Here is a 54,947-nt window from a genome sequence, read left to right as displayed (position 1 = left end):
TGGTTTCAAAGTTTCGTTTGTAGAGGGAAATAGGAAATATTACTTCGATCCTGAAGAGCAGCTGTACTACTCATGGGATTCACTTCATGGAGAGTTTGAAGTATTTAATCGGCGTGGTTTTCACTTGGGCTCGGTCTGTCCTACTACCGGGATTACGCTAAAACCAGCCGTTCGCGGCCGTAGGATTAACCCGAACTGAGGTGCCATATGAGTTTTATTGAGCTTTGCCTAAAAGGCGACGTGCTAGAAGAAGAAATCGACCAGTTTGTCGAGGCTTGGCATGAAGGCCGCGACGGTGTGGATGTAGAGCTTCATGATTATTTGGGTATGAATTGGAGTGAGTACCAGCTGTGGGCTACGACGCCTTCCATTTTGCCTTTCATTTTGACTGCTCGTAAGAACAGGATTTCTTTGGAGCAGGAAATGGAACAGGATCGATACGCTATGGCAGCTAGAGCCCGCTCACCAGGCGAGGCTGCTCGAATTGATGCGTGGTTACGTGAAAAGGGAAAAATATAGTGACTCCTGAGGAAAAAATGGCCAACCGTGTTTTGGCTATTCGTGGCTTGAGGCCTCCCTTCGATTTGGAGTTGTTGGCGGCTCACTATGGTGAGTTGGAGTTTCTCGATATTCCATTTGGTGTCGATGGAATCACAGTTGGTATTGGTGGTAAAAGTAAGCCGAAAATATTGATCAATGACTCTATTTCTGTCACGCGTAAAAAATTTACTTTAGCACATGAGATTGGTCATATTGTTATCCCTTGGCATACTGGTACTATTGTTTCGCATATAGATTCAGGTGAAGTAAGCTCTGCATATCTGCAGATGGAGGCAGAAGCTAACAGATTTGCTGCAGAGCTACTTATGCCAACGAGCTGGCTCGTTGATATGTTTCAGAAATCTGAAACTGTGGAGGCGTATTTCAGGTCGGTACTTGATACAGTAGGGGCTTCGAAAGAGGCGACATTCTACAAGCTTTTCAAGCCATTGCCATCTCCTGTTGTCTGCGTTCATGTAGATCATGATTGGAACTTATTGAGCTGTCAGCGATCTTTTTCTGCGCCATACCGATCTTTGCAAAATGGCCCTATTACGCGAGAGGTTTTTGGAAATGATAACAAGTTTGAAACTTTTGTTATCGATGACAATATTTATCTGAGCTGGATATTTATTGGTCGAGAGATTCAAGAGGTTGACCAAAGGCCATGGCGTGAAGTGTATACCGAAATTCTCGGCAGTACAGGGATGGAGCATTCTCTACAGAGAATTAATGGGGTTCTGGCTGCTGCCTATAATAAGAGTAGAGGGAGTAGTGAGTCGGAAATATGTGGTGCTATTCTTCGTGCTTTTGCCAGTCATGATGATTTAGGGTCAGTCTTAAATCATCCACTCTTTGAACAATATGTAATCAAGCGAGTGAAAGACATGAAGCAGCGCTCTTAGGTATCAGCGAGAGATGCTGTCTACACCTTGACCGGCATCAAGGACAAGATCGCCGCCATCATCTGGTTGGGTGCCCATGTCGCCCACAGCTTCACGGCCGACGCCTACACCACCAGCCTGGAACTGGAGTCCAAGCTGCCGGACGGTGAGGAGGTCCTCGACTTGGCGGAGGAGGTCGGCGACTACACCGGCGTGCTGGCCTGGTACTGGGACGAGAAGACGGGCAAGGAGAGTAGGGTCACCGCTGACGACTAGACCCGGCCCAAGCGTCTGACGCCGCTTTACACGAGCAAGGCTGCGGCAGAGCACTCGGTGGAGCGGGAGTGGAAGAGGGTGCAAACGGTATAGATAGATCCTAATGCACCCTATACAAGCCATATATTCAGCGCATTGGCTCAGAAAATATTTCTGACTTCTCAACTGGCGCAGTAATTCCATATGTACTGCAAGCTGAGGCGACTATATCATAGAACCATTGCTCAGCCAGCGGAGAAATATATATTTTATTAATCAGTATATTTAAATCGCAGTTAACATTTACTCCTGGAGTGGGAGTTATTGCCTCAATCTCGTCTTCTGAGCGACCTCTGGTAACAACCCCGTTCGGAGTTATGTCTGGAATGAGATCTCCATCAATATTAAAGAAGCCTTTTTCAGACTTGATTTCTTTGTGGGTTACTGATGTATCGCAATACGCAAGTCTGAACTCTTTTTCATACTCGAAGCTCATTCTTTTATGGATGATTGGAGTGAAGGCGCTATTTTCATCAATAACAAATTTCTCGCTAGAATAATTCCCATAAATGACTTTGCCGCCATATATATCAAGTGAGCAGTTTTCTAAGGCGCCTTCTAAACGCTCCTCGCAGGAAACAATAGCAATGCCTTCATTTCGCTTCGAATAAATATCCCACATTGCTGCTGACTCATGGTCGTTCATGTGCCAGCAATTTATAAAATAAGCACGTCGCATTGCAAAGGCTTGCCGTATACGAAGTTCAGCAAGCTCTTTCATTCGATTAAGGCCGATAGAAAGGTCTGTTTCGCCGCGTTTTAGAAAGCCGGAGAGACGGCCTTTTAGCTCGCTGGGAACATCTTCCACTGCATTCCATGAGCGATGGAGAAAACGTGATGATGGTAAAGTTCCTTCAAAAGGGTCGCCTTGAGCCATTAACTCAAGATTGTAAAAGAACAACGATTTTGGCTGTAACAATGAGAGGAATTTAGGCAGCCCCATATAGCGCCAAAGAAGTGATTGCTTACTAATAGGAGGATGAAAGACAGGATGTTTCCTAATGAGCGGCATACTTTTGATCCTAAAAATTTATCTCGCCTAGCAACTATGAAAGCGCTCTTAAACTCATGATCGTCGGCCAATGGCTATGAGGAGAAAACTAAAATAAATACACATCCATACGCAACTCTTCACTTGCTTGGCTAAGGGTCTTAGTTGCTCTGGCGCAATAAGGCAGGAGGCTTTCTAGTTTTGTTGAAGTAGTAGCTGTTTTTAAACTCGTCATGTAGGTCCATGTCGTCAATCTCTTTGGATCCGTTTGCCAATCAATACGTAGTTCATATCCACCCTCTGCAGCGCCAGATAGGGCATCAGTTGTGTGGTCAATGGCCGCTGACTACCTTGCTCGATGGCACGCCCTTTTTTAATGCCGATCCCCAGCAGGGTAGCGAATTCAGCTTGAGTGAATCCCAGGCGCTCCCGTTCTTCGGCAATGCGCTGGCCGTAGTGGCGTTGGTCTAGGGGAGAGGATTCAGAAGCAGGGGAATAGGAAGAGGTGGCCATGGACATCCATGTCTGCCCGATAAGTTCTCAATAGGAACAGATTATGCCGGCCTTTTGATGTCAGCAAAAGCCGCAGCTAGCTCCTCGAAGCGCTGCTCGAGGTCCCTCAGCCGTTTTTTTTCCGCAGCAGCGTCCTGTATCTCTCGCTGGGCGTCCTCGTCCAGGGCGCGGAACAGCTCAAGGATGGCTTGCTCGCGTGGGCTGATCTCAGAGGAAATAGAAGCCTGTTGCGTAGGTGTCGAAACCTCCTCTCCACGCTGCATAGGTCCGTCTCCCGTCAGAAGCCAGTCGATGGATATACCCAATTTAGTGCCTATTGCCACAAGCGACTTCGCATTCGGATCTCGCTCATCCAACAGATAATTCTGTAGCGTTCTGTAAGGAATCTCGCAGAGTTCAGCAGCATCCTTGATGCTTAGACCACGCAGATCAAGAACTGCACGCAGACGCTTGCTTGCACTCATTTTTGTGTGCCACCTATTGACATACTCGATTTGGTGTCTAGTATTGCACCTGCTTAGGTACATTTTATCCACATGGGTACAGTCAGGCCATGAACAAACGCCAGATCCATGCACGCCTGATCGAGCGTGGCAGCAACTTCCGTCAGTTCGCCCTGAGCCACGGCTATGAGCCGCGCACTGTTACCCAGGCGGTGGAACGCTGGGCCGAGAGCGAAAGTCTGCCGCGTGGCCGGCTGACCTTTCGCATCCTGCGCGAGCTTTCGCTGGAGATCGGGGGCGAGGTGATTCCCGGAATCCTTGGCGAGGCGGAAGACGATCGGCGGCCAGCCCCTTCGACAACGCCGCAACGGTAAGTGCCCATCGGGAACGAGAGAACCAGAAATTGAAACGCACGCTATTGGAAACGAGGCGGCAGGTGGCCAGCGCCATCGTCTGCGGCTACCCGGGTGGACGCGAATGCGCCGCTGCGCGGCTGGGCATGCCGCTGAAGAAGTTCGACAACCACTTGTACGAGAGCAAGGGCAGCCGTCCGCTCAGCGACGAGCAACTGCACCTGCTGGAAGCGGAAAGCGGCACCACCTATCTGCCGGACTACATGGCCGCCATGTACGGCGGCGTGTTCGTGCCGATCGCCGACCCGAGCGAGTTGGACAACCTGGACCTCTACAGCCGCTCGGTGAAGACCGCCGTCAAGCGTGGCCGGGTGGACCAGATCATCGCCGAGGCGCTGGAGGATGGGGTGATCGACGAGCGGGAGGTGGAAACCATCCTGGCCGCCCATCGCAAGCACATCGCTGCCCGGCATGCCGAGGTGCATGCGGTGATCGTTCTGCACAGCGAGGTTAGGCGATGACGCTACCACTGCCGCTTGGGCTTCACGTGCGCCCCTTTCAGCAACTTGATGGCGGTGATTTCCGCTTTGAAGTGTTCGAGGCGCACCAGCACGTCGTTGAGATCGATGTCGGTGTGGTCCCTCACGAAGTCCTCTTCGGTTTCGCCGTAGGCCTTAGCGAAGAACGCATCGGGCTCTCGCCCCTGCAGCGCTTCCCGCAACCCCAAGTAGAAGGTTTCCAGCTCGTTCAGGCGCTTGCCAATGAGCCCTTTTCGGTAAATCGCCATTCATCACGCTCCGAGGTATTCCATGTCGGTTGATAAGCACGCCCAGCCCCATGAAGACAGGCACTTACAGGCTTTCCAGCATGTGCTGAACCTGAAGCATGACCTGATCGATCTCAAACATGCCGTGAAGCGGGCGCGCAAGAGCCAAGACTACAGCTCCCTTGCGGCCCTGTTCGAGAGGGCCGAGCACTCAGCCAGGGCCGGCCGTTTGTTTGTTAAAACCACTGCGGCGGGGGAATGACCATGACGCAGCAACTCATTCCCGTCTTCAACGGCGAACTTGACGGCCGCAATCAGCAACTGTGTGATGCCCAAGAGCTGCATGCATTCCTCGAAGTGCAAACTCGCTTTAACGACTGGATCGGTCGCCGAATCGAGCAATATGGCTTTATAGAAGGCGAAGACTTTTACTCAGTCTTGAGTAAAAGTGCTGGCGGTAGGCCTTCTCAGGACTACCACCTCACTCTCGACATGGCCAAGGAACTGGCCATGGTCGAGAACAACGAGAAGGGCCGGCAGATCCGCCGCTACTTCATCGCCATGGAGCGCGAGGCGCGCGAGAGCCGGGGGGCGACTTACCTCAGCGTCGGCCAGCAGCTCGCCATCCACCGGCAGGTGCCCAGGCTGCTCGCGCTGCTCAAGGCGGAAACTTCCCCGGCCATCCGCCAGACCCTCTATGCACAGCTCTGCCAGCACTGCCATCTACTGGCCATTCCAGCGCCTTCGCTCGAAAGCGTGGGGCGCAGCAAGCCTGAAAACGGTGACCTGTTCCCGGCGCAGGGCTGAAAGGACTGACATGCGCAAGCCGAACGCAAATGGCCGCATCCCGAATTCGGGAGGTGGGTACATCAAGGAGTGCCCCGTGTGCGGGTCTCCGGTGAAGATCCGTAACTCGGCCCGCATCACGCTGGTTACAACTGAGTACGTGGGCTCATGCCAGGCCGCTGGCTGCGGAGCCCAGATAAAGGGCTTCTTTACCTGGGTCGCGTTTGTCAGTCCGTCAGGGCTTCCAAAACACGGGCTCGACCTGCCAGTCGTGCCGGAGGAAGAACGCCTGCGCCTGTGGCGCCATCACGTCAAGGGCTGCGAGAGCAGACAGATCGACCTGGTCGACCAATTGGAGAGTGAAGAGCAATGAACAGTACAGCCTTTCTCCCCCGGGATTACCGGGAACGCATGCAGGCCTGCGCGCTGGCGTTCCTGCGCCAGCATCAGGCCGAACACCTGGGCGACGACCAGATCCTGTACGAGCGCACCTGCGATCACCTGGTGAATCGCCTGGATGTTCCGCTGTTCATGGCCAGCCGCATCGTGCACCTGGCCATGACCCAGCTCGCCGAGCGGCCGGGGCGGATCATCGTCGCCCGGGTGGGCAGCCATGCCGAGCGAGCTTGTCTGGCGTACTCGCTCACCGGCGAAAGCGCTTTCGTTCCGCAGCGGCGGTTGCCGCGGCGCCTGCAGTTCCAGCCGGACGCCGCGCCGCGCTGATACCCACCTGACCCCTGATGAATCCCCAGCCCCTCGATCAGCGGGGCGGGAAACGTGCGCCCGAAATTTGGAAGAGATCCATGGAAAACGCCGTTGTCATTCGGTTGTCGCTGGAGCCGAAACAGGCCGAGGCCCTGTTGTTGCACCTGCGCGAGCAGTTCCGTCAGGGCCTGCAGGCGCGCTGGTACGCCGACCGTTACCGGCTGGTGCCCGATGCGGCCAGAAGCGGCGCCATCCTTCACGACTGCCCGTGCCTCGCCGCGCAGAAGAAAGCCCTTGGCGCCCTCCGGGCTGCCCTCGATCAGGCGCAGTAGGGCCGACCATGAATCACGATTTGCATCACCAAGTACTCCAGCGGCTGATGGCCGAGTATGGCCTCAAGCCCGTCTCCGGAGATCGAAAGTGGATGCGCGGCGGAACCTGTCCAGCCTGTGGCAAGCGGGAGCTGTACACCCACGCGGAACACCCGTGGGTGCTGCGTTGCGGCCGGCAGAGCCGGTGCGGCGCCGAGTATCACATCAAGGACCTGTTCGACGATCTGTTCGATGACTGGAGCAAGCGCGCGCCGGCCAGCGAGCAGCAGCCGACGGCCAGCGCCAGGGCCTACCTGGAGTTCGCCCGCGGCTTTCGCCTGGAGCTGATCGAGGGTTGGTTCAGCCAGGAGCACTACTGGAGCCGCGAGGCCAACGCCGGCAGCGCCACGGTGCGCTTCGACATGGGCGACGGCGGCTACTGGGAGCGGCTGATCGACCAGCCGCACCGCTTCGGCAAGCAGAAGGCGCGCTTCAAGCCCGGCTACAGCTATCGCGGCCGCTGGTGGTGCCCGCCGTGCGTCGACCTGCAGGAGGTCGGCGAGCTGTGGTTGGTGGAGGGCATCTTCGATGCCATCGCCCTGCTGCACCACGGCATCGCCGCCGTGTCGGTGATGAGCTGCAACGGCTACCCGGAGGAGCGGCTGCGCGAGCTGAAAGCGCAGCGGGAGGCCGCCGGCGACAAGCTGCCGACGCTGGTCTGGGCCCTGGACAACGATCCGGCTGCCCGCACCTACACCCGCAAGCACGCCCGCAAGGCCCGCGAGCTGGGCTTCCGTTGCGAGGCCGCGCAGATCCCCCAACGCGACGGCAGGAAGACCGACTGGAACGACTTGCATCAGCGCTGGATGTTCGAGAAGGACGAGGAGGCGCGCACCGAGCGGCGCGAAAGGGACATCAAGGCGGCCCGCCACCAGGGGGCTCTGCTGCTGGCCGAGAGCGCGGAGGAGAAGGGCGTGTTGATGTACGAGTGGACGCCGCGCCAGGAGTTTCATTTCGGGTTCGAGAACCGCCTGTACTGGTTCAAGATGGACCTGGAGAAATTCCACAAGGCCATGCAGGCGCTGGAGGAGTCGGAGCGGCACGAGGATAGGCTGCTCAACGACCGGCAGCGCCGCGACAAGGCGCTGCGCCAGTGCGGCGCGGTGGTGGAAATCGCCAACTGCTACCCGGAGTTCCTCTACTACCAGCGCAACGAGGTCACCGACGAGGCCTGGTATTACGCACGCATCGACTTTCCGCATGACGGCGGTTCGGTGAAGAACACTTTCACCGGCGGCCAAGTCTCGGCGGCCAGCGAGTTCAAGAAGCGCCTGATCCACATGGCCCCGGGCGCCGTGTTCACCGGCAGCGGTCAGCAGTTGGACCGGATCATGAAGGACCAACTGTTCAATATCAAAACCGTCCAGACCATCGATTTCGTGGGCTATTCGAAGGAGTACCAAGCCTATGTGTTCGGCGACATCGCCGTGCGAGATGGCGTTGTCAGCGAGGTCAACGACGAGGATTTTTTCGAGTTCGGCAAGCTGCGGCTGAAGACGCTGCAGAAGTCGATACGCATCAGTATCCAGCGCGATGCCAAGGCATACCGGGAGGACTGGATGCCTCTGCTATGGCTCTGTTTTCGCCACAGAGGCGTCGTTGCCATGGCGTTCTGGCTCGGCTCGTTGTTCGCCGAGCAGATCCGCACTCAGCACAGTTCGTTCCCTTTTCTGGAGCTGACCGGCAAACCCGGGGCGGGGAAATCGACCCTGTTGAGGTTCCTCTGGAAGCTGCTCGGCCGTGATTATGAAGGGTTCGATGCACAGAAATCGACCAAGGCCGGCCGCCAGCGACACATGGGGCAAGTCTCCAACATGCCGATTGTGTTCAAGGAGTCCGATCGCAACGAGCCGGACAAGGCCCATGCCAAGACGTTCGACTGGGACGAGCTGAAGGAGTTTTTCGACGGCGGCACCCTGGGCACCAAAGGCGTGAAAACGGCCGGCAACGAAACCTATGAGCCGCCGTTTCGTGGAACTATCGCGATCAGCCAGAACGCCGATGTCAATGCCTCCGAGGCGATCCTCACCCGGATCTGCAAAATCTGGTTTCCCGAATTGGTCGCGACCGACGAGAGCCGCGAGGCGGCGGACAAGCTCAACCTGATGCGGGTCGGCGAACTGAGCCACTTCATGCTCAAGGCCATGCGCGTGGAGACACAGGTGCTGGCCACATTCGCCCAGCGTGTGGTGGTACACGAGGCGAGCCTAAGGCGCATGAAAGAGTTGCGCAACGAGCGGATCGCCAAAAATCACAGCCAGATGATGGCCCTGGTCGACTGCCTGCGCCTGGTCTGCCCGTTGACCGACGAGATGCTGCATGTCACCCAGCAGCAACTGATGACCATGGCCCTGGAGCGGCAGGCCGCAATCAATTCGGATCACCCGCTGGTGGCCGAGTTCTGGGAAGTCTACGAGTACCTGGAGTCGACCGGGGAGAGCCCGCAGGTCAACCACTCCGCCGATCCCAAGTTGATCGCCATCAACCTCAACCAGTTCGCCGAGAAGGCCAGCGAGCACCGCCAGAACCTCGCCGACCTCAAGACGTTGCGCCCGCTGCTGAAGGACTGCCGCAGCCACAAGCTGCTGCATGAGAACAAGGCCGTCTACAGCGCTATCCGCGCCGCCCAGGCCGCGAAGAATTCGATGTTCGACAAACCCACCACGCTGAAGTGCTGGGTGTTCAAAGCGTGAAAACCGGAAGGAGAAAGACCATGCAAGAAACCAGGCAAGACCTTGTTGAACAGGCAGAAGCCAAGCCGCGCCCGCTGCTGGAATTCCGCCGGGCGCTGTGTCGCCTTGAGGAAGAGCACCAGGACTTGATCCGTGAGCAGAAGAAGTTCACTGAGCTGAAAAACCGCCTGGGGGAGGCCTACCGCTCTGCGGTTTCAGCGGCCGAAAACATCGGCGAGCGGTTGCCGAAACGGTTCCGGCTCGGAGACCTGGACGTGCACTTCAACCAGGACGGGAATGTGACGCTGGAACACAAGCCGGCGGCTGAAACCTGGGATCTGCTCACCCTGGCGAAGAAGGCCGGCGAGCAGGAATGAAAGGCGGCGCCGAGGAGCTGCTACTCCTCGGCGCCAACCACTACGAAGGAGAAGACCATGCAAGACCATCAACAATCGAGTGGCGCGGCAGAGGCTAGCGCATCGGGTTCCATCAAGCGATATGTCGTGGAGGATAAATGGGGTGGGGACTACTCGGTCACCCTCGAGGTAGACCACGGCATCCTGACCGAGGAGCGCGCCCAGCAGATCAATGGGTTCTGGAGTGGGGATGACTACAGGCTGGACGAGGAGAGCGGGGATGTCGTGATGGCCGTCATCCGTCTGGCCGGCGCCACGCTGATTCGCGTGATGTTCGAACAGGGTGGGGCTTTTTTCGGTGAAAAGGACACCGGCACGCAACTCGCCTGGACTGACGACCTGCACGAGGAAGAGGGCTGGGGCGGCACCGACGAGACGATCTTCGGGTGGTGCGGAATTCGTTGTGTCGGTGCGGATGTCGAGGTGCCCGGGTTCGACAACGTCGAGCTGAAGGAGGTGGCCACCAGCGAGAGAGGGCTGCCATGACTACGGTCGAGCGGCTGGTGGAGGAAATGCGCCGGCAGTGGGGGAGGCGGCGGGAGTGGATGGAGCAGGAGCCGGCCGGATGAACGGTAAACGGCCTACGATATCCATCCTCACACCGGGCCATCGGCGCCTGATTCGTCTGCTTGCCGCCCAGGCGGCAGCGGACTGGCTGGCCCGGCAATCCAATCCAATCACTGAGCAACTTGATGCGAGTAGCGATTTACGCACGTTACAGCAGCGACAAACAGGCGGAGACCTCGATCGCTGACCAGGTTGCCATCTGCCAGGCCCGCGCTTTGCGCGAGGGCTGGCAGGTGGTGTTTTCTCATTCCGACAATGCCGTTTCAGGCAGCACCGCCGTGGGTTCGCGCCCCGGCGGTGCTGCGCTTCTGGCCGATGCCCTGGCCGGGCGTTTCGATGTCCTGCTGCTGGAGGGGCTGGATCGGCTGTCTCGCGACCAGGTCGAGCAGGAGCGTATCGTGCGCCGGCTCGAGCATCGCGACATCCGTATCGTCGGCTTGGCCGACGGTTACGACTCTCAGCACGCTGGGCGCAAGGTCATGCGCGGGGTGCGCGGGCTGATCAACGAGTTGTACCTGGACGATTTACGCCACAAGACCCAGCGCGGCATGCACGGGCAGGTCGACCGCGGCTATATCGCCGGCGGCAAATGCTACGGCTATCGCATCATGCGGGAGGAGGGCGGCAGCAGGTACGAGATCGACGAGGCCCAAGCTCACTGGGTGCGCTGGATCTTCGAGCAGGCGGCAAGCGGGCGGGCGTTCAGGGGAATCGTCTACGAACTCAACGAGCGGGCGGTGCCGTCACCCAGGGACAGCAGTTGGACGTTATCGGCTATCTACGGTAGCCCGGTGAAGGGCTCCGGCCTGCTGAACAATTGTCTGTACGTCGGGCGTTACATCTGGAATCGGTCGCAGTGGCTGAAAGACCCGGATACCGGGCGCAGGCAGCGGGTCGATCGCCCTCGCAGCGAGTGGCGAGAGACGGCTGTACCCGAGCTGCGCATCGTGCCGGACGAGCTGTGGCTGCGCGTACGCGATCGGATCGACGAGGGGCGCGACGAGTTCGGCCGAAAACGGTCACAGCGCCCTCCTGGCACGTTGCTGGGTGGGTTGATGCGCTGCCCATACTGCGGCGGGCCGATGATCGCGTTGAATCAGTTGTATTACGGCTGCAACGTCGGCCACGACCGGGGGCCGACCGTGTGTCGCGGGTTTCGCATTCGGCGGGATCTGGCCGAGCGTCGCCTGGTGACGGCTGTCCGCGAGGATTTGCTGTCGTCGGCGGCGGCCGAGGAGTTCGAGCGGGCATTCCTGGAGCAGGTTGCGATGCTGGCCGGCCAGGACTCGGCGATGACGGCGATGCAGCGGCGCGTCGACGAGCTGGCGGCCGAGGTTGGCCGGCTGGTGGAGGCGATCGCTGTCGTGGGGGTGTCGTCGGCATTGGCTGCCAGGCTGCAGGCCGCTGAACGGGAGCAGGCCGGGCTGATGCGGGAGATCGAGCTGATGAGCAAGGCAAACGCCGACAGCCCGGACATTCGGGGGGTGTTCCGCCGCCTGCTTATCAACCTGGGCGACGCGCTGCGGCGTGACGCCGTTCAGGGCCGTGCGGCACTTGCCGAGATCATCGAGCGCGTGGATATCGAGCTGCGCGGCGATGAAGTCTGGGGCCACATAGCAACTGGCCCCGCACTGCAGATTGCAGTCGGGGCCAGTTGCTATAACGATGGTTGCGGGGGCTGGATTTGAACCAACGACCTTCGGGTTATGAGCCCGACGAGCTACCAGACTGCTCCACCCCGCGTCTGTGTGGTCGGCATTCTATAGCTAAACAATCCTCTGTCAAGCCATATCTCCTAAAAAAATGGTTTTGCTTCAATTGCTTAGTGTGTGAAGCGAACGGCGGCCGCTAGATGCCTTCGGTTCGCGTGTATTCCTCGGTCGCCCGGGCCACTTGCTCGCGCCAGTCCTCGGCTTCCTCGCTGAGCATGGCCATGGCTTGGCACATGGCCATGAAAGCTTCCCGATAGAGTGTGGGGTCATTGAGCGTCGCGGCCTGGTCGGCATGTCGCCAGGCTTGTTCGAGCAGGCTGTCGAAGGCACGCTTGTCGAAGGTCATGATGACTACTCCGGAGAACTTCCATTGGAGATTAGATCAGTGGCACTCGCCTGAAGTTATATTTCATGCTATCCACGCCGGGCTTTACTCCAATCAGGGCAGTATGGAGAGGTACTTAATTGGGACTTTTTCATTGGCGGATGACTGGGCGTCAGGTTGCCCGATTCGGGGGATTCAATGCAGTCAAGAGTGAAGATGGCGCTGGTGGCGCTGCTGTTTTCGGTCGGCGCCTCGGCCGAAGGTGACATCAAGTTGCGCAACATGCAGTTGATTACCATGAGTCACAAGACCTATCTCCAGGGCACCGGAGTGAACGTCTCGGGATTCGATCTGGAAAACGTGGCCATCGATCTTGAGATCCTCAAGGCCGGTCGGGTGGTCGGCAGCAGCGTCGTCGAGATACGAGCGATCGGCGCCGACGAGGCCTGGCGGATCTGGCAGCCCGTCGATATCAACGGCCCCGACGGCTTCCGTGTCCGTGGCATCCGTTCGGAGCGTGCCTCCAACAAGGACGTGGCGGCGCACTGAGTCCACCGGACTGCCAAGGCCCGGCTCCGAGTGGCATACGGGTGCCATGAGCGGCAGAAAGATCATCCACGTCGATTGCGACTGTTTCTACGCAGCCATCGAGATGCGCGACGATCCTCGCCTGGCCGGCCGGCCGCTGGCGGTGGGTGGCGCGCCGGATCGGCGTGGGGTGATCGCCACCTGCAATTACGAAGCGCGCGCCTATGGCGTGCATTCGGCGATGCCCGCGCGACAGGCGTTGAAGCTCTGTCCAGAGCTGTTGATCGTCAGGCCGCGGTTCGAGGCCTACAAGGTTGTGTCACGGGAGATCCAGCGCATCCTGCGCGACTACAGCGAACTGGTCGAGCCGCTGTCGCTGGACGAGGCTTACCTGGACGTCTCCGCCAGTCCGCACTTTTCCGGCAGTGCCACGCGCATCGCCCAGGACGTTCGGCGGCGCGTCTGGCAGGAGCTGCGCATCACGGTGTCGGCCGGTGTCGCCCCCAACAAGTTCCTCGCCAAGATCGCCAGCGACTGGCGCAAGCCCGATGGCCTGTTCGTGATCCCTCCGGCCGAGGTCGAGGCCTTCGTCGCCGAACTGCCGGTGAGCCGGTTGCACGGCGTCGGCAAGGTCACCGCCGAGCGTCTCGCGCGCCTGGGCGTTCGTACCTGCGCCGAATTGCGTCAGTGGAGCCGGCTGGCCCTGATGCGCGAGTTCGGCAGCTTCGGCGAGCGTCTGGCCCTGCTGGCGCGCGGGATCGACGAGCGTCCGGTGACGGTCGACAGTCGCCGCCAGTCGCTGAGCGTGGAGCGCACCTACGAACGGGATCTGCCGGATCTGGCCGCTTGCCTGGAACAACTGCCGCCACTGCTGGAGGCGCTCGACGGGCGCCTGGCGCGGCTGGATGGCGGCTACCGACCGGACAAGCCCTTCGTCAAGGTGAAGTTCCACGATTTCACCCAGACCACCCTGGAGCAGGCCGGCGCCGGTCGGGACCTGGATAGCTACCGGCTGCTGCTCGGCGCCGCCTTCGCCCGCGGCGCCCGGCCGGTGCGTCTGCTCGGCGTCGGTGTACGGCTGCTCGACCGGCGCGGGGAGGGCGAGCAACTGGAGCTGTTCGCGCGGTAGTCGACGGTGCCGTCTCCGGTTTCCGCTCAGGCGCCGAATTTCGCCTCGCCGGCCAGGCGCAGAATGGCCGCGTCGAGTTCGTCCAGGGCGGTATCGGCCGCCGGAGCGTGCTGTTTGAGCAGGGTTTCGCTGTGCTGGCAGGCGGCGCGCAACTGGGGAACGCCGCAGTAGCGGGTGGCCCCGTGCAGGCGATGCACTCGTTCGATCAGCGCGGCGCGGTCGCCGTCCCGACGTGCCTGGTGGATCGCCTGGCGGTCGGCATCCAGCGAGGCCAGCAGCATGCTCAGCATGTCGGCGGCCAAGTCGGGCTTGCCGGCGGCCAGGCGCAGGCCTTCCTCGGAGTCCAGCACGCTGAGGTGGCCGATGGACGCCGGCTGGACCTCGTGGACCTGCTGGGCGCCGGGCGAGCGCAGGTGCAGCCGGGTCCATTTGTGCACGACCTGAGCCAACTGGCGCTCGTTGATCGGTTTGGTCATGTAGTCGTCCATGCCGCTCTGCAGCAGGGCGCGCCGTTCGTTGGCCAGGGCGTGGGCGGTGAGGGCGATGATCGGCGTATGGCGCTGTTCCGGCTGTCCGGCCTCCCACTGGCGAATCGCCCGGGTGGCTTGGCGGCCGTCCATGCCGGGCATCTGCACGTCCATGAAGATCAGGTCGAAGCGTTCCCGCTGGGCGGCCTCCACCGCGGCGTGGCCGCTGTCGGCCACGGTGACCGCGGCACCCATGTCGCCGAGCAGGGTCTGTACCAGCAGCAGGTTGGCCGGGTTGTCGTCGACGCAGAGCAGGCGCGGCGCGCGGTTGCCCAGCGGGCCGAGTGTCTGCGAGCCGGTCGGCTGGGGGGTGAGCAGTTCGCCGAGGGCCGCCTGCAGCTTGTCGCGGTGCGCCGGCTTGCTCTGCAACTGGATCTGCGCCTCCGGCAGGACCTCCTGGTAGAACATCTGTTCGGTGGTGGGGCAGAGCACCAGGCACTTGCAGCCGAGCCGTTCGAGGTCGGCGATGCGCTGGGCCAGTTCTTCGGCGCTGGTGTCGCGGCTGGTCACCCCGAGCACCGCCAGGCCGACCGGCCGTTCCTCCTGGCGTGCGGCGGCGACACCGGCCAGCAGGCTGTCGAGTTCGGCGAAGGGCTGTACCTCCAGGCCGCAGTCCTCCAACTGGTGCTGGATCGACTGGCGGGCCAGTTCGTGTTGTTCGAGCAGCGCCACCCGGTGGCCGTGCAGGGCGGTCGGCGGCTCGTCCTCGCTGTGATCGTCGAGCGGCAGGGACAGGCGTATCCAGAACTCGGAGCCTTCGCCCGGCACGCTGTTGACGCCTATCTCGCCCCCCATCTGCTCGATCAGGCGCTTGGAGATGACCAGGCCGAGGCCGGTGCCGCCGGCCTGGCGGGTCAGCGAATTGTCGGCCTGGCTGAAGGCCTGGAACAGGGCGTTCAGGTCTTCCTGGGACAGGCCGATGCCGGTGTCGTGCACGCTGATCCGCAACTGGGCGAACTCCTCGCCGATGTCCTCGACCATGGCGCGCACGGCGATGGTGCCTTCGTTGGTGAACTTGATGGCGTTGCTGATCAGGTTGGTGAGGACCTGGCGGAGCCGCTGGGGATCGCCGTTCAGCGCCAGGGGCGTGTCGCGATAGATCAGGCTGACCAGTTCGAGGTGCTTGGCGTGGGCCGCCGGGGCGAGGATGGTGAGGGTGTCCTGGATGAGTTCGCGCAGGTTGAAGGGGGTGTGTTCGAGAACCAGCTTGCCGGCCTCGATCTTCGAGAAGTCGAGGATCTCGTTGATGATGTCGAGCAGACTGTCGGCGGACTTCTGGATGGTGTTCAGGTAGTCGTGCTGGCGGGGCGTCAGCTCGCATTTCTGCAACAGGTTGGTGAAACCGATGATGCCGTTCAGCGGGGTGCGGATCTCGTGGCTCATGTTGGCGAGGAATTCGGATTTGATCCGGCTCGCCTCCAGGGCCTCGCGGCGCACCATGTCCAGTTCGATGTTCTGGATCTCGATGGTTTCCAGGTTCTGGCGCACGTCCTCGGTGGCCTGGTCGATGCTGTTCTGCATCTCCTCCTGGGCGTGCTGCATGACTTCGGCCATGCGGTTGATGCCGGCGGCCAACTCGTCCAGTTCGTGGCTGCGCAGGGATGGCAGGCGGGTTTCCAGATGGCCGTCGCGCAGTTGCGACACGCCCTGCTGGATGCGCCGCAGCGGATCGCTGATCGAGCGCCCCACGCGCAGGGCGAGGAAGGCGCTGACCAGCAGCACGGAGAGGATCAGCAGCAGGCTGGCCAGCAGGTTGCGGTAGCCCTGCAGCAGAGCGTTGTGGTGCGATATCTCCAGGGCGATCCAGCCGAGCAGGTGGTCGTCCCGGTCGTTGCTGCCGCTGGCCAGGTTCTGGTGGTAGCCGAGCACCGGCATCAGCAGGTGGGTGGCGCTGTTGTCGCGGACCATGGTCAGTTGGGTCGGGTCCTGGGGCGGCAGCGGGCCGTTGAGGCTCGGGCCGGCATGCACGATGGTGCCCAGTTCGCTGTCGAGAAAGCTCACCGCACGGATGTCGGTCTGATCCAGTACCCGGTTGGCGATACGCTGCAGGCGATTGTGGTAGTTCTGCGCCAGGGCGGGAGCGGCCAGCGGAGCCAGTTGCTGGACGATCAACTGACCGCGTCCCACCAGGTTGCCGTGCATCTCGGCCAACTGCTGCCAGGTGAAATAGCTACCCAGGACCAGTGCCAGCAGGCAACTGGGCAGCAGGGTGAGCATGGCGATGCGGGTCTTGATGCTGAAGTCGTGGAACACCCCGATTCTCCGTGAGGAATTTGGGAAGGCAGTGAGTGTAGCGACAGACCCGACGGCGCAATAGAAGCGTTCTCATAACCATTTGGAATGTAAGTGCGCCGATTCCGGATGATGGCCTGCAGCGCTTTGCCGGCTATCATAGGCTCCCCTGTGGCCTGACGGCTCCGACTCCGCTTCCCGGGAGCGAAGCCCGTTGCCAGGCCGGGTGTCGCGGCGGGCCATGCCGGGAGCATGGCGAGCGGCGCCCATGCAGCATGGCGGCAGGGATGCCGTGCGGACCGAGCAGCCCATTTCCGATTCAGGACACCGAGCGTTTCCATGACAGTGCATTTCCCCACCATCGCCGAGTGCATCGGCAATACCCCGCTGGTGCGCCTGCAGCGCCTGCCGGGAGAAACCTCGAACACCCTGCTGGTCAAGCTGGAGGGCAACAATCCGGCCGGTTCGGTGAAGGACCGCCCGGCACTGTCGATGATCACCCGCGCCGAGCTGCGCGGCGACATCCGCCCCGGCGATACCCTGATCGAAGCCACTTCCGGTAACACCGGCATCGCCCTGGCCATGGCGGCGGCGATCAAGGGCTACCGGATGATCCTGATCATGCCGGACAACATGAGCGCCGAGCGCAAGGCGGCGATGACCGCCTATGGCGCCGAGCTGCTGCTGGTGAGCAAGGCCGAAGGCATGGAGGGTGCCCGAGACCTGGCACTGAAGATGCAAGGCGAGGGGCGCGGCAAGGTGCTCGACCAGTTCGGCAACCAGGACAACCCGCAGGCCCACTACGAGGGTACCGGCCCGGAGATCTGGCGCCAGACCCAGGGCCGAATCACCCACTTCATCAGTTCCATGGGCACCACCGGCACCATCATGGGCACCTCGCGCTATCTCAAGGAGCAGAACCCGGCGATACGCATCGTCGGCCTGCAGCCGCAGGAGGGCTCGGCGATTCCCGGCATCCGCCGCTGGCCGCAGGAGTACCTGCCGAAGATCTTCGATGCCTCCCGGGTCGATCAGGTGATCGACATGGCGCAGAGCGAAGCCGAAGACACCATGCGTCGCCTGGCCCGCGAGGAGGGCATCTTCTGCGGCGTGTCCTCGGGCGGGGCGGTGGCGGCCATGCTGCGCCTGTCGTGCGAGGTGGAGAATGCGGTGCTGGTGGCGATCATCTGCGACCGCGGCGACCGCTATCTGTCCACGGGTGTCTATGACCAGCCTTGAATCGATCTTCACACCGGGCGGGGCCTTCCGACGTGACTAGACGTACCGGCGGCCTGCGCTTCCAGCCCAGCGGCGGTGCCCGCTCGGCGCCCCTGCAGGTGGGCAGGAAGCAGGTCCTGAGCATCGAGCGCCTGGCCCACGACGGCCGTGGCATCGCCTTCGTCGACGGCCGTACCTGGTTCGTCTCCGGCGCCCTGGCCGGCGAGCGGGTCGAGGCCCGTGTGCTCGGCGCGCGCAACCGTATCGTCGATGCCCACGCCGAGCGCATCCTGGCCGCCGGCCCGTTGCGCCGCGCCGCGCCCTGCGCGCATGCCGGCCGTTGCGGCGGCTGCACCCTGCAGGCATTGCCCCATGCCGAGCAACTGGCCCTGAAGCAGCGCACCCTCGCCGAGCAACTGGCGCGCTTCGCCGGCCTCGCACCCGAGGAGTGGGCGCCGCCCCTGGTCGGTCCGGAATTCGGCTACCGCCGCCGGGCGCGCATCGCGGTGCGCTGGGATGCCACCTCCGGGCGGCTGGAGGTGGGCTTTCGCGCCGCGGCCAGCCAGGCGATCGTCGCCATCGACGATTGCCCGGTGCTGGTGCGGCCGCTGCAGCCCATCCTGCGCGCCTTGCCCGCGCTTCTCCACGGTCTGGCGAGGCCCCGGGCGCTGGGCCATGTCGAGTTGTTCCACGGCAATACAAGCGCCATTCTGGTGCGCCATACTGCGCCCCTTGCGGACGCTGACCTGCAGCGCCTGCGCGTCTTCTGTCGCGAACACGCCGCCCAGCTCTGGCTGCAGGGCAGGGACGAGCCGCGGGCGGACGCACCGGAGGCCCCGCTGGGCTACCGCCTGGAGCCCTGGGGACTGGAGCTGCACTACCGTCCCGGCGACTTCGTGCAGGTCAACGCCGTGGTGAACGAGGCGATGGTCGTCCAGGCCCTGGAGTGGCTGGCGCCTCGGCCGGAGGAACGGGTGCTCGATCTGTTCAGCGGTCTGGGCAACTTCGCCCTGCCGCTGGCGCAGCGCTCGCGCGAGGTGGTGGCGGTGGAGGGCGTGGCGCCGATGGTCGAGCGCGGCAGGGAAAATGCGACCCGTAATGGACTGAACAACCTGCACTTCTGGCAAGCGGACCTGTCGAAGCCGCTGGCAGGGGCGTCCTGGGCTGCCGCCGGCTTCGCCGCAGTGCTGTGCGATCCGCCCCGTGACGGCGCGCTGGAGGCCGTGCGGCAGGTGGGCAGCCTGGGAGCCGGGCGGGTGCTATATGTTTCCTGCAATCCGGCGACCCTGGCACGGGATGCCACGGAACTGGCCGGACAGGGCTATCGGCTGCGGCGTGCCGGCATTCTCGATATGTTCCCGCAGACCGCCCATGTCGAGGCCATGGCGTTGTTCGAGAGAGAGCCCGCGGCGGGCTGAGGCGGGGCGTCGAGTCTCGCCGGCAGGAGAGCCGCATTTTTCGTTTCCAGGCAGCCCGATTCCGGCTGATGTTTGTTCGGCATGGAAGACATGCTGGGGGAAAGGTAGATACATGGTACAGGTGAGAGCGCAGCAGCCGGTCAACACCGACGGCAGCATCAATCTTGAGGCTTGGCTGGATCATGTCCTGAAGATGGACCCGGCCCTGGAGCGCGAGGCCCTGAAGACGGCCTGCGAGTACGTCCGCGAGGCCGAGCGGCGGGCCCGGCCGGATGCGGAGAGGCCTGCCGTCGGCACGTCCACCTTCCTGGTCGGCCTGGAGATCGCGGAAATTCTCGCCGACCTCAAGCTGGACCAGGATTCCCTGGTCGCCGCCGTGCTCTATCGTGGCGTGCGCCAGAAGCAGATCGCCTTGGACGAGGTGCAGCGGCGTTTCGGCCAGGTGGTCGCCAAGCTGATCGAGGGCGTGCTGCGCATGGCGGCGATCAGCGACAGCCTCAATCCGCGCGAGTCCCTGGTGCTGGATGCCCAGACCCAGGTGGAGAACCTGCGCAAGATGCTGGTGGCGATGGTCGACGACGTGCGTGTCGCCCTGATCAAGCTGGCCGAGCGCACCTGCGCGATCCGCGCGGTCAAGCACGCCGACGAGGAGCGGCGCCAGCGCGTCGCCCGCGAGGTGTCCGCCATCTATGCGCCGCTGGCCCATCGCCTCGGCATCGGTCACATCAAGTGGGAGCTGGAGGATCTGGCCTTCCGCTACCTCGAGCCCGAGCAGTACAAGCAGATCGCCAAGCTGCTCCACGAGCGCCGGCTCGATCGCGAGCAGTTCATCGCCAAGGTCGTCCAGGAGCTCAAGGAGGCGCTGGCCGGCGCCGGCATCAAGGCCGACATCAACGGTCGGGCCAAGCACATCTACTCGATCTGGCGCAAGATGCAGAAGAAGGGTCTGCAGTTCAGCCAGATCTACGACGTTCGCGCCGTGCGCGTGCTGGTTCCGGAAGTGCGCGACTGCTATACCGCCCTCGGCATCGTCCACTCGCTGTGGCGGCACATCCCCAGGGAGTTCGACGACTACATCGCCAATCCCAAGGAAAATGGTTACCGCTCGTTGCACACCGCGGTGATCGGCCCGGACGGCAAGACCCTGGAAGTGCAGATCCGCACCCACGCCATGCACGAGGAGGCCGAGCTGGGCGTCTGCGCCCACTGGCGCTACAAGGGCACCGACCTCAAGTCCACTTCCAGCCATTACGAGGAGAAGATCGCCTGGCTGCGCCAGGTGCTCGAGTGGCATGAGGAACTGGGCGACATCGGCGGCCTGGCCGAGCAGTTGCAGGTCGACATCGAGCCCGACCGGGTCTACGTGTTCACCCCGGACGGCCACGCCATCGACCTGCCCAAGGGCGCCACGCCGCTGGACTTCGCCTACCGGGTACACACCGAGATCGGCCACAACTGCCGCGGCGCCAAGATCGACGGGCGCATAGTGCCGCTCAACTACACCCTGCAGACCGGCGAGCAGGTGGAGATCATCACCGGCAAGAACGGCTCGCCGAGCCGCGACTGGCTGAACTCCAACCTCGGCTACGTCACCACCTCGCGGGCCCGGGCGAAGATCGTCCACTGGTTCAAGCTGCAGGCGCGCGACCAGAACGTCGCCGCCGGCAAGGCGCTGCTCGAGCGCGAACTCGCCCGGCTCGACCTGGCGCCGGTGGATTACGACCGGCTGGCGGAAAAGAGCAACCTGAAGACCGCCGAGGACCTGTTCGCCGCCCTCGGCGCCGGCGACCTGCGTCTGGCCCACGTGGTCGGGCTGGCCCAGCAACTGGTCGAGCCGGAGCGCAGCGCCGGGCAGTTCGAGCTGATTCCGCGCAAGGCCGGCGTTCCGCACAAGCCGGGCAAGCGCGACGATATCCAGATCCAGGGTGTGGGCAACCTGCTGACACAGATGGCCGGCTGCTGCCAGCCGCTGCCCGGCGACCCCATCGTCGGCTACATCACCCAGGGCCGCGGGGTCACCATCCATCGCCAGGACTGCGCCAACGCCCTGCAACTGGCCAGCCGCGAGCCGGAACGGATCATCCAGGTCAGTTGGGGACCGGTGCCGGTGCAGACCTACCCGGTGGATATCTTCATTCGCGCCTACGACCGTTCCGGCCTGTTGCGTGACGTGTCCCAGGTGCTGCTCAACGAGCGGATCAACGTGCTGGCCGCCAACACCCTGTCGAACAAGGAAGACAGCACGGCGCAGATGGTCCTGACCATCGAGATCCCCGGACTGGATGCCCTCGGCCGGCTGCTGGCGCGTATCGCCCAGTTGCCCAACGTGATCGAGGCGCGCCGCCACCGCGCGGTTTCCTGACGCCGCGGGCCCGGGGTCCTTCAAGGGCTTCGGCTGCCGGCCGGCAAGGACTGGGGCGGACTCGTCCGCGACGGGCGTGATCGTAGCCAGAGCGTCGCGAGCAAGCCTTGCCCAGCGGCGCACGGGTCCTATAGTGGGCAATCGTTGCGCGGGACGCTCACCGGATGAGGCGGATTTGTCCGCGACAAAGGACGACCGGAACCAAGGCATCGCGAGCAAGCTTGCTCCTGTCGGGGCGGGCCCAACCCGGCTCCCCCGGCTCTCGGCCAAGGGGATGCGTGCAAGACTTTGGGAGGGGCCTGACTGTTGGCCCGGGTAGACGTACTCCGTAGCATATGAAATAGAATTGTTCGTATTTTGCGGAGTTGAAAGATGACGTGCTTTCCCAATCGCCGCATCCTGGTCATCGAGGACGATCCCCTGCTGGGCGTCCACCTGAACGAGCATCTGGAGCGCCGGGGCTTTGTCGTGACGCTGTGCAGCGACGGCCATGGCGGCCTGGAGCTGGCCAGCGAATGCGACTTCGATCTGATCCTCCTGGACATTCTGCTGCCCGGACTCAACGGTCTCGAGGTGCTGGCCCGGCTGCGCCAGCGGCGGCATGTCCCGGTCATCCTGATCTCCGCGCTGGGCGACGAGCAGGATCGCATCACTGGCTTCAGCCGCGGGGCCGACGACTACCTGCCCAAGCCCTTCGGCATGGGCGAGTTGCAGGTGCGCATCGAGGCGATCCTGCGGCGCGTCGCCTACGAGCGCGGGCAGCCCGTGCATTGGGGCGGCTCTGCACTGCACCTCGACGAGATGCGCTGCGATGTCCGGCATGGCGATGGCTGGGCCGGACTGACGCTGACCGAATACCGTCTGCTGGAAACCTTCGCACGTCATCCGGGCGAGGTGCTGAGCAAGCCGTTTCTGTACCAGCAGGTATTGCGTCGCGGCTATTCCCAGTACGACCGCAGTCTCGACATGCATATCAGCAACATCCGGCGCAAGCTGGCCGGCCTGGGCGTGCAGGGTGTCCGGCTGGAGACGGTATGGGGCAAGGGCTATCTGCTGGAACTGCAGGTGGCTTGAGTGCCGGGCCGTCATTCGCTGTTCTGGCGGCTGGCCGCGCTGCTGGTCGCTTTCTGCCTGCTGGTGATTTTCCTGATCGGCTCCTGGGGCCGCTGGATCGATCAGCAGACCTCCTACCTTTCCGACGAGGCCCGCCAAGTCCTGCGGGGCTATGCCGGTGAAGCCGCCCGCGTGGCCAGGGAAGGGCCCGAGGCCGTGGATGCCTTTCTGCGCGACCTGAGGTCGCGGGAGCCGGGGGCGGCCGATCTGGTGGATGAAAATCTGCAGTCGCTGGGGAGCCGGCCACTGATCGAGAGCCGGCGTTTGACCTTCCTGCGCGGCCTGGAGTGGCCGATGAGCCGGCGCAACCCGGATCTGCCGCTGCTCTCCCTGCCGCTGGCCGACGAGCGCGGCTATCTGGTCATCCAACTGCCCGAGCGCTTTCGTCCCTGGCGTTACCGGGTCCTGTACAAGGCCGCGGTTCAGTACCTGATTCCCGCCGGTCTGGCCCTGCTGTTCTGCATCGGGCTGTACCGGGTGCTGATCGCGCCGTTGGCGCGTCTGCGCGAACTGGCCAACGCCCTGCACGCGGACAATCTGGAAGCGCGCGTGGACCCGGCGGTCGCGCGGCGCAGCGATGAACTGGGGGAGCTCGGGCGCGCCTTCGATCACATGGCCGGGCGCCTGGAGGACTCGCTGGGCCTGCAGCGCCAGTTGCTGCGCGACCTGTCCCACGAGCTGCGCACGCCACTGAGCCGCCTGCAAGTGGCCGGCGAGGCCGGTTTGAACGGTACCGAACTGGAAGAGCGGCTCCTGCGCGAAGTCGGCGTCATGCGAGCCTTGATCGACAGCACCCTGGAGCTGGCCTGGATGGATACCGAACGGCCACAGCCGCCACTGGAGCCGGTGGCGGTGGCTTCGCTGTGGGAGATCCTGCGCGAGGATGCCTGTTTCGAAAGCGGCTGGAACCCCCGGCGGCTTCCCTGCCGTCTGCCGCCGGACTGCCTGGTGTGGGGGCACCTCAACAGCCTGGCGCGAGCACTGGAGAACATTTTACGCAATGCGATCCGCCATTCGCCGGAAGGCGGTTGCGTCTGCCTGGATGGCCGGATCGAGGACGACCATTGGTTGCTGTGGGTCGAGGATCAGGGGCCAGGGGTGCCGGAGAGCGATCTGGAACGCATCTTTCAGCCTTTTACCCGGCTCAATGCCGCGCGGCCGGGAGGGGACGGATTCGGGTTGGGACTGGCGATCGCCCGCCGGCTGGTTTGCCAGCAGGGCGGGCGGTTGTGGGCGGAATACGGCCGGCCGGGACTGCGCATGGTGCTGCGCCTGAAAATGTATACTTCGTAAATGCACTTTACTATTAAATGGGAATTCATATCATCTAGCTCAGTTTATCGTGTGCCGCCATCTCCGGGATCGGAAGGTCCGCTCGGGCCGGGCGTCGGAATCCCGTATTTCGCTGCCTGCGCTCGGGCCGGTTTCGGTCGGGCAGATGGCCGGTTCGTCCACACATAATATTGAGTGAGGTAAGGCATGTATCCGCGTTTCAGGCTTGCGCATCTGCCCCTGGCGTTGCTGGCAGTTTCTTCCCCCTTCCTGGAAGCAGCAGAGGAGACTACTACCGAGGAGGGCGCCGCGGGCGATGGCTCCTATCGGGCGGAGGAGGGCGCCCTCGAACTGGACGACGTGCTGGTCACCGCCGAGCGGGAACTGAAACAGGCTCCCGGCGTTTCCATCATCACCGCCGACGACATCAAGAAGCGCCCGCCGGTCAACGACCTGTCCGACATCATCCGCAAGATGCCCGGCGTCAACCTCACCGGTAACAGCGCCAGCGGCCAGTACGGCAACAACCGGCAGATCGATATCCGCGGCATGGGCCCGGAGAACACCCTGATCCTGATCGACGGCAAGCCGGTGCGCTCGCGCAACTCGGTGCGCATGGGCCGCAGCGGCGAGCGCAACACGCGCGGCGACACCAACTGGGTGCCGGCGGAACTGGTGGAACGCATCGAGGTACTGCGCGGCCCGGCGGCGGCGCGCTACGGCTCGGGGGCCATGGGCGGCGTGGTGAACATCATCACCAAGGCGCCGACCGAGAAGACTCACGGCTCGGTCTCCACCTACTACAACAGCCCGGAAAGCGAATACGAAGGGCTGAGCAAGCGCTACAACTTCAGCCTGACCGGCCCGTTGGTCCAGGGCCTTTCCTACCGCATTCACGGCAACCTCAACAAGACCGAGGCCGACCGTCCCGGCCTGAACTCCGCCTATACGGCCGATGGCGGCATCACCCCGCCAGCCGGCAAGGAAGGGGTGCGCAACCGCGACCTCAACGGCATGCTGCGCTGGGATCTGAACTCGCAGCAGACCATCGAGATCGAGGGCAGCTACAGCCGTCAGGGCAACATCTACGCCGGCGACCGGGCCGTCAGCACCACGGGCTCCGAATTGCTGAACCAGTTGTTCGGCCGGGAAACCAACATCATGTACCGCCGCGCCGGCTCGCTCACCCACCGCGGCAACTGGGACTGGGGTACCTCGCAACTGGTGTTCTCCTACGAGAACACCCGCAACCGGCGCCTCAACGAGGGCCTGGCCGGCAGCAGCGAGGGCAGTATCAACGCTGGCGACATGTCCACCTCCGAATACGACAACTATGCGCTGAGCGGCGAGGTGAACATCCCCTTCAACTTCGGCTTCAGCCAGGTGGCGACCCTGGGCTTCGAGTACACCAAGGAGGTGCTGGACGACCCCTTCTCGATGAGCCAGAGCGCCACCGCGATTCCCGGTACCGCGACTACCGGCCGCGACAGCGAGGCGACCAACGAGAACATCGCCTTCTTCGTCGAAAACAACATCCATCTCACCGACCGCTGGACCCTGACGCCCGGCGTGCGCTTCGACAACCACACCCAGTTCGGCAGCAACTGGAGCCCGAGCCTGAACACCTCCTACCAGTTGACCGACGCCGTCAGCATCAAGGGCGGCCTGTCGCGGGCCTTCAAGGCGCCCAACCTGTACCAGTCGAACAGCAACTACATCTACTACACCATGGGCAACGGCTGCCCGGCCGACTCGCCGAACATGGGCGGCGGCTGCTACGTGCAGGGCAGCGACGACCTTGACGCGGAAAAGAGCTGGAACTTCGAGCTGGGCGTCGCCTACGCCCAGAACGGCTGGAACGCCGGGGTGACCTACTTCCGCAACGAGTACGAAGACAAGATCGTGGCCGGTCTGACCCCCACCTCCATCACTACGGCGGACGGGCAGATCCTCCAGTGGGAGAACGCTTCCAAGGCGGTGGTGGCCGGCTGGGAAGGCACCCTGAACATCCCGCTGATGGGCGTGGACGGCGACGTCCTGAGCTGGAACACCAATTTCACCTACATGATCGAGAACAAGAACAAGAGGACCGGCGAGCCGCTGTCGGTCATTCCCAAGTTCACCATCAACTCGATCCTCGACTGGCAGGCCACCGAGGCGCTCAACCTGAACCTGAGCATGACCCTCTACGGTTACCAGGACCCGCGCAATCTGAGCGGCACCGGGGCCCAGGAAAGCGGCGAGGCCCTCAAGCAGCAGGGCGGCTACACCCTGTGGGCGGTCAACGGCAACTACGAGCTGACCAAGAACTGGAGCTTCGGCGCCGGCATCAACAACCTGCTCGATAAGGAAATCAAGCGCGAGGGCAACGCTTCCGGTAGCGGCGGCGCCTCCACCTACAACGATCCGGGCCGGGCCTACTACGCTTCGGCGAAGTTCACCTTCTGAGCCGCCGCGTCGCCGCAAGATGCCGGCTGCGTACCGATGGCGCAAGGCTGAGCGGCGACGGACTCGGGTCGATGATGCCTTGCCTGGCTTGAGGTTAAGATTCGTAAATAATCTTTACTATTAAATGGGAATATATATCATTTTCCTAAATTTTGTTGTGTGCCGCGATCCTTGGGATCGAAGGTCCCGGTCGGGTTCACGCCGCGGAACTCTCTGTTTCGTCGTGCCCGCTCGTTCCTTCTCTGCCCAGGCGAATGGCCGGTTTGCCCATACAGAAGTGAGGAAAGGTATGTATTCGCGTTTCAGGCTTGCGCATCTGCCCCTGGCATTGCTGGCGGTTTCTTCACCCCTCCTGGCGGAAGCCGCGGAAGAGGTCACTGGCGAGGAGGGGGCCGCGGGCGATGGCTCCTATCGGGCGGAGGAGGGTGCCCTCGAACTGGACGACGTGCTGGTCACCGCGGAACGCGAGCTGAAACAGCAGCCCGGCGTGTCCATCATCACCGCCGACGACATCAAGAAGCGTCCGCCGGTCAACGACCTGTCCGACATCATCCGCAAGATGCCCGGCGTCAACCTCACCGGTAACAGCTCCAGTGGCCAGTACGGCAACAACCGGCAGATCGACATCCGCGGCATGGGCCCGGAGAACACCCTGATCCTGATCGACGGCAAGCCGGTGCGCTCGCGCAACTCGGTGCGCATGGGCCGCAGCGGCGAGCGCAACACGCGCGGCGACACCAACTGGGTGCCGGCGGAACTGGTGGAACGCATCGAGGTGCTGCGCGGCCCGGCGGCGGCGCGCTACGGCTCGGGGGCCATGGGCGGCGTGGTGAACATCATCACCAAGGCGCCGACCGAGAAGACCCACGGCTCGGTCTCCACCTACTACAACAGCCCGGAAAGCGAATACGAGGGGCTGAGCAAGCGCTACAACTTCAGCCTGACCGGCCCGTTGGTCCAGGGCCTGTCCTACCGCATTCACGGCAACGTCAACAAGACCGAGGCCGACGACTTTGGGCTGAACAGTGCCTATGCGACCGGCACCACCCCGCCGGCCGGCAAGGAAGGGGTGCGCAACCGCGACCTGACCGGCATGCTGCGCTGGGACCTGACCCCGCAGCAGACCATCGAGATCGAGGGCAGCTACAGCCGCCAGGGCAACATCTACGCCGGCGACCGCGCCGTCAGCACCACGGGCTCCTCGCTGCTGAACTCGCTGTGGGGCCGGGAAACCAACATCATGTACCGCCGCGCCGGCTCGCTCACCCACCGCGGCAACTGGGACTGGGGTACCTCGCAACTGGTGTTCTCCTACGAGAACACCCGCAACCGGCGCCTCGACGAGGGGCTGGCCGGAGCCACGGAAACCAGCATCGCCGACGCGCTCACCATGTCCACCTCCGAATACGACAACTACGCGCTGAGCGGCGAGGTGAACCTCCCCTTCGACTTCGGCTTCAACCAGGTGGCGACCCTGGGCTTCGAATACACCAAGGAAGTGTTGGACGATCCCTACTCGACGAGCTACACCACCGCCACGGGCGGCACGATTTCAGGGGTGAGCACCGGCAGCCGCGACAGCGAGGCGACCAACGAGAACATCGCCTTCTTCGTCGAGGACAACATCCATCTCACCGACCGCTGGACCCTGACGCCCGGCGTGCGTTTCGACAACCACACCCAGTTCGGCAGCAACTGGAGCCCGAGCCTGAACACCTCCTACCAGTTGACCGACGCCATCAGCCTCAAGGGCGGCCTGTCGCGGGCCTTCAAGGCGCCCAACCTGTACCAGTCGAACAGCAACTACATCTACTACACCATGGGCAACGGTTGCCCGTCCGACTACACCACGCCGAGCAGCGGTTGCTACATACAGGGCAGCGACGACCTGGACGCGGAAAAGAGCTGGAACTTCGAGGCGGGCATCGCCTACGCCGAAAAGGGCTGGAACGCCGGGGTGACCTACTTCCGCAACGAATACGAAGACAAGGTGGTGGCCGGCCTGACTCCCGTAGCCACGAGCAGCAAGGGCGCCTACATCCTGCAGTGGGAGAACGCCTCCAAGGCGGTGGTGGCCGGCTGGGAAGGCACCCTGAACATCCCGCTGATGGGCGAGGAAGGCGACGTCCTGAGCTGGAACACCAACTTCACCTACATGATCGAGAACAAGAACAAGAGGACCGGCGAGCCGCTGTCGGTCATTCCCAAGTTCACCGTCAACTCGATCCTCGACTGGCAGGCCACCCAGGCGCTCAACCTGAACCTGAGCATGACCCTCTACGGCTACCAGGACCCGCGCCAGTTGACCAGCACCGGGGCCGCGGCGAGCGGCAGCGACCTCAAGCAGCAGGGCGGCTACACCCTGTGGGCGATCAACGGCAACTACGAGCTGACCAAGAACTGGAGCTTCGGCGCCGGCATCAACAACCTGTTCGACAAGGAAATCAAGCGCGAGGGCAGCTATTCCTCCAGCAGCAACAGCTCCTCCGGCACCGGCGCCGGGGCCTCCACTTACAACGAACCGGGCCGGGCCTACTACGCTTCGGCGAAATTCACCTTCTGACCACGGGAGTCGAGCTTGAGAGACACCGGCTATGTACTGGATGTGCCCTATCCCCACCATTTCCAGCGGGAGTCGACGCCGCTCTGGCTGTCCTTCGTCGCCTCCGCGCTGGGGATCGCGGCGCCGGATATCTCCGCTCCCTACAGCTGGTGCGAGCTCGGCTGCGGCCAGGGGCTGGGCGCGGCGCTGAACGCCGCGGCCAACCCCCAGGGGCGCTTCGTCGCCGTCGACTTCAACCCGCAACACATCGCCCACGGCCGCGCCCTGGCGCGAGCCGCCGGGCTGGACAACCTCGAATTCGTCGAGGCCGATTTCGCTTCCCTGGCCGGGATGGCCGGGGAGCAGGGGGCGCAGTACGACTTCATCGTCCTCAGCGGCGTCTATTCATGGATCTCCGCGGCCGACCGCGAGGCGGTGCGCCGTTGCGTGCGCCACTGGCTCAAGCCGGGCGGCATCCTCTATCTCGGCTACATGTGCCAGCCCGGCATGGCGTTTCTGTCCGCGATGCAGCGTTTTCTGCGCTGCCGTGGCGACTCCGTGGCGGGCGACTCGGTGGCTCTGCTGCAGGCCGGCCTCGGCTTGCTCGGGCGTATGGAGCAGGGCGGCGCCGGTTTCTTCCGGGAGCATCCGGCGGCGGGACGCTATCTGGCGGCGGGCCGGCGGGAGGACCCGCGGCAACTGGCCCACGAGCTGCTGAACGCGCACTGGGATTCGCTGCACGTGGCCGATGTCATGGCAACGTTGTCCACCTGTGGCTGCGAGTACATCGGCAGCGCCACGCCGCTGGAAAACATCGATGCGCTGTCCCTGCCGGGCAATCTGCTGCCCCTGTTGCAGGAACTGCGCACGCCGGCCGAACGGGAGACCTTCAAGGACCTGGCGCGCAATCAGTCCGAGCGCCGTGATCTCTATCAGAGCGGCGTGCGTCGGCTGGATGAGCAGACGCACCGCCAGGCGCTGTTCGACCAGGTGGTGGCGGCTCTCCCGGGGGCGCCGGAGGGCGGCGGCATCGATTTCGATACCCGCATCGGCCCGGTGCAGGGGCAGGCCGGCCTGTTCGGTCCGCTGCTCGGGGCCCTGGCGGCGGGACCGTGTTCCTTCGCCGAACTGGCTCGCCTGCCGGCGCTGCAGGGACAGACCGGGTTGATCAGTCCGGCCCTGCAGATGCTCGCCTGGGCGGGACACATCCATCCGCTGTTGCCGGGCGAGGTCGCGACCGAGCGTTGCCGGAGCCTGAACCAAGTGCTCTGCGAAAGAGCCTTGCAGGGCACCGCCTACGGCTATCTGGCCGCTCCCAGCCTGGGTTCGGCAGTGGCCGCCGACCGCTTGCAGATGGTGGCCCTGCGGGTTCTGCTGGAGTATCCGGGGATCGCCGGCCGGCTGCTGCGGGAGACGGTCCGGACCCTGCTGGCGAATGCAGGCGGCGCCGGCGAAGCCGACCTGGAGCAGCGCCTGCTGGCCTTCGAGACCGTCGTGTTGCCGCGCTGGCGGCAGATGGGGGTGCTATGAACATGCAAGCGCTGCATGCCGTTCTGCTGGGCGCCATGCTGCTCGCCTTCCCGGCGGAGTGCGCCCTGGCCAGGCCCGAGCTGGACCGTCCGGCCGGGCCGACCGTCGCCGACACCGGCTCCGCCGCGTATCGCTTCGAAAACCTGAATTTCGTTTCCGCCGATGGCGAGCGGCGCTATCGGGTGGTGGTCGCCATTCCCCGACGACCGGCCGCCGCCACAGGCTACCCGGCGGTCTATCTGCTCGACGGCAACGCCGCCCTGGCGGCGCTGGACGAGCCGCTTCTGCAGACACTGGCCGGCGACGACCCGCCAGTGATCGTCGCTCTGGGCTATGAGACGCCGTTGCGTTTCGACGTGCGCTCCCGGGCTTTCGATTACACGCCGCCGCTCGTCGATGGACAGTCTTACGTGGACGAGTTGGCGGGCGACCGCAAGGGTGGGGGAGCCGGCCACTTCCTCGATCTGCTGGAGCAGCAGATCAAGCCGGCGGTCGAGAAGCTCGCCCCGGTCGACCGTGCGCGGCAGACCCTATGGGGACATTCCTACGGCGGGCTGTTCGTGCTGCACGTCCTGGCCACGCGGCCGGAGGCTTTCCAGTCCTACGCATCGGCCGATCCGTCGCTCTGGTGGCGTCGCGGCGAGATGATCGAGCGCCTGCGGGCCGTAGCCGGGAGCTGGTCCAGGAGCGGCTTTCGCCTGCTGGTCATGCGCAGCGGCGAGGACCGCGACGGCGCAGGGCCGGCCGGCGCCAGTCCCGAGGCGATGGCGGCGCGCCGCCAGGCCGTGGCCAGCGTGCCGGAGGACGCGGCCCGGCAACTGGCCCGCGAGCTTTCCGGCTGGCCGGGGCTGAGCGTGCATTACCGCGAATTTCCAACTCTGACCCATGGCGGCCTGCTGCCGGTTTCGCTCAAGCCGGCGCTGCGCCTGTCCATGGGGCATCTCGACGATTGATTAGGGGATAAAACTTGAGCCGTCGATTAACGCTGTCGCCCTCGCGACGGGTATGGCTGGACACGGGCCTCAGGGTCGTGGCGGCCGTCTTCGGGGGGTATGCCTTGACCTATGCCGCTACCGCGGCGCTGGCGCGCCTCCTGCCGCTGGAGCGCTTCGATGCGGCGATGGTCGCGTCCCTGCCATCCTTCGCCTTCTATACGGCCTTCCTGCTCTGGGCTTTCACGGCGCCGCTGCGGCGAGTCTGGCTGGGCATCGCCCTGGCTGTGCCGCTGGCGCTGATCGGCTTCTGGCCGGTCTGGTTCGGAGGGGCCGCCTGATGTCCGCGAACAAGAGTTTCCGCCAGTCCATGACCTGGCTGCACCGCTGGGCGGGACTGCTGCTCGGCTGGCTGCTGTTCGCCATCTTCCTGACCGGCACCCTGACGGTGTTCGACAAGGAGATCAACTGGTGGATGCAGCCGGAGCTGACCAGCCAGGGCGTGGATCAGCACAAGGCCGTGCGCTTCGCCCAGGAGTGGCTGGCGCGCGAGCACGCCGACGCGCCGGTGTGGAGCATCGACCTGCCGACCGAGTGTTCGCCGGTGCTGAAGATTTCCACCGGCGAAGGCCGGCATGCCGAGCGCCAGGTGCTCGATCCCGAGTCCGGTGGCCTGCTGGAGCCGCGCGAGAGCGTGGGCGGCAATTTCTTCTTCCGCTTCCACTACAGCCTCCAGTTGCCGCGTACCTTCGGCGTCTGGGTGGTCGGGGTGGCGGCGATGGCGATGATGGTGGCGCTGGTCACTTCCCTCATCATCCACCGTCACCTGTTCCGCGATTTCTTCGCTTTCCGCCCGACCGGCGGCCGGCGTTCCTGGCTGGACGGCCACAATGCGAGCGGGGTGCTGCTGCTGCCGTTCCACCTGATGATCACTTACACCGGCCTGGTGATCTTCTTCATGATCTACATGCCGGCGGCAGTGGACGCTCTCTACGGCGGCGACCGCATGGCGATGTTCCGCGACGCCTCGCCCAGCGCCCAGGCGGCAGCGGGCGGACCGGGCGGCGGACGGTCTGCCGAGGGTGGAATGGAACGCGGCGGCCGGCCCGCAGAAGGGAGCATGGAGCGCGGTGGCCGGCCTGCGGAAGGCGGCATGGAAGGCGGCCGGGGGCCGCGCGGGGCGGGCCACGAGGCGCCTGCCGCTGCGCTGCTGCCGCTGGATTCCTTCATCGCCCCGGCGGAGGAGCTGTTCGGCAAGGGCATGGTGGCCTCGCTGCGGGTCCGCAATCCGGGCAAGGCCAACGCCCGCGTCGAGGCCGGTCCGTTGCTGGGCTACCGCATCGCGCTGACCAAGGGCGAGTCGGCGGTGTTCGACGGGGTTTCCGGCAAGCGCCTGCAGGCACCCGCCGACAAGCGCGCCACTACCCTGACTCAGCAGGTCATGATCGGGCTGCACTTCGCCCAGTTCGGCGGCTATCCGATGCGCTGGCTGTATTTCCTCTGCAGCGCGGTCAGTTGCGCGATGATCGCCACCGGCCTGGTGCTGTTCGCCAACCGCCAGCGCCTCCAAGTCGCCGAGGCGAACGCCGGGCAACGCTTCCTGCGCGTGGTCGAGACCTTGAACGTCGGCAGCGTGGCCGGTCTGATGCTGGGCTGTATCGCGCTGTTCTGGATCAACCGCCTGCTGCCGGCCGGGCTGGGCGAGCGCAGTGGCTGGGAGATGCGCCTGTTCTTCGCCATCTGGCTGCTGACCTTCGTGCACGCCTGGCTGCGTCCACAGTTGGCGGCTTGGCGCGAGCAGCTCTGGGCGGTCGCCCTGCTGTGCGCGGCACTGCCGCTGCTCGGACTCTTCAGCGGAGCGGCCTTCGACTGGACGCGCCTGTCCCTGGAACTCTGCGCCCTGCTGCTGGGCGTGGTGCTGGGCTGGGTGGCCTGGCGGATCGGTCGGGCCGAAGCCCGCGCCGGAGATTCCCATTCCCTGACTGGAGCCGTGCAATGCTGAGCGGATTCGCTGCGGGCCTGTTGTTCGCCTACTCGGGCATGCTCGGGCTGTGCCTGGGGCTCGAACGTCACTACCGTCAGGTCTGGCAGAAGGCGCCGCCGCCCTGGTTGCCACGCGCCCTGCGCGCCGCCGGCTGGCTGGCGCTGGTGCTGGCCTTCTACGCCTGCGTCACGGCCTGGGGCGCGGCCATGGGGCCGGTCGGCTGGTTCGGCATGATCTCCCTGACCGGCTTCGCCCTGGTGCTGTTGCTGCCTTTCGCGCCGCGTCTGGCGGTCTGGCTGCCGGCCGGAGGCGGGCTGCTCTGGGGCGTGCTCCTGGGCGCCGGGCTCTGACGCGGCGATCCATTCCGAATCCTGTAGCCTCGGGTGGGATCGCGCTATGCTCGCGACTCCCGCTCCAGGACCGAACAGGATAAGCCCATGTATCGACTCGACGACCTGCTGCATCTCATGGCCCGCCTGCGCGATCCGCGGCACGGCTGTCCCTGGGATCTGCAGCAGTCCTACGCGAGCATAGTCCCGCACACCATCGAGGAAGCCTACGAAGTCGCCGACGCCATCGAACGTCGCGATTTCGCCCATCTGCCGGGCGAACTCGGCGACCTGTTGTTCCAGGTGGTCTATTACAGTCAACTGGCCCGGGAGGAAGGACGCTTCGACTTCGCCGCGGTAGTCGACGGCATCACCCGCAAGCTGATCCGCCGGCATCCCCATGTATTTCCCGACGGCGACCTGTACGGTGTGCCGAACCGGCCGAAGCCGGCCGAGGAAGCTATCCGCCAGCGCTGGGAGGACATCAAGGCCGAGGAGCGGGCGGAAAAGGCCGCCGCGCCGGAGCAACTGTCCCTGCTCGACGACGTGCCGCTGGCTCTGCCGGCGCTGTCCCGTTCGGTCAAGCTGCAGAAGCGCGCCGCCCGGGTCGGCTTCGACTGGCCGGAAGCGCTGGTGGTGGTGGACAAGCTGCGCGAGGAGCTGGACGAGCTGCTGGAGGCGATGAGCGGGAGCGATCCGCAGGCCATCGTCGATGAGCTCGGCGATCTGTTGTTCGCCGCGACCAACCTGGCGCGGCATCTAGCGGTAGATCCGGAGGTCGCTTTGCGCGGTGCCAACCATCGGTTCGAGTGGCGTTTCCGCTTCATCGAGCAGGCCCTGCGCGCCAGCGGACGCAGTCCCGAGGGCTGCAGTCTGGATGAGCTGGAGGCACTGTGGGCGGAAGCCAAGCGTGCCGAGCGCGAGGAGCCGGGCCGCGCTTGAATGCGTTGTCCGGAGCCGCCCGCCCATGGCGCCGCCTGGCCATTCCGGGCTTGCACTCCGGGCCTTCAGGCTGGAGGATTGAGTCCCGGTAGCCCGTCCGGCCGCGTTCGACGGAATCCGGGATCGCGTCGGACGGTCCGGCATACAGGCACTGGTCGGCAAGTTGCGGGAAGCGCCAGCCTAGCCATTCCCGAGCCTGTCCTTGGCTGAAGTTCGCCCCTGAAAACGAACGCCCGCAGCGGTGGGCGGTTGGAAGATTTCTTACGATGAGCATGTCATTGCGCGACCAGTTGCTGAAAGCCGGCCTGGTCAACGAGAAGCAGGCCAAGCAGGCCAGCAAGCAGAAACAGAAGCAGGAGCGCCTGGAGCGCAAGGGCCAGATCGAGAAGGACGACTCGCAACGCCAGGTGGCGCTCCAGGCCCAGGCCGAGAAGCTCGCCCGCGACCAGGAGCTGAATCGCCAGCAGCAGGAAAAGGCCGAGCAGAAGGCGCGTGCCGCGCAGATCAAGCAACTGATCGAGGTTTCCCGCCTGCCCAAGCTGAACACCGACGACTACTACAACTTCGTCGACGACAAGAAGGTCAAGCGCCTGCCGGTGAATGCCATGATGCGCGACAAACTCAGTCGTGGCTCGCTGGGCATCGTCCGCCATGGCGGCGGTTACGAGGTGGTACCGCGCGAGGCGGCGCTGAAGATTCAGGAGCGCGATCCGCGCCGTGTGGTGCTGCTCAATACGCAGAGCGAGGCGCCGGACGAGGACGATCCCTACGCGGCCTACAAGATTCCCGACGATCTGATGTGGTAGCTCCACAAAAAAGAGTTTCGTCGTACGCAGTGTATAGAGGCTCGGGAGAGGTACGCGGTGGACGTACCCCCTCTTGAAACGAAACATCGAAACAAGCCGCGCCAGCCGTGAGTTGTTTCGACGCTTCGCTTCGATCCCCTGCCGGTCGTCGCGCAGACCCAAGGCTATTTTGCGAACGGGAATTTCCGGGAAAAATTCCGGGGAATATTCATCGAACGGGGAAACCTCTTCTCTGTGGTCACTACGCCGAGCGAGCATTCACGCCCTGCCGGCGCGGCCGTTGCGGGCTGGTCGGTCAAAGGTACAGTGGCCATATCAGCGGTTGTCAGAGCCCCAGCTCGCTATGCGAGCCGAGGCGAACCAATTGCAGCGTTTCGTCGTTCGGCTTCCGGTACAGCAACACCAGGTCCGTTTTTATGTGGCAGTCGCGATGATCCACCCAGTTGCCCGTCAGGGCATGGTCACGATGCAGGACATCCGGAGGGCGATCCTTCGCCAGCGCCTCGATGACCGGCAGCAGGTCGTCTTCCAACGTCGCCTGGTGCTGCCCCTTCGCTTCGCGCTGCAAGTCGCGCTTGAACTGGCTGGTCTGCTTAATCGTCCGCACGAATCGCCGCCCGCAGCTCGTCCAGGGTCACGGTTTCGAGGTTCCCCTCGCGTGCTGCACGTGCAGCCGCGATGGTTTCCAGGGAGGGCTCCAGCGGCGCGAACGGCAAGCGCCCTTCCTCGGCGACGCGCACCAGCATCAGCTTGATGGCGTCCGACATGGTCAGGCCCATGGATTCGAGCACCACGGTGGCTTCATTCTTGATGCGCTCGTCGATGCGGGCGCGGACGGTCGTTTCGGTGGCCATCTCAGTTCCTCCAGTGGGTTGTGGTTACAGCGTAACCACAATACGATCCGGGTAAAAGTGGTTTGGCGACAATCGGCTTCGCCCAGCCAGACCCGTGCCAAAGTGTGGGCTGGAAGGCATGCCGGCACTACAGGTCGCTTGCCATGCAAAACAAAGCCGGCGCGAGGCCGGCTTCGGTACGGGGCGGGATTGTCTCAGTCGAGCCGACCTTTCACCGGGCGGCCGTCGACCGTTCCCTCCTTGAGCATGATCTGGTATTCCTTGCCGTCCTTCTCCACCTGGTGCAGGCGCACCATCAGGTAGTCCCAGTCCTTGGCGAGCCAGAACACGGTCTTGCGGTTGGTCTGGGTGGGATCGCGCACGCGCTCGACCTTGACCGCCTCGACCAGCCCCACGCGGGTGCGCACGTTCTCGTTGCCCAGCACGCGGAAGTCGTAGGTTTCGATCTCGTCGCCGTCGAGCACCTGGTAGCTCATGCTCTTCTTGCCTTCGGCGACATCCTTCTGCAGCTCCAACTGATAGAGGGACTTGTCCAGCAGGCCGCGGTTGAGCGGCAGCTTCACGGGCTTGTCGCGCTCGCTGCCCTGGACCGTCTTGGCTTGCCAGTCGAAGTCGTGCCGGACCTTCTTGTCCTTGCCCATGCCGCTGCGCTCATAGCGATAGGCGAGCGGCACGAGGCGGCCGTTCTCGACGCTGAAGGTGCTCTGTTCGGTGACGCTGGCGAGCAGCATGCTGGCCTTGAATTCGTAGTCCCAGCGCGTACCGTCCAGCTTCTTCAGCGAGCGTTCGGCGGAGCCGCTGATCGGCATCTGTTTCCAGTCGGCGGTGTAGCTGGCGAAGAAGGGTTTCAGTTCGAAGGCATGGGTGGGCGCCGCGAGCAAGGCAAGGGCGAACAACAGGGCACCACGCATAATGTCTCCTATCCTAGGTTCGAATGAGATGGCCGGTGGCCGGCAGTTTTTCTCCATCCAACAGGGCTCCTTCCGGGGTCAGTCGCAGGCGGCCCTCGGCGAACCAGCGCACGGCCTGCGGGTAGATCCGATGTTCCTGCAAGTACACGCGCAGCGCCAGACTTTCCTCGCTGTCGCCCGGCTGCACCGGGACCACCGCCTGGATGACCAGGGGGCCGCCGTCGAGCTCCTCGGTGACGAAATGCACGCTGCAGCCGTGCTCGTTGTCCCGGGCTTCCAGAACGCGGCGATGGGTGTGCAGGCCCTTGTGGCGGGGCAGCAGGGATGGGTGGATGTTCAGCAGGCGACCTTCGTAGTGGCGGACGAAGGCGGGGGTGAGGATGCGCATGAAGCCGGCGAGGATCACCAGGTGGGGCTGGAAGACGTCGATCGCTTCCATCAGCGCGCCATCGAAGGCCTCGCGGCCCTCGTAGGTCCGGTGGTCGAGCACCTGGGTGGCGATGCCGGCGTTCTTCGCCCGGGTCAGGCCGTAGGCGTCGGCGCGGTTGGAGATCACCGCGCGGATTCGCAACGGGTTGCCGCCGCCCTGGCTGTCGATCAGCGCCTGCAGGTTGCTGCCGGAGCCGGAAACCAGCACCACCGCATTGCAGGAGTCGGCCATCAGTGCGCCTTCAGGTTGTGCAACTGGACGCGCTCGGCGCCGTCGCCGGCGGCGATGTCGCCGATCAGCCAGGGCTGCTCGCCTGCCGCGCGCAGCACGGCGAGGGCCTGCTCGACCTTGTCCCGAGCGACGCAGACGACCATGCCGACGCCGCAGTTGAGCACACGGTGCATTTCGCGCTCGTCGACGTTGCCTTTTTCCTGCAGCCAGTCGAACACCGCCGGGCGGGTCCAACTGGCCACGTCGATCACCGCCCGGGTGCCCTGCGGCAGCACGCGCGGGATATTCTCGGTGAGGCCGCCACCGGTGATGTGGGCCATGGCCTTGACCGCGCCGGTTTCCCGGATGAGCTTGAGCAGCGGCTTGACGTAGATGCGCGTCGGCGCCATCAGCAGGTCGGCCAGCGGCTTGCCGTCCAGGGTGGCGCCGGCCACGTCGGTGCCGCTCAGCTCGAGGATCTTGCGGATCAGCGAGTAGCCGTTGGAGTGCGGGCCGGAGGAGGGCAGGGCGATCAGCGCGTCGCCGGCGGCGACCTTCGCGCCGTCGATGATTTCGCTCTTCTCCACCACGCCAACGCAGAAGCCGGCCAGGTCGTAGTCCTCGCCCTCGTACATGCCGGGCATCTCGGCTGTCTCGCCACCGACCAGCGCGCAGCCGGCCATCTCGCAGCCCTCGCCGATGCCGGCGACCACGCGGGCGGCGACGTCGACGTTGAGCTTGCCGGTGGCGTAGTAGTCGAGGAAGAACAGCGGTTCGGCGCCGCATACCACCAGATCGTTGACGCACATGGCCACCAGGTCGATGCCGATGCTGTCGTGCTTGCCGAGGTTCATCGCCAGGCGCAGCTTGGTGCCGACACCGTCGGTACCGGAAACCAGTACCGGTTGCCTGTAGCCGGCCGGGATTTCGCACAGGGCGCCGAAGCCGCCCAGGCCACCCATCACTTCGGGGCGCGCGGTGCGCCTGGCGACGCCCTTGATGCGTTCGACCAGCGCTTCACCTGCGTCGATGTCGACACCGGCGTCCTTGTAGCTCAGGGAGGGTTGCTTGCTCATGGATCAGGCCTTCAGGAGGTTCGGGATTCGACCGGGGCGAGGGCCGGTCTGCAGGACAGACGATTCTAACAGGCTTGTCCGGCAGCGACCACCGAGCGCCCTGGAGGCGGCCATGGCTCCCGGCATGCGCCCAGCGTGCCGGTGCTCGCGGTTGCCGGGGCGTCGGCGGCTGTTTAAGGTATAACCCCCTTTCGTCGCCCTGCGCCGCCACGTCGAGATTTCCGTCATGCGCCCGATCGTCCGTCCGCTCCTGCTTTGCCTGTCGCTGTTCAGCCTGCCTGCTCTCGCCGAGCAGCTCTCCGGCCTTTATCAGGTCCGCGAGCCGGTTGCCAGCCGGCAGCCGGCGGCACGCGACCAGGCTCTGCAGCGAGCCCTCGACGTCCTGCTGGTGCGCCTGACCGGCAAACCCGAGGCAGTGCAGAATCCGGCGCTGGCGGCCGCGCGCCAGGACCCGCAGCAACTGATCCTCAAATATGGCTATGAAGGCCAGACGCTGGTGGTCGATTTCGATCCGGCCTCCACTCGTGGGCAACTGCGCCAGGCCGGGTTGCCCCTGTGGGGGGCCGACCGACCCAGCCTGCTGGTCTGGTGGCTGAACGAGGACGGTGGCACCGCTCAATTGGTCGGCGACGGTCAGGACAGCGCCCAGCCGTTGCGCACGGCCGCCCAGTACCGTGGTCTGCCGCTGCGCCTGCCGATGGCCGACCTCGACGAGCAACTGGTCGCTACCCCGGAGAATCTGGCCAGCGGCACGGGGCTGCAAGGCGTGTCCGGGCGCTACGGGGCCAATGCCATGCTCACCGTGCGTGCCCGTCAGGAGGGTGGCAAGTGGCTGGCCCAGTGGCGTCTGGCGGCCGACGGCGGCCAGTCGGAGGGCAGCACCGAGGCGCCGGACGCCGCTACCCTGGCCGATGCCGTGATGCTGGCGGCCAGCGGGCGAATGGCCGAGCGTTTCATGGGCAGGCAGGAGGCGACCGAGCGCCTGGTCCTGCAGGTCGCGGGCGCGGATCTGGCCCGCTTCGCCGAACTGGAACGCGTTCTGGAGCCTTTCGACGCCCGCCTGCGCCGGGTCGAGGGCGACCAACTGGTCTACCAGCTCGAGTCCACGGTCGTTCGGGTACGTTCCCAGATGGCCTTGATCGGTCTGCGCGAGGCAGGCGCTGCCAGTCAGGCAACCGGTCAGGCGCCGATGGTACGAGCGCGCGAAACCACGCTGAGTTTCCGCTGGTGACCCCGGCCTGGGTCTGACGGGACGGAACAGCGGCCGGAGCCGTCCATGCATCGCTTGCCCAACCTGCTGACCCTGCTGCGCTTTCTGCTGGTGCCGCCGGTCGCCTGGTCGATCCTCGCCGGGGCTTACGGCGAGGCCTTGCTGCTGTTCGTCCTGGCCGGCTCCAGCGATGCGCTGGACGGTTTTCTCGCCCGCCGTTTCGGCTGGGGCAGCAGGCTCGGAGCCCTGCTCGATCCGCTGGCGGACAAGCTGCTGCTGGTTTCCGGCTTCGTCTGCCTGAGTCTGGCCGGGCTCATTCCCGGCTGGCTGGTGCTGGTGGTGCTGGCGAGGGATGTGCTGATCGTCGCCGGGGCTCTCTGTTATCGTTGGCGGGTCGGTCGCCTGGAGATCAGTCCGAGCCGCCTGGGCAAGCTGTCCACTTTTTTGCAGAGCGTTCTGGTAAGCGCCGTGCTGTTGCAGGCCAGCCTGATGCCGGCCGCCACTGCGTTGCTCCCGCCGCTGATCGCGCTGGTAGTGCTGGGCAGCCTGGCCAGCGCTGTCGGCTATGTGCGCGAGTGGACCGACAAATATCGCAGGCACAAGGATTTCAGATGACCGATTCGAATCGCTGGCTCTGGCTGGCCGGGGTGTTCTTCTCCGGTTGGCTGGTCTATCTGCTGATGCCGATTCTCTCCCCCTTCCTGATCGGCATATTGCTGGCTTACCTGGGCGATCCCCTGGTGGACCGCCTGGAGGCGCGCGGACTGTCGCGGACCTGGGGGGTGATCGCGGTATTCGCCCTGTTCGGTCTGCTTCTGGTTCTGGCTCTGCTGTTTCTGTTGCCGTCGCTGGGGCGGCAGTTGGTGCATCTCTACGAACTGGCGCCGCAGATGCTCGACTGGTTGCAGCAGGTGGTACTGCCCTGGGTCCAGGTGAAGCTGGGGCTGGCCAAGGGCTTCTGGCATCTGGAACAGCTCAAGTCGATGTTCGTCGGGCAACTGGACAAGACCACCAACGTCCTCACCCAGTTGCTCAGTCAGGCCACCGCCTCCGGCCTGGCCCTGCTCGCCTGGCTGGGCAACCTGCTGCTGGTGCCGGTGGTGAGTTTCTATCTGCTGCGCGACTGGGACATCCTGGTGGCCAAGTTGCGAACCTTGCTGCCGCGGCGACGGGAGGGCGTGGTGGTGGGGCTGGTCGGCGAGTGTCACGAGGTGCTCGGCGCCTTCCTGCGCGGGCAGATGCTGGTGATGCTGGCGCTCGGCGTCGTCTATGCGCTGGGCTTGATGCTGGTCGGCATCGACCTCGGGCTGCTGATCGGCCTGCTCGCCGGGCTGGCGAGCATAGTGCCCTACATGGGCTTCGTGGTCGGCATCGGCGCCGCCCTCGTCGCCGCGCTGTTCCAGTTCGGCGGCGATCCCTATCCGCTGATCGGCGTGGTGGCGGTGTTCAGCGTCGGCCAGTTGCTCGAAGGCATGCTGCTGACCCCGCTGCTGGTCGGCGACCGGATCGGTCTGCATCCGGTGGCGGTGATCTTCGCCGTCCTCGCCGGCGGCCAGTTGTTCGGCTTCACCGGTGTACTGCTGGCCTTGCCGGTCGCCGCGGTGATCATGGTCCTGCTGCGTCACGTCCACGATCTGTATAAACTTTCCGATCTTTACGGAGAGTCCGGTCAAGGAGACTCCAGCGGCGGCTCCGTGGAGCCGCCCGGGCCGACATGAAGCCGATCCAGTTGCCCCTCGGGGTGCGTCTGCGCGACGACGCCACCTTCGCCAACTTCTATCCCGGCGCCAACGCGGCGGCGCTCGGCTATGCCGAGCGACTCTGCGAGCCCGATGCCGGCTGGACCGAGAGCCTGATCTACCTGTGGGGGGCCGAGGGCGTCGGGCGCAGTCATCTGCTGCAGGCCGCCTGCATCCGCTTCGAGCAGCGCCGCGAGCTGGCGATCTACCTGCCGCTGGCCGAGGTGGCGGACTACGGTCCGGTGCTGCTGGACAACCTGGAGCAGAGCGAACTGGTTTGCCTGGACGACCTGGAGGCGATCGCCGGGCGGGCCGACTGGGAAGAGGCGCTGTTCCACCTGTTCAACCGCCTGCGCGACTGCGGCCGGCGCTTGCTGCTGTCCGCTTCGGTGCCGCCGCGCGAACTGTCGATCGAGCTGCCGGACCTGAAGTCGCGCCTGACCCTGGCGCTGGTCTTCCAGCTCCAGGGGCTGTCCGACGAAGATAAGTTGCGCGCCCTGCAACTGCGCGCCTCGCGTCGCGGCCTGCACCTCACCGACGAGGTCGGGCGCTTCATCCTCACCCGCGGTTCGCGCAGCATGGCAGCGCTGTTCGATCTGCTCGACAAGCTGGACCAGGCTTCGCTGCAGGCCCAGCGCCGCTTGACCATCCCCTTCCTCAAGGAAACCCTGGGCTGGTAGAGCCCGAGCGCCGGCTCGCTATTCCCCGGCCAGCTTGCGGTCGAACTGGAAGCGCCAGCGGGTATACAGCAGGGCGGCGCAGAACAGGATCAGACTGAGCAGGGTTTCCAGCCCGCCGAACAATTGGCGTGCCGGGTCGATGGCGGCGGTCACGCCCTGGATGAAGTAGAGGTTCACCACGAAGCAGGTCCAGGCATGCGCGCGTGCACTGCCGAGCAGCAGGCCGGGGGCGAGCAAGGCCAGGGGCAGCAACTGGATACCGATGACCACCCAGGGACGGGCGCCGTGCAGGTCGGCGAAGCCCAGGTTCCAGGCCGCGAGCAGGCTGGCCAGGGCGAGGAAACTGGCGAGGGTCAGGCTACGGCTGAGCTTCAGGCGCGGAGTCAGCCATTCCAGGCTGGGCAGCGGTTTCGCTTTCCTAGCCACGATCGCCCTCCAGGCGCCGGGCGGTTTCCGCCAGGCGCCTGCCGAGGGCGCGGCAGAGCGCGGTTTCATGCTCGTCGAGGGGACGCTTGCCGTCGCCGGCGTGATGGCTGGCGCCGTAGGGGGTGCCGCCGCCCCTGGTTTCGAGCAGCGCCGCTTCGCTGTAGGGCAGGCCGCAGATCAGCATGCCGTGGTGCAGCAAGGGCAGCAGCATCGACAGCAGGGTGGTTTCCTGGCCGCCGTGCAGGCTGGCGGTGGAAGTGAACACGGCGGCCGGCTTGCCGATCAGTTCGCCGGTCAGCCACAAGCCGCTGGTGCCGTCGAGGAAGTATTTCAACGGGGCGGCCATGTTGCCGAAGCGGGTCGGGCTGCCGAGCGCCAGTCCGGCGCAGTGGCGCAGATCGTCCAGGCTGGCGTAGAGCGCGCCCTCGGCGGGAATGCTCGGAGCCTGCGCCTCGCACTCGGCGGATACCGCCGGTACCGTGCGCAGGCGCGCCTCGAGCCCGCCGGACTCGACGCCGCGGGCGATCTGCCGGGCCATTTCGGCGGTAGCGCCGTGGCGACTGTAGTACAGCACCAGGATGTAGGCATCGCTCACGGCAGGATCTCCAGGACTTTTTCCGGTGGCCGGCCGATCACCGCACGTTCGCCGACCACCAGGATCGGCCGCTCGATTAGCCGGGGATGGGCAACCATGGCTGCGATCAGTCGCTCCTCGTCCAGCGCGGGATCGGCCAGCTTCAGCGTCTTGTATTCCTCTTCGCCGGTACGCAGCAACTGGCGGGCCGGGATGCCGAGCTTGCCGAGCAGTTCCCTGAGCTCCTCGGCGCCGGGCGGGGTTTCCAGGTAGCGCACCACCTTCGGTTGCAGGCCGCGAGCCTCGAGCAATTCCAGCGCGCCGCGGGACTTGGAGCAGCGCGGGTTGTGATAGAGCGTCAGATCGGTCATGGGCGGATCGCATCCAGCGGGGTGGGGCCGCTATTCTAACCGCCTCGGCGCATGGAGGAACCCTGTGCCCGTCTTCGTTCACAGTAAGGTGAGGGCATGCGTCAACGTTTCGTCGACAGTCTGGATTTCTGGCGTTATCTGTTCGAGCGCTTTCTGGCCGACCAAGGCCCGAAGAGTGCGGCGGCGCTGACCTATACCGCGTTGTTCGCGGTGGTGCCGATCATGACCCTGATCTTCGTCGTGCTGTCGGTCGTTCCGGATTTCCAGGGCATAGGCGAACAGATCCAGGGCTTCATCTTTCGCAATTTCGTCCCTTCCAGCGGCGCCGTGCTGCAGGATTACCTGAGAACCTTCATCGAGCAGGCGCGGCATCTGACCTGGCTCGGCGTCGGGGTGCTGATGGTCACCGCGCTGCTCATGCTGATGACCGTCGAGCACACCTTCAACACCATCTGGCGTGTGCGCCGGCCGCGCCGTGGCCTGTCCAGCTTCCTGCTGCACTGGGCCATTCTCAGCCTGGGGCCGCTGTTGCTGGGCACGGGGTTCGCCCTGAGCACCTATATCACGTCCCTGTCCCTGGTCTCCGATCCCTATGCCCTGGCCGGAGCGCGGATGCTGCTGAAAGTCATGCCGTTGCTGTTCAGCACGGCGGCCTTCACCCTGCTGTACGTGGCGGTGCCCAACACCGCAGTGCCGTTGCGCCATGCATTGCTGGGCGGGCTGTTCGCCGCCGTGCTGTTCGAGGCGGCCAAGGGGCTGTTCGGTCTCTATGTCGCCCTGTTTCCCACCTATCAACTGATCTACGGGGCCTTTGCCGCCGTGCCGCTGTTCCTGCTGTGGATGTATCTGAGCTGGATGATCGTGCTGCTGGGAGCCGAACTGGTTTGCAACCTGTCCGCTTCCCGGCGCTGGCGGCGCAATCCGCTGCCGCGCCTGCTGGTGCTGCTGGGGGTGCTGAGGGTGTTCCATCAGAGCCAGCAGTCCGGCCAGGCGGTTCGCCAGCCCGACCTGCAGCGCGCCGGCTGGGCGCTGCCCGATTCGGTCTGGGACGAGATGCTCGATTTTCTCGAGCGGGAGCAACTGATCTGTCGCGTCAGCGACGGTGGCTGGGTGCTCTGCCGGGATCTGAACCGTTACAGCCTGGAGTCGCTGCTGAGTCGCTCGCCCTGGCCGCTGCCGCATCTCGATCAGCTTCCCGAGAGCCTCGACGAGCCCTGGTTCCCCGCCTTGCGCAGCGCTCTGGAGCGGCTTCAGCGGGAGCGCGCGGCGTTGTTCGGCGACAGCCTGGCGAATTGGTTGCAGCCGCCCCTGTCCGAGCCCTGAGCGGTGGCCCGGACCGGTTATATTTGTGGAACGGTCCATTGTCGGCGATGCTGTGTGCGGCGGGCGGTTCGCCGATCACGAGTCATGGTGGAGGGAGCCTTGTATGAGAGGGCGAACGGGGATTGTCCTGGCGCTGGCCGCCGGGCTGGCGCTGGCCGGTTGCAGCGAGGACTGGGGCGTCGACCAGCATGGGCGTCCGGTCGCGGCGGAACAACTGGAAGGTCAGTGGTTGGTGATCAACTATTGGGCGGAATGGTGCTCGCCCTGCCGTAGCGAGATTCCCCAGTTGAACGCCCTGGCCGAGCAGCTCCAGGGGCGCGGCGTGCGTGTCGTGGGGGTGAATTTCGACGGTCTGCAGGGGGGCGAGCTGGCGCGCGCCAGCGAGGCGCTGGGCATTCGTTTCGGCGTGCTGGCCCAGGACCCGGCCGAGCGCCTGAAGCTGCCGCCGGGCGAGGTGTTGCCGGTCACTTACATCGTCGATGCCCAGGGCCGTCTGCGCGAGCGGCTGCTCGGCGAGCAGAATGCGGTCGGTCTGGCGGCCCGCCTGCAGACATTGCGTGGCGGGGGTTCCTGAAGTGGCGCGTATCGGCTTGCGCGCCCTGGTCAGCGGCAGGGTACAGGGCGTGTGTTATCGGCAGGGCACGGCGCTGCAGGCCGAGCGCCTGGCGCTGGCGGGCTGGGTGCGGAATCTCGCCGACGGGCGGGTCGAGGCCTGGGTCGAGGGCGAGGAGGCGGCTGTGCGCGAACTGGCCGAGTGGCTATGGCGTGGTCCCGAACAGGCCCGGGTCGAGGGAGTGGAGCTGGAGGAGGTGGGCCTGCAGGGATTCTCGGAATTCCGCGTGCGGCGCTGAGTGGCCCTGCGTCACTCGACATGCCGGTAGTCGTGCCACAGGTCGATCCCCCTGAATGAGTAGCGGGCTTGCCCCTGGCTGCCGTTGTAGCGGTTCAGACAGGTCGACATGTCCAGCAGTCGGACCTCCGCCTCGAAGCTGTTCGTCTCGGCGACCGTGTGCTGCCGCAGGGGGCGCAGCTCCGGCGCCGGCGGCAGGCTGGCGACGGCCGGCGAAGACAGGGCGAGCAGGAGGGGCGCCGGAGCTGTGTACGGCCCTCTCAGTCCTCGGCGGGAACCAGTGCCTGGCGGCCGGCCTTCCTACGCAGGTCGTCGAGAAACTCCCGCTGCAGCTCCGGATCGTGGCGGGTCAGCTCGATCAGGCTCTGTTCCAGTTCGCTGGCCTCCTCTTCGAAGCCGAGTTCGGCGAGCCGCTTGACCCGGCGCACCCATTGCCCGACCTCGTCGCTTTCGAGATCGGCATAGACCAGGTCGTGGGCCTCGCGCAGCTTGCCGCCCAGGCTGCGGCTGATCGGCAGGACGGCCTCCGTGCGGGTGCCGTCCTGGAGGTCCTCGACGCTCAGTTGCAGCCGGGCGACACGGGCATCCTGCAGGGTGAAGGGACTGTCGAGCAGGTTCAGGTGCAGGACGCCGCGGCGATCGGTGGTCAGTTCGTAGGTCCGTGCCCCGGCCCTGACCGATACCGGGCGTTCAGCCCAGGGCAGGCTGGAGTATTCCGTGCGTTCGTCCTTCAGTTGTTCGTCCCGGCGTGCCAGGTTCTGCTGGGCGCGGCCGTTGGATTCGACGTTCATCGCCGGGTTGAGGCCGGCGAAGCCGTAGTCGATCCAGCCTTTGGTGGCGAGATCGGGCACATTGCCGAGGGCGACCACGTTGAGCACGTTGGCGGCGACTCCGGCCAGCACCGCCACTGCCCCCAGGGGGACCTCGTAGAGTTCCCGCCAGGGCTGGTAGGGGGTGTAGCGGTCGTAACGGCGGATCACCTCGAACTCGCGAATCTCGAAGGTCCGCTGGTCGTGGATGCGGATGTGCCGCTGCGGCAGTTCCAGCATGGCTGGCTCGCCGAGTTCGATCTGCAGATTGTGGCTCAGGAGCGTGCGTTCGACGCGTTCTTCGTGCTCGCTGCGCTGGGGCAACTGGTTGGCGCAGCCGGCGAGCAGAAGGGCGCCGCAGAGCGCGGCGCCGAGGCGCAGGGAGTTTCGGGTGGGCATGGTGTGGAGTCAGCGGCCGATGCGGTTGCCGAGAAAGGTGATGAGGTCGGCGGCCGGGATGGCCTGGACTTCGGTCTCGCGGCGGCCCTTGTATTCCAGGGTACCCTCGGCCAGGCCGCGCTCGCTCACCACGATGCGATGCGGAATGCCGATCAGTTCCATGTCGGCGAACTTGACCCCGGGACTGGTCTTCTTGTCGCGATCGTCGAGCAGCACCTCGTAGCCGGCGGCGACCAACTCGGCATAGAGGCGGTCGGTGGCTTCCCTGACTGCGGCGCTCTCGTACTTCATCGGCACCAGGGCGATCTGGAACGGCGCCAGCGCCTGCGGCCAGAGGATGCCGCGCTCGTCGTAGTTCTGCTCGATGGCTGCGGCTACCACGCGCGATACGCCGATGCCGTAGCAGCCCATGATCAGGGTCACCGGCTTGCCGTTCTCGCCGAGCACCTTGCAGTTCATCGCTTCGCTGTATTTGGTGCCGAGCTGGAAGATGTGGCCGACCTCGATGCCGCGCTTGATCACCAGGCTTCCCTGGCCGTCCGGGCTCGGGTCGCCTTCCACGACGTTGCGCAGGTCGGCGACCTGCGGCAGCGGCAGATCGCGCTCCCAGTTGAGGCCGAAATAGTGCTTGCCGTCGAGGTTGGCACCGGCGGCGAAGTCGCTCAGCAGGGTCACCGAACGGTCGACGATCGCCGGAATCGGCAGGTTCAGCGGACCGAGGGAGCCGGGGCCGGCACCGATCGCCGCGCGGATCTCGGCTTCCGAGGCGAATGCCAGGGGGCTGGCGACCTGCTCCAGATTGGCGGCCTTGATCTCGTTCAATTCGTGGTCGCCGCGCACGATGAGGGCGACCAGTCGGCCCTCCTCGGCACCCTGCACCACCAGGGTCTTGATGGTCTTCTCGACGGGCAGGCCGAACTGCCGGACCAACTCGTCGATGGTCCTGGCATCGGGGGTGTCGACCAGGCGCAGTTCCTCGCTGGCGGCGGCGCGCGCTTTTTCCCGCGGAATGGCTTCGGCCTTCTCGATGTTGGCGGCGTAGTCGGAGCTGTCGCTGAAGGCGATGTCGTCCTCGCCGGATGCGGCCAGCACGTGGAACTCGTGGGAGCCGGTGCCGCCGATGGAGCCGGTGTCGGCCTGCACAGGGCGGAATTCGAGGCCCAGGCGGCTGAAGATGTTGCAGTAGGCCTGGTGCATGCGGTCGTAGGTTTCCTGCAGCGACTCCTGGGTCAGGTGGAAGGAATAGGCATCCTTCATCAGGAATTCGCGGCCGCGCATCAGGCCGAAGCGCGGACGGATCTCGTCGCGGAACTTGGTCTGGATCTGGTAGAAGTTGATCGGCAACTGCTTGTAGCTGTTCAACTCGTTGCGCGCCAGATCGGTGATGACCTCCTCGTGGGTCGGACCGACGCAGAACTCGCGGGCGTGGCGGTCCCTGATGCGCAGCAACTCGGGACCGTACTGCTCCCAGCGTCCGGACTCCTGCCACAGCTCGGCCGGCTGGATGGCCGGCATCAGCACTTCCAGGGCGCCGGCCTTGTCCATCTCCTCGCGGACGATCGCCTCGGCCTTGCGCAGGGCGCGCAACCCCAGCGGCAGCCAGGTATAGAGACCGGAGGCCAGCTTGCGGATCATCCCGGCGCGCAGCATCAGTTGGTGACTGATCACCACGGCATCGGAGGGGGTTTCCTTGAGGGTCGAGAGCAGATACTGACTGGTGCGCATGTTGGGCCGTTCTGTCCGTTGCGGAGGGCGGAAATAAGTGGCGGGCATTGTACGGCGGTGGATGGGACGCGTACAGGATCGGCGGGGCCGGGCGGGCTGCGCGGGGTCGATTAACCATATATAATCCCCCGCTTTGCCGCGGGCGAGGCTCGTGGCGTCGTCGTTCCCATGAGTGGAGTATCCGATGCCTATCTATGAGTATCAGTGCGCTGCCTGTGGTCATCAGCTGGAAACCATCCAGAAGTTCAGCGATGCGCCGCTGACCGATTGTCCGAACTGCCAGGCGCCCGAGTTGGAGAAGCTGCTTTCCGTGCCCGGTTTCCGTCTCAAGGGCGGCGGCTGGTACGAAACCGACTTCAAGACCGGCGCGAAGAAGAACCTCGCCGGCGGCGACAACGCGCCCGCCTGCGCGGGCAGCGGTTGCGGCGGTGCCTGCGCGACGGCCGAATGAACGGCTCCACCCGAATCCAAGAATCGAGAGAAGAAACACCATCATGATGCGCAGCCACTATTGCGGCCAACTGAACGAAAGCCTGGAAGGCCAGGAAGTCACCCTTTGCGGCTGGGTACACCGTCGCCGCGACCATGGCGGGGTGATCTTTCTCGACATCCGCGACCGCGAAGGCTTGGCCCAGGTGGTGTTCGATCCGGATCGCGCGGAAACCTTCGCCAAGGCCGACCGGGTGCGTAGCGAGTACGTGGTCAGGATCACCGGCAAGGTGCGCCCGCGCCCTGCCGGCGCGGTCAACCCGAACATGGCCAGCGGCGCCATCGAGGTGCTGGGCTACGAGCTGGACGTGCTGAACCAGGCCGAGACCCCGCCGTTCCCGCTGGACGAGTACAGCGACGTCGGCGAGGAGACCCGCCTGCGTTATCGCTTCATCGACCTGCGCCGTCCGGAGATGGCAGCCAAGCTGAAGCTGCGCTCGAGCATCACCTCGAGCATCCGGCGCTACCTGGACGAGAACGGCTTTCTCGACGTCGAGACGCCGATTCTCACCCGCGCCACGCCGGAGGGCGCGCGCGACTACCTGGTGCCGAGCCGCACCCACGCCGGCAGCTTCTTCGCCCTGCCGCAGTCGCCGCAACTGTTCAAGCAACTGCTGATGGTCGCCGGCTTCGATCGCTACTACCAGATCGCCAAGTGTTTCCGCGACGAGGACCTGCGTGCCGACCGCCAGCCGGAGTTCACCCAGATCGACATCGAGACCAGCTTCCTCGACGAAGCGGACATCATGGGCATCACCGAGAACATGATCCGCAAGCTGTTCAAGGAGGTACTGGATGTCGAGTTCGGCGAACTCCCGCACATGACCTTCGAGGAGGCCATGCGCCGCTACGGCTCCGACAAGCCGGACCTGCGCATCCCGCTGGAGCTGGTGGATGTCGCCGATCAGCTCAAGGCCGTCGAGTTCAAGGTGTTCTCGGGGCCGGCCAACGATCCGAAGGGCCGTGTCGCCGCCCTGCGCGTACCGGGCGCGGCAAGCATGCCGCGCAGCCAGATCGACGACTACACCAGGTTCGTCGGCATCTACGGCGCCAAGGGCCTGGCCTACATCAAGGTCAACGAGCGCGCCAAGGGCGTCGAGGGTCTGCAGTCGCCGATCGTCAAGTTCATCCCGAAGGAGAATCTCGACGTCATCCTCGACCGCGTCGGCGCCGTCGATGGCGACATCGTGTTCTTCGGCGCGGACAAGGCCAAAATCGTCTCCGAGGCGCTCGGCGCCCTGCGCATCCGCCTCGGACACGACCTCAAGCTGCTCACCTGCGAATGGGCGCCGCTGTGGGTGGTGGACTTCCCGATGTTCGAGGAGAACGACGACGGCTCGCTCTCCGCGCTGCACCACCCGTTCACCGCACCCAAGTGCACTCCCGAGGAGCTCGCGGCCAATCCGGCCGTGGCCCTGTCGCGGGCTTACGACATGGTGCTCAACGGCACCGAACTGGGCGGCGGCTCGATCCGTATCCATCGCAAGGAGATGCAGCAGGCGGTGTTCCGCATCCTCGGCATCGACGAAGCCGAGCAGCAGGAGAAGTTCGGCTTCCTGCTCGATGCGCTGAAGTACGGCGCGCCGCCGCACGGCGGCCTGGCCTTCGGTCTGGACCGTCTGGTGATGCTGATGACCGGCGCCAGCTCGATTCGCGAAGTCATCGCCTTCCCGAAAACCCAGAGCGCCGCCTGCGTCATGACCCAGGCACCCGGCGCGGTGGACGCCAAGGCGCTGCGCGAACTGCACATCCGCCTGCGCGAGCAGCCGAAGGCCGAGTAACCCGTCGCCACGCGAGCGGGCCGGCCGGCGAGCGGGGCCGTTCCTGCAAGAGCAGATAGATTAGAGATACGGAGTGAGTTATGGCTGGTCATTCCAAATGGGCCAACATCAAGCACCGCAAGGAGCGTCAGGACGCCAAGCGGGGCAAGATCTTCACCAAGCTGATCCGCGAGCTGACCGTCGCCGCCAAGCACGGCGGCGGCAACCCGGCGGACAATCCCCGGCTGCGCCTGGCGATGGACAAGGCCCTGACCGCCAACATGACCCGCGATACCATCGATCGCGCCATCGCCCGCGGCGCCGGCACCAGCGAAGCCGACAACATGGCCGAGCTGAGCTACGAGGGCTACGCGCCGAGCGGTGTGGCGATCATCGTCGAGGCCCTGACCGACAACCGCAACCGTACCGCTGCCGAAGTACGCCATGCCTTCAGCAAGTGCGGTGGCAACCTGGGTACCGACGGTTCGGTGGCCTATATGTTCGATCGCAAGGGCCAGATCAGCTTCGCTCCGGGGGTCAACGAGGACGCCCTGATGGAAGCGGCCCTGGAGGCCGGTGCCGACGACGTGGTCGGCAATGACGATGGCTCGGTGGACGTGTTCACCAGCTTCGCCGACTTCCACACGGTCAACGAGGCGCTGGTCGCCGCTGGCTTCAAAGGCGACGAGGCCGAGGTGGCGATGATTCCGTCGATCACCGCGCCGATCGCCGATCTGGAAACCGCACAGAAGGTGATGAAGCTGATCGACATGCTGGAAGACCTGGACGACGTGCAGAACGTCTACCACAACGCCGAGATTCCCGACGAGATCATGGAGCAGCTCGACTGACGACGGGCATGCGGCCCGGGGGCGGAGTCTCCTGCCGGTGTCGGGCCTTTTTCCCATGACGCTCATCCTGGGTATCGATCCCGGCTCGCGGATCACCGGCTTCGGTGTGGTACGCGACGGCGGGCGTGGCTGCGAATACATCGCTTCCGGTTGCATCCGTACCGGCAGTGGTTCCCTGCCCGAGCGCCTGCAGGCGGTGTATCGTGGCGTGACCGAAATCATCCGCAGCCACGGTCCGGTGACCATGGGCATCGAGCAGGTATTCATGGCGCGCAATGCCGATTCCGCCCTGAAGCTCGGCCAGGCGCGCGGCGCGGCGATCGTCGCGGCGGCGGAGGCGGGGCTGGAGATCGCCGAGTACACCGCCACCCAGGTCAAGCAGGCCATCGTCGGCAGCGGCGGGGCGGACAAGCGACAAGTACAGATGATGGTGATGCACTTGCTCCGGCTGGTGCAGAAGCCGCAGATCGACGCTTCCGATGCCCTGGCTATCGCCTTGTGTCACGCTCACCACCGGCAGAGCCTGATTCCCCACGGCCTGGATGGCGCCAGGCGGCGGGGCGGGCGTTTGCGTTTGTGAACGAGGAGTGCGGATCTTGATCGGACGTTTGCGCGGTATCCTGGTGGAAAAGCAGCCGCCGCACCTGCTCGTGGAGGCCAATGGCGTCGGCTACGAGGTCGAGGTGCCGATGACCACCCTCTATCGCCTGCCGTCGCTGAACGAGCCGGTTACCTTGCACACCCACCTGGTGGTGCGCGAGGATGCCCACCTGCTCTACGGTTTCTGCGAAAGGCGCGAGCGGGAACTGTTTCGCGAGCTGATCCGCCTCAACGGGGTCGGCCCCAAGCTGGCGCTGGCGCTGATGTCCAGCCTGGAGCTGGACGAGCTGGTGCGCTGCGTGCAGGCTGGCGATATCAAGGCGCTGACCCGGGTGCCCGGGGTCGGCAAGAAGACCGCCGAGCGCCTGCTGATCGAGCTGAAGGACCGCTTCAAGGCTTGGGAAAGTCTGCCGACCGTCGCCTCGCTGACCCTGGAGTCCAATCCCGATATCGGCATCGCCAGCGCGGAAAGCGATGCCTTGAGCGCGCTGGTCGCCCTCGGCTTCAAGCCCCAGGAGGCCAGCCGCGCGGTCGCCGCCGTACAGGAGGAAGGTTTGAGCAGCGAGGAGCTGATTCGCCGGGCATTGCGGGGGATGGCCTAAGTGATCGAAGCCGATCGTCTGATCACCGCGACTGGCCAGGATCGCGAGGAGCAACAGGACCGGGCCATTCGCCCATTGCGGCTGGCCGAGTACATCGGCCAGCCCGTCGTCCGCGAGCAGATGGAGCTGTTCATCCAGGCGGCCAGGGGGCGCCGCGAAGCGCTCGACCACACGCTGATCTTCGGGCCGCCGGGGTTGGGCAAGACCACTCTGGCCAACATCATCGCCCAGGAGATGGGCGTGTCGCTGAAAAGCACTTCGGGCCCGGTACTGGAGCGTCCGGGCGATCTCGCCGCACTGCTGACCAACCTGGAGTCCGGCGATGTGCTGTTCGTCGACGAGATCCACCGTCTCTCGCCCGTGGTCGAGGAGGTGCTCTATCCGGCCATGGAGGACTTCCAGCTCGATATCATGATCGGCGAAGGGCCGGCCGCTCGCTCGATCAAGCTCGATCTGCCGCCTTTCACCCTGGTCGGCGCCACCACCCGTGCCGGCATGCTGACCAATCCGTTGCGCGACCGCTTCGGCATCGTGCAGCGACTGGAGTTCTATTCGGTGGCCGACCTGACGACCATCGTCGGCCGTTCCGCCGCCATTCTCGGCCTGCCGACCGATGCCGAGGGTGCCTTCGAGATCGCCCGTCGTGCCCGCGGCACGCCGCGCATCGCCAATCGTCTGCTGCGTCGGGTGCGCGATTTCGCCCAGGTGCGCGGAGAGGGACGGATCACCCGGCAGATCGCCGATCTGGCGCTGAACCTGCTGGATGTCGACGAGCACGGCCTCGATCACCAGGACCGGCGCCTGCTGCTGACCCTGATCGAGAAGTTCGATGGCGGTCCGGTCGGCGTGGACAGCCTGGCTGCGGCGATCAGCGAGGAGCGTCATACCATCGAGGACGTCCTCGAGCCCTACCTCATCCAGCAGGGTTACATGATGCGTACCCCGCGCGGGCGGGTAGTCACGCGCCACGCCTACCTGCACTTCGGCCTGAACCTGCCTGCCCGGATGGAGGCAACGATGGCCGATCCGCTCGCCGATGCGCCGGCTGACGGCGAATGAGGGAGAAATTGTTTTTCCGTCCGATTGGCAACTTCGAGAGCTGGCACTAGAGTATGCGCGCGCAAAGCGGAGTATCGCCGTTCATCCATCGCTGTCGGGTGTACTACGAAGACACCGACGCCGGCGGCATCGTCTACTACGTCAATTACCTCAAATTCATGGAGCGGGCCCGCACCGAGCGGCTGCGTGCGCTGGGTTTCGCCCAGTCCCGGCTGGCGGAAGGCGAGAGCCTGCTGTTCGTCGTGCACTCCAGCGAAGCGCGCTATTTCGCGCCGGCACGGCTGGACGACGAACTGCTGGTGAGTGCCGAGGTATGCGAGCTGAACCG

At 64.7% G+C, this 54,947-nt stretch carries 61 protein-coding genes and 1 tRNA gene (2 of these 62 only partly in view); 45 read left to right on the top strand and 17 right to left on the bottom strand.

The genetic code is table 11. From position 1 onward, the window contains the following. The 4 genes in view from AVCA_RS25345 to AVCA_RS16975 are tightly spaced (at most 27 nt apart) and all read left to right on the top strand, a layout consistent with a single transcriptional unit that may run on beyond the window. Positions 1-199, top strand: the 3' portion of a protein-coding gene (locus AVCA_RS25345; RefSeq protein WP_072432518.1) for a colicin E3/pyocin S6 family cytotoxin. It extends 38 nt beyond the left edge of the window; 199 of the gene's 237 nt are visible here — the last part of the coding sequence; its start codon lies off the left edge, out of view; it ends in the stop codon at positions 197-199. A gap of 8 nt (positions 200-207) precedes the next feature. Continuing rightward, a complete protein-coding gene (locus tag AVCA_RS25340) occupies positions 208-519 on the top strand; it encodes a hypothetical protein (protein ID WP_072432517.1) in 312 nt (103 codons plus the stop codon). After that, positions 519-1,445 carry an ImmA/IrrE family metallo-endopeptidase gene (locus tag AVCA_RS25335; RefSeq protein ID WP_236616245.1) on the top strand — a complete coding sequence of 309 codons (927 nt, stop codon included), beginning with the start codon at positions 519-521 and terminating at the stop codon, positions 1,443-1,445. Before AVCA_RS25340 ends, AVCA_RS25335 begins: the two co-directional genes overlap by 1 nt. 27 nt (positions 1,446-1,472) lie before the next feature. After that, a complete protein-coding gene (locus AVCA_RS16975) occupies positions 1,473-1,700 on the top strand; it encodes a hypothetical protein (RefSeq protein WP_012702250.1) in 228 nt (75 codons plus the stop codon). A gap of 127 nt (positions 1,701-1,827) precedes the next feature. Here AVCA_RS16975 and AVCA_RS25330 read toward each other — a convergent pair whose 3' ends face one another. The 3 genes from AVCA_RS25330 to AVCA_RS16965 form a co-directional block, all read right to left on the bottom strand. Further along, on the bottom strand, positions 1,828-2,751 hold the full coding sequence (locus tag AVCA_RS25330) for a DUF2971 domain-containing protein (protein ID WP_236616235.1): 924 nt from the start codon (positions 2,749-2,751) through the stop codon (positions 1,828-1,830). A 228-nt stretch (positions 2,752-2,979) separates the two neighbouring features. Further along, positions 2,980-3,243, bottom strand: coding sequence for a helix-turn-helix domain-containing protein (locus tag AVCA_RS16970; RefSeq protein ID WP_236616233.1), 264 nt, complete (start codon positions 3,241-3,243; stop codon positions 2,980-2,982). Between the two features lie 41 nt (positions 3,244-3,284). Next, a complete protein-coding gene (locus AVCA_RS16965) occupies positions 3,285-3,707 on the bottom strand; it encodes a helix-turn-helix domain-containing protein (protein ID WP_050764391.1) in 423 nt (140 codons plus the stop codon). A gap of 89 nt (positions 3,708-3,796) precedes the next feature. On the opposite strand from AVCA_RS16965, the gene AVCA_RS16960 reads away from it, so the two are divergent. Together AVCA_RS16960 and AVCA_RS16955 are read left to right on the top strand one after the other, a co-directional pair. Further along, entirely contained in the window at positions 3,797-4,060 is a 264-nt protein-coding gene (locus AVCA_RS16960; RefSeq protein ID WP_012702247.1) for a helix-turn-helix domain-containing protein, read from the top strand. Between the two features lie 29 nt (positions 4,061-4,089). Then, on the top strand, positions 4,090-4,560 hold the full coding sequence (locus AVCA_RS16955) for a YmfL family putative regulatory protein (RefSeq protein WP_175555901.1): 471 nt from the start codon (positions 4,090-4,092) through the stop codon (positions 4,558-4,560). 2 nt (positions 4,561-4,562) lie between these two features. Here the strand turns inward: AVCA_RS16955 and AVCA_RS16950 are convergent, their stop codons facing one another. Then, complete coding sequence (locus AVCA_RS16950; protein WP_012702245.1) at positions 4,563-4,826, bottom strand: hypothetical protein; 264 nt, start codon at positions 4,824-4,826, stop codon at positions 4,563-4,565. 22 nt (positions 4,827-4,848) lie between these two features. Here AVCA_RS16950 and AVCA_RS16945 point away from each other — a divergent pair, with 22 nt between their 5' ends. From AVCA_RS16945 to AVCA_RS25320, 9 genes are all read left to right on the top strand, one after another. Then, on the top strand, positions 4,849-5,067 hold the full coding sequence (locus tag AVCA_RS16945; protein WP_041807357.1) for a hypothetical protein: 219 nt from the start codon (positions 4,849-4,851) through the stop codon (positions 5,065-5,067). Between the two features lie 2 nt (positions 5,068-5,069). After that, on the top strand, positions 5,070-5,612 hold the full coding sequence (locus tag AVCA_RS16940) for an antA/AntB antirepressor family protein (protein WP_236616231.1): 543 nt from the start codon (positions 5,070-5,072) through the stop codon (positions 5,610-5,612). A gap of 10 nt (positions 5,613-5,622) precedes the next feature. Further along, positions 5,623-5,964, top strand: a complete 342-nt coding sequence (locus AVCA_RS25325; RefSeq protein ID WP_072432515.1) for an ogr/Delta-like zinc finger family protein — start codon at positions 5,623-5,625, stop codon at positions 5,962-5,964. Beyond that, complete coding sequence (locus AVCA_RS16935; protein ID WP_012702241.1) at positions 5,961-6,314, top strand: hypothetical protein; 354 nt, start codon at positions 5,961-5,963, stop codon at positions 6,312-6,314. Before AVCA_RS25325 ends, AVCA_RS16935 begins: the two co-directional genes overlap by 4 nt. 80 nt (positions 6,315-6,394) lie before the next feature. After that, positions 6,395-6,628: a hypothetical protein gene (locus AVCA_RS16930; RefSeq protein WP_012702240.1), complete on the top strand. Its 234-nt coding sequence runs from the start codon at positions 6,395-6,397 to the stop codon at positions 6,626-6,628. Between the two features lie 8 nt (positions 6,629-6,636). Next, positions 6,637-9,360, top strand: a complete 2,724-nt coding sequence (locus tag AVCA_RS16925; RefSeq protein ID WP_236616229.1) for a toprim domain-containing protein — start codon at positions 6,637-6,639, stop codon at positions 9,358-9,360. 20 nt (positions 9,361-9,380) lie between these two features. Further along, complete coding sequence (locus AVCA_RS16920; protein ID WP_012702238.1) at positions 9,381-9,716, top strand: hypothetical protein; 336 nt, start codon at positions 9,381-9,383, stop codon at positions 9,714-9,716. Positions 9,717-9,773: 57 nt separating this feature from the next. Next, a complete protein-coding gene (locus tag AVCA_RS16915; protein ID WP_236616227.1) occupies positions 9,774-10,241 on the top strand; it encodes a DUF2528 family protein in 468 nt (155 codons plus the stop codon). Positions 10,242-10,447: 206 nt separating this feature from the next. Beyond that, complete coding sequence (locus AVCA_RS25320; RefSeq protein ID WP_012702234.1) at positions 10,448-12,010, top strand: recombinase family protein; 1,563 nt, start codon at positions 10,448-10,450, stop codon at positions 12,008-12,010. On the opposite strand, the gene AVCA_RS16905 is transcribed toward AVCA_RS25320, so the two are convergent. Both AVCA_RS16905 and AVCA_RS16900 read right to left on the bottom strand, forming a co-directional pair. Then, positions 11,989-12,065 (bottom strand) — tRNA-Met (locus AVCA_RS16905). The two genes, AVCA_RS25320 and AVCA_RS16905, sit on opposite strands and share 22 nt — an antisense overlap. A gap of 105 nt (positions 12,066-12,170) precedes the next feature. After that, positions 12,171-12,380, bottom strand: coding sequence for a hypothetical protein (locus tag AVCA_RS16900; protein ID WP_012702233.1), 210 nt, complete (start codon positions 12,378-12,380; stop codon positions 12,171-12,173). Positions 12,381-12,575: 195 nt separating this feature from the next. Here AVCA_RS16900 and AVCA_RS16895 point away from each other — a divergent pair, with 195 nt between their 5' ends. Both AVCA_RS16895 and dinB read left to right on the top strand, forming a co-directional pair. Beyond that, positions 12,576-12,908, top strand: a complete 333-nt coding sequence (locus AVCA_RS16895; protein WP_012702232.1) for an FxLYD domain-containing protein — start codon at positions 12,576-12,578, stop codon at positions 12,906-12,908. 46 nt (positions 12,909-12,954) lie between these two features. After that, positions 12,955-14,016 carry a DNA polymerase IV gene (gene dinB, locus AVCA_RS16890; protein ID WP_012702231.1) on the top strand — a complete coding sequence of 354 codons (1,062 nt, stop codon included), beginning with the start codon at positions 12,955-12,957 and terminating at the stop codon, positions 14,014-14,016. Between the two features lie 26 nt (positions 14,017-14,042). Here the strand turns inward: dinB and AVCA_RS16885 are convergent, their stop codons facing one another. Further along, a complete protein-coding gene (locus AVCA_RS16885) occupies positions 14,043-16,760 on the bottom strand; it encodes a response regulator (protein WP_012702230.1) in 2,718 nt (905 codons plus the stop codon). Between the two features lie 354 nt (positions 16,761-17,114). Between AVCA_RS16885 and cysM the strand changes: the two genes are divergently transcribed. The 14 genes from cysM to AVCA_RS16815 all read left to right on the top strand — a co-directional run bounded on the left by cysM (position 17,115) and on the right by AVCA_RS16815 (position 35,671). Further along, on the top strand, positions 17,115-18,014 hold the full coding sequence (cysM, locus tag AVCA_RS16880) for a cysteine synthase CysM (RefSeq protein ID WP_012702229.1): 900 nt from the start codon (positions 17,115-17,117) through the stop codon (positions 18,012-18,014). 32 nt (positions 18,015-18,046) lie between these two features. Continuing rightward, positions 18,047-19,411, top strand: coding sequence for a 23S rRNA (uracil(1939)-C(5))-methyltransferase RlmD (gene rlmD / locus AVCA_RS16875; RefSeq protein WP_012702228.1), 1,365 nt, complete (start codon positions 18,047-18,049; stop codon positions 19,409-19,411). Between the two features lie 112 nt (positions 19,412-19,523). Beyond that, positions 19,524-21,773: a GTP diphosphokinase gene (relA, locus tag AVCA_RS16870; protein ID WP_012702227.1), complete on the top strand. Its 2,250-nt coding sequence runs from the start codon at positions 19,524-19,526 to the stop codon at positions 21,771-21,773. Between the two features lie 372 nt (positions 21,774-22,145). Then, positions 22,146-22,847: a response regulator transcription factor gene (locus AVCA_RS16865; RefSeq protein WP_012702226.1), complete on the top strand. Its 702-nt coding sequence runs from the start codon at positions 22,146-22,148 to the stop codon at positions 22,845-22,847. Next, on the top strand, positions 22,848-24,179 hold the full coding sequence (locus AVCA_RS16860) for a sensor histidine kinase (protein WP_012702225.1): 1,332 nt from the start codon (positions 22,848-22,850) through the stop codon (positions 24,177-24,179). Positions 24,180-24,365: 186 nt separating this feature from the next. Beyond that, complete coding sequence (locus tag AVCA_RS16855; RefSeq protein WP_012702223.1) at positions 24,366-26,606, top strand: TonB-dependent siderophore receptor; 2,241 nt, start codon at positions 24,366-24,368, stop codon at positions 26,604-26,606. A gap of 289 nt (positions 26,607-26,895) precedes the next feature. Beyond that, entirely contained in the window at positions 26,896-29,169 is a 2,274-nt protein-coding gene (locus tag AVCA_RS16850) for a FepA family TonB-dependent siderophore receptor (RefSeq protein ID WP_012702222.1), read from the top strand. Positions 29,170-29,184: 15 nt separating this feature from the next. After that, positions 29,185-30,678, top strand: a complete 1,494-nt coding sequence (locus AVCA_RS16845) for a class I SAM-dependent methyltransferase (RefSeq protein WP_236616224.1) — start codon at positions 29,185-29,187, stop codon at positions 30,676-30,678. After that, positions 30,675-31,631, top strand: coding sequence for an alpha/beta hydrolase (locus AVCA_RS16840; protein WP_012702220.1), 957 nt, complete (start codon positions 30,675-30,677; stop codon positions 31,629-31,631). Before AVCA_RS16845 ends, AVCA_RS16840 begins: the two co-directional genes overlap by 4 nt. A 14-nt stretch (positions 31,632-31,645) precedes the next feature. Beyond that, positions 31,646-31,951 carry a hypothetical protein gene (locus AVCA_RS16835; protein WP_373878263.1) on the top strand — a complete coding sequence of 102 codons (306 nt, stop codon included), beginning with the start codon at positions 31,646-31,648 and terminating at the stop codon, positions 31,949-31,951. Next, entirely contained in the window at positions 31,951-33,612 is a 1,662-nt protein-coding gene (locus AVCA_RS16830) for a PepSY-associated TM helix domain-containing protein (RefSeq protein WP_012702218.1), read from the top strand. The genes AVCA_RS16835 and AVCA_RS16830 overlap by 1 nt, the downstream gene beginning before the upstream one ends. Then, positions 33,606-33,944, top strand: coding sequence for a DUF3325 domain-containing protein (locus AVCA_RS16825; RefSeq protein ID WP_012702217.1), 339 nt, complete (start codon positions 33,606-33,608; stop codon positions 33,942-33,944). The genes AVCA_RS16830 and AVCA_RS16825 overlap by 7 nt, the downstream gene beginning before the upstream one ends. An 87-nt stretch (positions 33,945-34,031) precedes the next feature. Then, a complete protein-coding gene (mazG, locus tag AVCA_RS16820; RefSeq protein ID WP_012702216.1) occupies positions 34,032-34,865 on the top strand; it encodes a nucleoside triphosphate pyrophosphohydrolase in 834 nt (277 codons plus the stop codon). Between the two features lie 266 nt (positions 34,866-35,131). Continuing rightward, on the top strand, positions 35,132-35,671 hold the full coding sequence (locus AVCA_RS16815) for a DUF2058 domain-containing protein (RefSeq protein ID WP_012702215.1): 540 nt from the start codon (positions 35,132-35,134) through the stop codon (positions 35,669-35,671). Positions 35,672-35,996: 325 nt separating this feature from the next. On the opposite strand, the gene AVCA_RS16810 is transcribed toward AVCA_RS16815, so the two are convergent. The 5 genes from AVCA_RS16810 to purM form a co-directional block, all read right to left on the bottom strand. Further along, positions 35,997-36,278, bottom strand: coding sequence for a type II toxin-antitoxin system RelE/ParE family toxin (locus tag AVCA_RS16810; RefSeq protein WP_012702214.1), 282 nt, complete (start codon positions 36,276-36,278; stop codon positions 35,997-35,999). After that, positions 36,265-36,525 carry a type II toxin-antitoxin system RelB/DinJ family antitoxin gene (locus AVCA_RS16805; RefSeq protein ID WP_012702213.1) on the bottom strand — a complete coding sequence of 87 codons (261 nt, stop codon included), beginning with the start codon at positions 36,523-36,525 and terminating at the stop codon, positions 36,265-36,267. The genes AVCA_RS16810 and AVCA_RS16805 overlap by 14 nt, the downstream gene beginning before the upstream one ends. Positions 36,526-36,719: 194 nt before the next feature. Further along, positions 36,720-37,436, bottom strand: coding sequence for a DUF3108 domain-containing protein (locus tag AVCA_RS16800; RefSeq protein WP_012702212.1), 717 nt, complete (start codon positions 37,434-37,436; stop codon positions 36,720-36,722). Between the two features lie 13 nt (positions 37,437-37,449). Further along, positions 37,450-38,097 (bottom strand): phosphoribosylglycinamide formyltransferase, encoded by a 648-nt coding sequence (gene purN, locus AVCA_RS16795; RefSeq protein ID WP_012702211.1) that lies wholly within the window; start codon positions 38,095-38,097, stop codon positions 37,450-37,452. After that, positions 38,097-39,152: a phosphoribosylformylglycinamidine cyclo-ligase gene (purM, locus tag AVCA_RS16790; RefSeq protein ID WP_012702210.1), complete on the bottom strand. Its 1,056-nt coding sequence runs from the start codon at positions 39,150-39,152 to the stop codon at positions 38,097-38,099. The genes purN and purM overlap by 1 nt, the downstream gene beginning before the upstream one ends. Positions 39,153-39,378: 226 nt before the next feature. On the opposite strand from purM, the gene AVCA_RS16785 reads away from it, so the two are divergent. The 4 genes from AVCA_RS16785 to hda are packed head-to-tail and all read left to right on the top strand — an operon-like array spanning position 39,379 to position 42,781. Continuing rightward, complete coding sequence (locus tag AVCA_RS16785; RefSeq protein ID WP_012702209.1) at positions 39,379-40,383, top strand: DUF2066 domain-containing protein; 1,005 nt, start codon at positions 39,379-39,381, stop codon at positions 40,381-40,383. A 45-nt stretch (positions 40,384-40,428) separates the two neighbouring features. After that, entirely contained in the window at positions 40,429-40,977 is a 549-nt protein-coding gene (locus AVCA_RS16780; protein WP_012702208.1) for a CDP-alcohol phosphatidyltransferase family protein, read from the top strand. Further along, complete coding sequence (locus tag AVCA_RS16775; protein ID WP_012702207.1) at positions 40,974-42,080, top strand: AI-2E family transporter; 1,107 nt, start codon at positions 40,974-40,976, stop codon at positions 42,078-42,080. The genes AVCA_RS16780 and AVCA_RS16775 overlap by 4 nt, the downstream gene beginning before the upstream one ends. Continuing rightward, complete coding sequence (gene hda, locus AVCA_RS16770; RefSeq protein WP_012702206.1) at positions 42,077-42,781, top strand: DnaA regulatory inactivator Hda; 705 nt, start codon at positions 42,077-42,079, stop codon at positions 42,779-42,781. Before AVCA_RS16775 ends, hda begins: the two co-directional genes overlap by 4 nt. A gap of 18 nt (positions 42,782-42,799) precedes the next feature. On the opposite strand, the gene AVCA_RS16765 is transcribed toward hda, so the two are convergent. The 3 genes from AVCA_RS16765 to arsC are packed head-to-tail and all read right to left on the bottom strand — an operon-like array spanning position 42,800 to position 44,152. Next, the gene (locus AVCA_RS16765) at positions 42,800-43,207 is read right to left on the bottom strand and encodes a DUF2069 domain-containing protein (RefSeq protein WP_012702205.1); all 408 of its coding nucleotides are present in this window, start codon (positions 43,205-43,207) and stop codon (positions 42,800-42,802) included. Further along, positions 43,200-43,802, bottom strand: a complete 603-nt coding sequence (wrbA, locus tag AVCA_RS16760) for an NAD(P)H:quinone oxidoreductase (RefSeq protein WP_012702204.1) — start codon at positions 43,800-43,802, stop codon at positions 43,200-43,202. The genes AVCA_RS16765 and wrbA overlap by 8 nt, the downstream gene beginning before the upstream one ends. Next, complete coding sequence (arsC, locus tag AVCA_RS16755) at positions 43,799-44,152, bottom strand: arsenate reductase (glutaredoxin) (protein WP_012702203.1); 354 nt, start codon at positions 44,150-44,152, stop codon at positions 43,799-43,801. The genes wrbA and arsC overlap by 4 nt, the downstream gene beginning before the upstream one ends. Positions 44,153-44,248: 96 nt before the next feature. Between arsC and AVCA_RS16750 the strand changes: the two genes are divergently transcribed. From AVCA_RS16750 to AVCA_RS16740, 3 genes are all read left to right on the top strand, one after another. Then, positions 44,249-45,475 (top strand): YihY family inner membrane protein, encoded by a 1,227-nt coding sequence (locus AVCA_RS16750; RefSeq protein ID WP_012702202.1) that lies wholly within the window; start codon positions 44,249-44,251, stop codon positions 45,473-45,475. A gap of 103 nt (positions 45,476-45,578) precedes the next feature. Next, entirely contained in the window at positions 45,579-46,049 is a 471-nt protein-coding gene (locus AVCA_RS16745) for a TlpA disulfide reductase family protein (RefSeq protein WP_012702201.1), read from the top strand. 1 nt (position 46,050) lies between these two features. Then, entirely contained in the window at positions 46,051-46,326 is a 276-nt protein-coding gene (locus tag AVCA_RS16740) for an acylphosphatase (RefSeq protein ID WP_012702200.1), read from the top strand. Positions 46,327-46,585: 259 nt separating this feature from the next. Here the strand turns inward: AVCA_RS16740 and AVCA_RS16735 are convergent, their stop codons facing one another. Both AVCA_RS16735 and AVCA_RS16730 read right to left on the bottom strand, forming a co-directional pair. Beyond that, a complete protein-coding gene (locus AVCA_RS16735; protein WP_012702198.1) occupies positions 46,586-47,533 on the bottom strand; it encodes a hypothetical protein in 948 nt (315 codons plus the stop codon). Positions 47,534-47,542: 9 nt separating this feature from the next. Continuing rightward, positions 47,543-49,258, bottom strand: a complete 1,716-nt coding sequence (locus AVCA_RS16730; protein ID WP_012702197.1) for a proline--tRNA ligase — start codon at positions 49,256-49,258, stop codon at positions 47,543-47,545. A 184-nt stretch (positions 49,259-49,442) separates the two neighbouring features. Between AVCA_RS16730 and AVCA_RS16725 the strand changes: the two genes are divergently transcribed. From AVCA_RS16725 to ybgC, 7 genes are all read left to right on the top strand, one after another. Then, on the top strand, positions 49,443-49,709 hold the full coding sequence (locus AVCA_RS16725; protein ID WP_012702196.1) for an FmdB family zinc ribbon protein: 267 nt from the start codon (positions 49,443-49,445) through the stop codon (positions 49,707-49,709). A 43-nt stretch (positions 49,710-49,752) separates the two neighbouring features. Continuing rightward, positions 49,753-51,528 (top strand): aspartate--tRNA ligase, encoded by a 1,776-nt coding sequence (aspS, locus tag AVCA_RS16720; RefSeq protein ID WP_012702195.1) that lies wholly within the window; start codon positions 49,753-49,755, stop codon positions 51,526-51,528. 80 nt (positions 51,529-51,608) lie between these two features. After that, entirely contained in the window at positions 51,609-52,358 is a 750-nt protein-coding gene (locus AVCA_RS16715; protein WP_012702194.1) for a YebC/PmpR family DNA-binding transcriptional regulator, read from the top strand. Positions 52,359-52,413: 55 nt separating this feature from the next. Beyond that, positions 52,414-52,938, top strand: coding sequence for a crossover junction endodeoxyribonuclease RuvC (ruvC, locus tag AVCA_RS16710; RefSeq protein ID WP_012702193.1), 525 nt, complete (start codon positions 52,414-52,416; stop codon positions 52,936-52,938). Between the two features lie 16 nt (positions 52,939-52,954). After that, entirely contained in the window at positions 52,955-53,560 is a 606-nt protein-coding gene (ruvA, locus tag AVCA_RS16705) for a Holliday junction branch migration protein RuvA (protein ID WP_041807352.1), read from the top strand. Beyond that, on the top strand, positions 53,561-54,619 hold the full coding sequence (ruvB, locus tag AVCA_RS16700; protein WP_012702191.1) for a Holliday junction branch migration DNA helicase RuvB: 1,059 nt from the start codon (positions 53,561-53,563) through the stop codon (positions 54,617-54,619). 53 nt (positions 54,620-54,672) lie between these two features. Beyond that, positions 54,673-54,947, top strand: partial view of a tol-pal system-associated acyl-CoA thioesterase gene (gene ybgC / locus AVCA_RS16695; RefSeq protein ID WP_012702190.1) — the 5' portion only. The gene runs 172 nt beyond the window's last position; only the first 275 of its 447 coding nucleotides appear in the window; its start codon is at positions 54,673-54,675; its stop codon lies beyond the right edge, outside the window.

The sequence above is a fragment of the Azotobacter vinelandii CA genome (assembly GCF_000380335.1).
Taxonomy (GTDB): Bacteria; Pseudomonadota; Gammaproteobacteria; order Pseudomonadales; family Pseudomonadaceae; genus Azotobacter; species Azotobacter vinelandii.
The sequence above is the reverse complement of the archived record's forward strand: the minus strand, read 5'-3'. Positions and strand labels throughout refer to the sequence as shown.

Coding starts and splice junctions, on each gene's coding strand:
- AVCA_RS25320 (WP_012702234.1), top strand. CDS start 10,448: ATGCGAGTAGCGATTTACGCACGTTACAGCAGCGACAAACAGGCGGAG.
- AVCA_RS16930 (WP_012702240.1), top strand. CDS start 6,395: ATGGAAAACGCCGTTGTCATTCGGTTGTCGCTGGAGCCGAAACAGGCC.
- AVCA_RS16800 (WP_012702212.1), bottom strand. CDS start 37,436: ATGCGTGGTGCCCTGTTGTTCGCCCTTGCCTTGCTCGCGGCGCCCACC.
- AVCA_RS16775 (WP_012702207.1), top strand. CDS start 40,974: ATGACCGATTCGAATCGCTGGCTCTGGCTGGCCGGGGTGTTCTTCTCC.
- mazG (WP_012702216.1), top strand. CDS start 34,032: ATGTATCGACTCGACGACCTGCTGCATCTCATGGCCCGCCTGCGCGAT.
- AVCA_RS16785 (WP_012702209.1), top strand. CDS start 39,379: ATGCGCCCGATCGTCCGTCCGCTCCTGCTTTGCCTGTCGCTGTTCAGC.
- AVCA_RS16940 (WP_236616231.1), top strand. CDS start 5,070: ATGACGCAGCAACTCATTCCCGTCTTCAACGGCGAACTTGACGGCCGC.
- AVCA_RS16950 (WP_012702245.1), bottom strand. CDS start 4,826: ATGGCGATTTACCGAAAAGGGCTCATTGGCAAGCGCCTGAACGAGCTG.
- AVCA_RS16945 (WP_041807357.1), top strand. CDS start 4,849: ATGTCGGTTGATAAGCACGCCCAGCCCCATGAAGACAGGCACTTACAG.
- AVCA_RS16925 (WP_236616229.1), top strand. CDS start 6,637: ATGAATCACGATTTGCATCACCAAGTACTCCAGCGGCTGATGGCCGAG.
- AVCA_RS16970 (WP_236616233.1), bottom strand. CDS start 3,243: ATGGCCACCTCTTCCTATTCCCCTGCTTCTGAATCCTCTCCCCTAGAC.
- AVCA_RS25330 (WP_236616235.1), bottom strand. CDS start 2,751: ATGCCGCTCATTAGGAAACATCCTGTCTTTCATCCTCCTATTAGTAAG.
- AVCA_RS16885 (WP_012702230.1), bottom strand. CDS start 16,760: ATGCTCACCCTGCTGCCCAGTTGCCTGCTGGCACTGGTCCTGGGTAGC.
- AVCA_RS16725 (WP_012702196.1), top strand. CDS start 49,443: ATGCCTATCTATGAGTATCAGTGCGCTGCCTGTGGTCATCAGCTGGAA.
- AVCA_RS16750 (WP_012702202.1), top strand. CDS start 44,249: ATGCGTCAACGTTTCGTCGACAGTCTGGATTTCTGGCGTTATCTGTTC.
- AVCA_RS16915 (WP_236616227.1), top strand. CDS start 9,774: ATGCAAGACCATCAACAATCGAGTGGCGCGGCAGAGGCTAGCGCATCG.
- AVCA_RS16825 (WP_012702217.1), top strand. CDS start 33,606: ATGCTGAGCGGATTCGCTGCGGGCCTGTTGTTCGCCTACTCGGGCATG.
- AVCA_RS16960 (WP_012702247.1), top strand. CDS start 3,797: ATGAACAAACGCCAGATCCATGCACGCCTGATCGAGCGTGGCAGCAAC.
- ruvC (WP_012702193.1), top strand. CDS start 52,414: ATGACGCTCATCCTGGGTATCGATCCCGGCTCGCGGATCACCGGCTTC.
- hda (WP_012702206.1), top strand. CDS start 42,077: ATGAAGCCGATCCAGTTGCCCCTCGGGGTGCGTCTGCGCGACGACGCC.
- dinB (WP_012702231.1), top strand. CDS start 12,955: ATGAGCGGCAGAAAGATCATCCACGTCGATTGCGACTGTTTCTACGCA.
- AVCA_RS16865 (WP_012702226.1), top strand. CDS start 22,146: ATGACGTGCTTTCCCAATCGCCGCATCCTGGTCATCGAGGACGATCCC.
- AVCA_RS16920 (WP_012702238.1), top strand. CDS start 9,381: ATGCAAGAAACCAGGCAAGACCTTGTTGAACAGGCAGAAGCCAAGCCG.
- AVCA_RS25325 (WP_072432515.1), top strand. CDS start 5,623: ATGCGCAAGCCGAACGCAAATGGCCGCATCCCGAATTCGGGAGGTGGG.
- AVCA_RS16850 (WP_012702222.1), top strand. CDS start 26,896: ATGTATTCGCGTTTCAGGCTTGCGCATCTGCCCCTGGCATTGCTGGCG.
- aspS (WP_012702195.1), top strand. CDS start 49,753: ATGATGCGCAGCCACTATTGCGGCCAACTGAACGAAAGCCTGGAAGGC.
- AVCA_RS16855 (WP_012702223.1), top strand. CDS start 24,366: ATGTATCCGCGTTTCAGGCTTGCGCATCTGCCCCTGGCGTTGCTGGCA.
- AVCA_RS16815 (WP_012702215.1), top strand. CDS start 35,132: ATGAGCATGTCATTGCGCGACCAGTTGCTGAAAGCCGGCCTGGTCAAC.
- AVCA_RS16780 (WP_012702208.1), top strand. CDS start 40,429: ATGCATCGCTTGCCCAACCTGCTGACCCTGCTGCGCTTTCTGCTGGTG.
- AVCA_RS16735 (WP_012702198.1), bottom strand. CDS start 47,533: ATGCCCACCCGAAACTCCCTGCGCCTCGGCGCCGCGCTCTGCGGCGCC.
- AVCA_RS25340 (WP_072432517.1), top strand. CDS start 208: ATGAGTTTTATTGAGCTTTGCCTAAAAGGCGACGTGCTAGAAGAAGAA.
- AVCA_RS16805 (WP_012702213.1), bottom strand. CDS start 36,525: ATGGCCACCGAAACGACCGTCCGCGCCCGCATCGACGAGCGCATCAAG.
- purN (WP_012702211.1), bottom strand. CDS start 38,097: ATGGCCGACTCCTGCAATGCGGTGGTGCTGGTTTCCGGCTCCGGCAGC.
- purM (WP_012702210.1), bottom strand. CDS start 39,152: ATGAGCAAGCAACCCTCCCTGAGCTACAAGGACGCCGGTGTCGACATC.
- AVCA_RS16715 (WP_012702194.1), top strand. CDS start 51,609: ATGGCTGGTCATTCCAAATGGGCCAACATCAAGCACCGCAAGGAGCGT.
- AVCA_RS16935 (WP_012702241.1), top strand. CDS start 5,961: ATGAACAGTACAGCCTTTCTCCCCCGGGATTACCGGGAACGCATGCAG.
- arsC (WP_012702203.1), bottom strand. CDS start 44,152: ATGACCGATCTGACGCTCTATCACAACCCGCGCTGCTCCAAGTCCCGC.
- AVCA_RS16730 (WP_012702197.1), bottom strand. CDS start 49,258: ATGCGCACCAGTCAGTATCTGCTCTCGACCCTCAAGGAAACCCCCTCC.
- AVCA_RS16830 (WP_012702218.1), top strand. CDS start 31,951: ATGTCCGCGAACAAGAGTTTCCGCCAGTCCATGACCTGGCTGCACCGC.
- AVCA_RS16895 (WP_012702232.1), top strand. CDS start 12,576: ATGGCGCTGGTGGCGCTGCTGTTTTCGGTCGGCGCCTCGGCCGAAGGT.
- AVCA_RS16745 (WP_012702201.1), top strand. CDS start 45,579: ATGAGAGGGCGAACGGGGATTGTCCTGGCGCTGGCCGCCGGGCTGGCG.
- cysM (WP_012702229.1), top strand. CDS start 17,115: ATGACAGTGCATTTCCCCACCATCGCCGAGTGCATCGGCAATACCCCG.
- AVCA_RS16965 (WP_050764391.1), bottom strand. CDS start 3,707: ATGAGTGCAAGCAAGCGTCTGCGTGCAGTTCTTGATCTGCGTGGTCTA.
- relA (WP_012702227.1), top strand. CDS start 19,524: ATGGTACAGGTGAGAGCGCAGCAGCCGGTCAACACCGACGGCAGCATC.
- AVCA_RS16840 (WP_012702220.1), top strand. CDS start 30,675: ATGAACATGCAAGCGCTGCATGCCGTTCTGCTGGGCGCCATGCTGCTC.
- AVCA_RS16900 (WP_012702233.1), bottom strand. CDS start 12,380: ATGACCTTCGACAAGCGTGCCTTCGACAGCCTGCTCGAACAAGCCTGG.